Annotated in this window: 38 protein-coding genes (2 of these 38 running past the window's edge); 26 read left to right on the top strand and 12 right to left on the bottom strand. The window is 40.7% G+C overall.

What is annotated here, in order from left to right:
* The 3 genes in view from GARC_RS11605 to GARC_RS11595 are tightly spaced (at most 37 nt apart) and all read right to left on the bottom strand, a layout consistent with a single transcriptional unit that may run on beyond the window.
* Nucleotides 1–233, bottom strand: partial view of a DUF1254 domain-containing protein gene (locus GARC_RS11605; RefSeq protein ID WP_007620132.1) — the 5' portion only. Its footprint begins 289 nt before the window's first position; the window shows 233 of its 522 coding nt (coding positions 1–233); it begins with the start codon at nucleotides 231–233; its stop codon lies beyond the left edge, outside the window.
* On the bottom strand, nucleotides 230–796 hold the full coding sequence (locus GARC_RS11600; RefSeq protein WP_161603931.1) for a DUF1214 domain-containing protein: 567 nt from the start codon (nucleotides 794–796) through the stop codon (nucleotides 230–232). Before GARC_RS11600 ends, GARC_RS11605 begins: the two co-directional genes overlap by 4 nt.
* Nucleotides 797–833: 37 nt before the next feature.
* The gene (locus GARC_RS11595; protein WP_007620129.1) at nucleotides 834–2,468 is read right to left on the bottom strand and encodes a sulfatase; all 1,635 of its coding nucleotides are present in this window, start codon (nucleotides 2,466–2,468) and stop codon (nucleotides 834–836) included.
* Between the two features lie 261 nt (nucleotides 2,469–2,729).
* Between GARC_RS11595 and GARC_RS11590 the strand changes: the two genes are divergently transcribed.
* Both GARC_RS11590 and GARC_RS11585 read left to right on the top strand, forming a co-directional pair.
* On the top strand, nucleotides 2,730–3,575 hold the full coding sequence (locus GARC_RS11590; RefSeq protein ID WP_007620126.1) for an SDR family NAD(P)-dependent oxidoreductase: 846 nt from the start codon (nucleotides 2,730–2,732) through the stop codon (nucleotides 3,573–3,575).
* A 37-nt stretch (nucleotides 3,576–3,612) separates the two neighbouring features.
* Entirely contained in the window at nucleotides 3,613–4,686 is a 1,074-nt protein-coding gene (locus GARC_RS11585; protein ID WP_007620124.1) for an MBL fold metallo-hydrolase, read from the top strand.
* Between the two features lie 45 nt (nucleotides 4,687–4,731).
* Here the strand turns inward: GARC_RS11585 and GARC_RS11580 are convergent, their stop codons facing one another.
* The gene (locus tag GARC_RS11580) at nucleotides 4,732–6,060 is read right to left on the bottom strand and encodes a DsbA family protein (RefSeq protein WP_007620123.1); all 1,329 of its coding nucleotides are present in this window, start codon (nucleotides 6,058–6,060) and stop codon (nucleotides 4,732–4,734) included.
* 118 nt (nucleotides 6,061–6,178) lie between these two features.
* Between GARC_RS11580 and GARC_RS11575 the strand changes: the two genes are divergently transcribed.
* Nucleotides 6,179–7,285 carry a glutathione S-transferase family protein gene (locus GARC_RS11575; protein ID WP_007620122.1) on the top strand — a complete coding sequence of 369 codons (1,107 nt, stop codon included), beginning with the start codon at nucleotides 6,179–6,181 and terminating at the stop codon, nucleotides 7,283–7,285.
* Nucleotides 7,286–7,365: 80 nt separating this feature from the next.
* Here GARC_RS11575 and GARC_RS11570 read toward each other — a convergent pair whose 3' ends face one another.
* Entirely contained in the window at nucleotides 7,366–8,004 is a 639-nt protein-coding gene (locus GARC_RS11570) for a response regulator (protein ID WP_007620116.1), read from the bottom strand.
* Between the two features lie 260 nt (nucleotides 8,005–8,264).
* On the opposite strand from GARC_RS11570, the gene GARC_RS11565 reads away from it, so the two are divergent.
* A complete protein-coding gene (locus GARC_RS11565) occupies nucleotides 8,265–9,047 on the top strand; it encodes a hypothetical protein (RefSeq protein WP_007620115.1) in 783 nt (260 codons plus the stop codon).
* Nucleotides 9,048–9,330: 283 nt separating this feature from the next.
* On the opposite strand, the gene GARC_RS11560 is transcribed toward GARC_RS11565, so the two are convergent.
* Together GARC_RS11560 and GARC_RS26750 are read right to left on the bottom strand one after the other, a co-directional pair.
* Nucleotides 9,331–12,195: a TonB-dependent receptor plug domain-containing protein gene (locus GARC_RS11560; RefSeq protein WP_007620113.1), complete on the bottom strand. Its 2,865-nt coding sequence runs from the start codon at nucleotides 12,193–12,195 to the stop codon at nucleotides 9,331–9,333.
* A gap of 327 nt (nucleotides 12,196–12,522) precedes the next feature.
* The gene (locus GARC_RS26750) at nucleotides 12,523–12,696 is read right to left on the bottom strand and encodes a hypothetical protein (RefSeq protein WP_007620112.1); all 174 of its coding nucleotides are present in this window, start codon (nucleotides 12,694–12,696) and stop codon (nucleotides 12,523–12,525) included.
* Nucleotides 12,697–12,862: 166 nt separating this feature from the next.
* Between GARC_RS26750 and GARC_RS11555 the strand changes: the two genes are divergently transcribed.
* The gene (locus GARC_RS11555; RefSeq protein WP_007620111.1) at nucleotides 12,863–13,366 is read left to right on the top strand and encodes a hypothetical protein; all 504 of its coding nucleotides are present in this window, start codon (nucleotides 12,863–12,865) and stop codon (nucleotides 13,364–13,366) included.
* 225 nt (nucleotides 13,367–13,591) lie between these two features.
* Here GARC_RS11555 and GARC_RS11550 read toward each other — a convergent pair whose 3' ends face one another.
* Nucleotides 13,592–14,338 (bottom strand): hypothetical protein, encoded by a 747-nt coding sequence (locus tag GARC_RS11550; protein ID WP_007620110.1) that lies wholly within the window; start codon nucleotides 14,336–14,338, stop codon nucleotides 13,592–13,594.
* A 317-nt stretch (nucleotides 14,339–14,655) separates the two neighbouring features.
* Between GARC_RS11550 and GARC_RS11545 the strand changes: the two genes are divergently transcribed.
* On the top strand, nucleotides 14,656–15,204 hold the full coding sequence (locus tag GARC_RS11545) for a hypothetical protein (protein WP_007620109.1): 549 nt from the start codon (nucleotides 14,656–14,658) through the stop codon (nucleotides 15,202–15,204).
* A 387-nt stretch (nucleotides 15,205–15,591) separates the two neighbouring features.
* On the opposite strand, the gene GARC_RS11540 is transcribed toward GARC_RS11545, so the two are convergent.
* Both GARC_RS11540 and GARC_RS27575 read right to left on the bottom strand, forming a co-directional pair.
* On the bottom strand, nucleotides 15,592–18,057 hold the full coding sequence (locus GARC_RS11540) for a hypothetical protein (RefSeq protein WP_007620108.1): 2,466 nt from the start codon (nucleotides 18,055–18,057) through the stop codon (nucleotides 15,592–15,594).
* 542 nt (nucleotides 18,058–18,599) lie between these two features.
* Nucleotides 18,600–18,725: a hypothetical protein gene (locus GARC_RS27575; protein WP_264370922.1), complete on the bottom strand. Its 126-nt coding sequence runs from the start codon at nucleotides 18,723–18,725 to the stop codon at nucleotides 18,600–18,602.
* 320 nt (nucleotides 18,726–19,045) lie between these two features.
* On the opposite strand from GARC_RS27575, the gene GARC_RS11535 reads away from it, so the two are divergent.
* The 11 genes from GARC_RS11535 to GARC_RS11480 all read left to right on the top strand — a co-directional run bounded on the left by GARC_RS11535 (nucleotide 19,046) and on the right by GARC_RS11480 (nucleotide 37,234).
* Nucleotides 19,046–19,582, top strand: coding sequence for a hypothetical protein (locus GARC_RS11535; protein ID WP_007620106.1), 537 nt, complete (start codon nucleotides 19,046–19,048; stop codon nucleotides 19,580–19,582).
* A gap of 52 nt (nucleotides 19,583–19,634) precedes the next feature.
* On the top strand, nucleotides 19,635–23,225 hold the full coding sequence (locus GARC_RS25950) for a golvesin C-terminal-like domain-containing protein (RefSeq protein ID WP_007620104.1): 3,591 nt from the start codon (nucleotides 19,635–19,637) through the stop codon (nucleotides 23,223–23,225).
* Nucleotides 23,226–23,764: 539 nt separating this feature from the next.
* Nucleotides 23,765–26,521 carry an alkaline phosphatase family protein gene (locus tag GARC_RS25945; protein WP_007620102.1) on the top strand — a complete coding sequence of 919 codons (2,757 nt, stop codon included), beginning with the start codon at nucleotides 23,765–23,767 and terminating at the stop codon, nucleotides 26,519–26,521.
* A 45-nt stretch (nucleotides 26,522–26,566) separates the two neighbouring features.
* Nucleotides 26,567–27,124, top strand: a complete 558-nt coding sequence (locus tag GARC_RS11520) for a cohesin domain-containing protein (protein WP_007620100.1) — start codon at nucleotides 26,567–26,569, stop codon at nucleotides 27,122–27,124.
* Between the two features lie 468 nt (nucleotides 27,125–27,592).
* Nucleotides 27,593–27,973, top strand: coding sequence for a hypothetical protein (locus tag GARC_RS11515; RefSeq protein WP_039989401.1), 381 nt, complete (start codon nucleotides 27,593–27,595; stop codon nucleotides 27,971–27,973).
* A 321-nt stretch (nucleotides 27,974–28,294) separates the two neighbouring features.
* Nucleotides 28,295–29,374: a metalloprotease gene (locus GARC_RS11505; protein ID WP_007620089.1), complete on the top strand. Its 1,080-nt coding sequence runs from the start codon at nucleotides 28,295–28,297 to the stop codon at nucleotides 29,372–29,374.
* 547 nt (nucleotides 29,375–29,921) lie between these two features.
* On the top strand, nucleotides 29,922–32,543 hold the full coding sequence (locus GARC_RS11500; RefSeq protein ID WP_007620088.1) for a TonB-dependent receptor: 2,622 nt from the start codon (nucleotides 29,922–29,924) through the stop codon (nucleotides 32,541–32,543).
* A gap of 110 nt (nucleotides 32,544–32,653) precedes the next feature.
* Nucleotides 32,654–33,700: a helix-turn-helix domain-containing protein gene (locus GARC_RS11495; protein ID WP_007620087.1), complete on the top strand. Its 1,047-nt coding sequence runs from the start codon at nucleotides 32,654–32,656 to the stop codon at nucleotides 33,698–33,700.
* Nucleotides 33,701–33,868: 168 nt separating this feature from the next.
* Nucleotides 33,869–34,489 carry a c-type cytochrome gene (locus tag GARC_RS11490; protein WP_007620082.1) on the top strand — a complete coding sequence of 207 codons (621 nt, stop codon included), beginning with the start codon at nucleotides 33,869–33,871 and terminating at the stop codon, nucleotides 34,487–34,489.
* Nucleotides 34,489–35,712 carry a cytochrome-c peroxidase gene (locus tag GARC_RS11485; RefSeq protein ID WP_007620081.1) on the top strand — a complete coding sequence of 408 codons (1,224 nt, stop codon included), beginning with the start codon at nucleotides 34,489–34,491 and terminating at the stop codon, nucleotides 35,710–35,712. The genes GARC_RS11490 and GARC_RS11485 overlap by 1 nt, the downstream gene beginning before the upstream one ends.
* A gap of 1 nt (nucleotide 35,713) precedes the next feature.
* Nucleotides 35,714–37,234 carry a parallel beta-helix domain-containing protein gene (locus GARC_RS11480; RefSeq protein WP_039989399.1) on the top strand — a complete coding sequence of 507 codons (1,521 nt, stop codon included), beginning with the start codon at nucleotides 35,714–35,716 and terminating at the stop codon, nucleotides 37,232–37,234.
* A gap of 78 nt (nucleotides 37,235–37,312) precedes the next feature.
* Here the strand turns inward: GARC_RS11480 and GARC_RS11475 are convergent, their stop codons facing one another.
* Nucleotides 37,313–39,226 (bottom strand): putative bifunctional diguanylate cyclase/phosphodiesterase, encoded by a 1,914-nt coding sequence (locus GARC_RS11475; protein WP_007620079.1) that lies wholly within the window; start codon nucleotides 39,224–39,226, stop codon nucleotides 37,313–37,315.
* A gap of 598 nt (nucleotides 39,227–39,824) precedes the next feature.
* On the opposite strand from GARC_RS11475, the gene GARC_RS11470 reads away from it, so the two are divergent.
* The 5 genes from GARC_RS11470 to GARC_RS11455 all read left to right on the top strand — a co-directional run bounded on the left by GARC_RS11470 (nucleotide 39,825) and on the right by GARC_RS11455 (nucleotide 51,607).
* A complete protein-coding gene (locus GARC_RS11470) occupies nucleotides 39,825–41,996 on the top strand; it encodes a S8 family peptidase (RefSeq protein ID WP_052151495.1) in 2,172 nt (723 codons plus the stop codon).
* Nucleotides 41,997–42,291: 295 nt separating this feature from the next.
* Nucleotides 42,292–46,821, top strand: a complete 4,530-nt coding sequence (locus GARC_RS11465) for a two-component regulator propeller domain-containing protein (protein ID WP_039989398.1) — start codon at nucleotides 42,292–42,294, stop codon at nucleotides 46,819–46,821.
* On the top strand, nucleotides 46,811–48,202 hold the full coding sequence (locus tag GARC_RS27300) for a two-component system response regulator (protein WP_264370921.1): 1,392 nt from the start codon (nucleotides 46,811–46,813) through the stop codon (nucleotides 48,200–48,202). The genes GARC_RS11465 and GARC_RS27300 overlap by 11 nt, the downstream gene beginning before the upstream one ends.
* Nucleotides 48,195–48,581 carry an EAL domain-containing protein gene (locus GARC_RS27570; protein ID WP_264370920.1) on the top strand — a complete coding sequence of 129 codons (387 nt, stop codon included), beginning with the start codon at nucleotides 48,195–48,197 and terminating at the stop codon, nucleotides 48,579–48,581. The genes GARC_RS27300 and GARC_RS27570 overlap by 8 nt, the downstream gene beginning before the upstream one ends.
* Nucleotides 48,578–51,607, top strand: coding sequence for a sigma 54-interacting transcriptional regulator (locus tag GARC_RS11455; RefSeq protein WP_007620075.1), 3,030 nt, complete (start codon nucleotides 48,578–48,580; stop codon nucleotides 51,605–51,607). The genes GARC_RS27570 and GARC_RS11455 overlap by 4 nt, the downstream gene beginning before the upstream one ends.
* Nucleotides 51,608–51,677: 70 nt before the next feature.
* Here the strand turns inward: GARC_RS11455 and GARC_RS11450 are convergent, their stop codons facing one another.
* Nucleotides 51,678–53,099, bottom strand: a complete 1,422-nt coding sequence (locus GARC_RS11450; protein WP_007620074.1) for an SLC13 family permease — start codon at nucleotides 53,097–53,099, stop codon at nucleotides 51,678–51,680.
* Between the two features lie 281 nt (nucleotides 53,100–53,380).
* On the opposite strand from GARC_RS11450, the gene GARC_RS11445 reads away from it, so the two are divergent.
* The 4 genes from GARC_RS11445 to GARC_RS11430 form a co-directional block, all read left to right on the top strand.
* A complete protein-coding gene (locus GARC_RS11445) occupies nucleotides 53,381–54,772 on the top strand; it encodes an MFS transporter (RefSeq protein ID WP_007620072.1) in 1,392 nt (463 codons plus the stop codon).
* A gap of 326 nt (nucleotides 54,773–55,098) precedes the next feature.
* Complete coding sequence (locus tag GARC_RS11440) at nucleotides 55,099–56,208, top strand: GGDEF domain-containing protein (protein ID WP_007620071.1); 1,110 nt, start codon at nucleotides 55,099–55,101, stop codon at nucleotides 56,206–56,208.
* 81 nt (nucleotides 56,209–56,289) lie between these two features.
* Nucleotides 56,290–56,988 carry an SOS response-associated peptidase family protein gene (locus tag GARC_RS11435; RefSeq protein WP_007620070.1) on the top strand — a complete coding sequence of 233 codons (699 nt, stop codon included), beginning with the start codon at nucleotides 56,290–56,292 and terminating at the stop codon, nucleotides 56,986–56,988.
* Nucleotides 56,989–57,240: 252 nt separating this feature from the next.
* Nucleotides 57,241–57,671 carry the 5' end (the start) of an META domain-containing protein gene (locus GARC_RS11430; protein ID WP_007620068.1) on the top strand. Its footprint extends 505 nt past the window's final position, so the window shows 431 of its 936 coding nt (coding positions 1–431); its start codon is at nucleotides 57,241–57,243; its stop codon lies beyond the right edge, outside the window.

Raw genomic sequence — 57,671 nt, 5'->3', positions numbered from 1 at the left:
CCTTCTGCTAAGCTAAAAGGGCAGGCTGAATACAATAAGTCTGGACTCATTCTGACAATATCATCTTTGCCTGCTTCAGCCTTTGGTCTTATAGAGAGTACCCCGTGGCCATTACTAATATGGGCTTTTAGATTAATACCAGCCATAAGAATATGTGGCGTAAAGTAGAGTGTGACAACACATGAAATAACAGCACTGCTTAAGGTTATTAAAAGCCAATTACGGATATTCATGGGCAAGACTCTTTGCTGATTTTCGGTAAGTCTAGGGTGGCGATTTGTTCACTGGAGGTCTTAGATGGGTTATACATTCTCAAGGTTAAATCAAATTGTGGATCTTTTTGTATTGGCAACCAATTGCCCGCTTTTTTGTTAGCAGAAATGTGGAATACAAAGCTACTGTTTTGCATTTTTTCGATATTATCGCCGTTAAAGGAATAGTGATTTTGGGGATTCTTAATGAGTTTGTTGGTGTTGGTATCATAAACCGTAATACTCCACCAGCGAGCATCATCAGGAGATATCATGCCAGTTACTTTATAACTACAAGCGCCTGATAACAGATCGTTGTTGTCATCTTTGTTGGCTATAAAATAAATACTTTCCTCTTTAGCCAAGCCTAAAAATCCAATGACAGCGACAGCAGCTCGCGTTAAACCACTGGCGTCTTTACTGCCTACATGGGGGTTGTATGACCAAGCCCCATTTTTTGTTGAAGTATTGGCTATTTCTGCTTTAAGTAGCCACATACCTGACGATACGCCGATAAAGATCCCAGTAAGAATCCCAATCAACATTAGCAAAAACCGCATTGTTCTTGCCAGATTATGCATATTAGTTATTCCACATAATGTAGGTATCACCAGCAACCATTTCTACGCCTAGGTGTTTATCTACGGTAATGGGGGCTGAAATAACTGAATAACCAGAACTAGCTACTGCATCAGCAAAATGTTCATCAATTAGTTTGATTAAACTTGCTAATTTTTCTGGTTGAGTGGCAGCCAGATTATTTTGCTCGGTAGGATCGGTATTTAAATCAAATAAAAATACTTGGTCTGAACTAGGGTTTAATTGTAGTTTCCAACCCTTTGCTTGTACCACACGGTAATTACCGGTGAACCAATACATAGCACCATTTTCACGATCTAGGCCATCTGCGCCGTTCCAAAGTGGTGTTAAGTCGCGTCCATCAAGTATTCTGTCTTGCGGCAGTTTACCTTGACCAGCGTTGACTATAGTCGGCATTAAATCAAAATGATTAACGGGTTCGTCGATAATCAAACCAGCTTCAATTTCACCGGGCCAAGTGATTGAAAAAGGTACACGAATACCGCCTTCAAAGAAGGTGCTTTTCCAGCCTCGATAAGGTTTGTTTAAGTTATCTATTGCTACATAATCCGCGCCACCGTTATCACTAGAAAGTATGACTATAGTGTTATCTGCTATACCTTGTTCTTCAAGTTTAGCCATTACTCGTTCTACAGAGCGGTCTAGGGAACGTAACATTGCGGCATACACCCGTTTACGGTGTGGTTGAATGTCACCCACGGCTTCATAGTCAGATTTTTTGGCTTGCACTGGGTTATGCGGCCCCCAATGAGCTAGATATAAAAAGAAAGGGCGGTTAGCGTTGGCCTCAATGGCACGTTCTGCTTCTTCAGTGAAATAATCGGTTAGATAACCTCTAGGCGCAAATCGTTCGCCACCATTCCAGGTAACAGCGTAATCCATTGTTGCCCAAATAAATCTGTCTAATCCTGAAAACTCTACTTGAGCATTAACAGCTTCTGGGTGGTCAACGGGTAAATACAAGCCTGATGCCATCATTAAACTTTCATCAAAGCCTTGTGCATTTGGCATCATTTCGTCGGTACGTCCTAAATGCCACTTTCCTATATGCAGAGTGCGATAACCTGCATCTTGCATTAATTCAGCTATGGTAATTTCTTCGCCAGGTAATCCTCTGTTATTAAAAGTCGGATTATTTTTATCAATTTCTGGAAAATACTCTACTGGTGGACGGCCTTTGGAGTTTTTGTTTTCGATCATGGCAATCATGCGACCAAACCCGTCGGGTATTGGTGTTACATCGAAACCGGTGCGAGAGGCATCTCGCCCTGTTAACAAAGCTGCTCGAGAAGGTGCACAGTTGGCATGCCCCGAATAACCATTAGTAAACAAAGCTCCTTTTGCTGCTAATTTATCAATATTAGGTGTGTTTATCATGCCGCCACCAAAGGTGGAAACATCGTTGATACCCATGTCATCGGTCAATATCAGAACGACATTCGGCTTACCTTTTGGCTGTGCAGGTCCTGTATGCCAAACCACATCGCGATTATCAGCTACAGGGGCTTTATCTTTATTTGCAGCTATATACAGCATAACCTCAATTCGGTTTAGCCATAATAAAGAGCCGCAGATCGCAATAAAAACCGTAATACCAACAACTAACTTTTTCCACATGATTTTTTCTCCACAAGTAAAAAAAGTTGTCATAGCTTAAAAAATAACAAGTGCTTCAGACATTTTTTAACAAGCGTGTTTTTATAATTAAAAATAGTTATGTCATATAACGTGTCATAATTTTTTTGATGACGCAAGTGAAACCTGTGGATCTTGTTTACGATCTAAATCACTTTGATATAGCATTTTGCATATATTGACATTGGTTATGACATAACTGAGAATGATTATGTTACATATGTGAAAAATAATTAGGAATATATGAAAGTTCATAATGTTGAAGGCAGGCTAGCCCTTGTAACAGGTGGTTCAAGCGGTATTGGTTACGCAATAGCTGAAGCGTTAGCAAAACAAGGTTTTAACTTGTTATTGGTGGCTAGAAATAAAGATAAATTACAATCTGCTGCGACTGAATTAGCAAAACAATACAAGGTGAATACCCATATCGCCAGTATAGATGTGACTAATGTAGAGGCTGTTAATCAACTTGCTAGCCTAGTGCGTAACATCGCCCCTTGTGCCGATTTAGTTGTAAATAGTGCCGGTATCGTTAGTGGTGGTTTTTTAATTGATACACCGCTGGAAGAGTGGGATCGTCTGTATCAATTTAATGTTCGCGGACTGGTATCAGTATTACAAAATTTACTTCCGGATATGGAAAAGCAATTCCAATTAGATGGCCAAAAGCGGCATATTGTTAACATAGCTTCAGCCGCCGCTTATTTATGTCCAAACGGTATGGCGGCATACAGCTCAACTAAGGCTGGCGTGATTTCTCTCAGTGAAGTGTTAGCTCATGAGCTTTCATCACAAAAAATAGGTGTGACAGTGGTTTGCCCTGAGTTTGTGAAAACGCCTATAGGAGAAAAGGTACAGTTGTTTGGTCGTTTCGATACTCCTAGAGCCCACAAAGTTATCAAAAAAATGTTTGAGAAAAGCACTATTACTCCCGAACAATTAGCAGTAAAAACCTTAAAAGCCATAGAGAAAAATAAGACATTAATTACAGCTGGTAAACAGGCTACCTTTGCTTATCACTTTAAACGTTTAATGCCAGACAGATTTTTTAACCTAATAGAAAGCAAGTTTGCTTTTATCAAAAATTAAAAATTCGTTATTGCACCAATATTTTTAGGAACTAAAAATGAAAACAGTAAAAATTGTATTAATAAGCGTGTTTGTATTAGCCATTGCTGTGTTTTTTAATCGTGAAATCATTACCCTAAAAATAATGGAACGCACCATTGAAAAAAACCTCACTAGTAACCTAATGACAAATCTGCCTGACGGGTTACATGTGTATTTATGTGGTGCGGGCTCGCCTATGTTTGATGTAAAGCGCTCTGGGCCTTGCACCGCAATCATTGCTGGGAATAAGGTTTATGTGGTTGATGTAGGTAGTTCTGCCGCAAAAATTTTACAACAAGGCCGTGTTCCTTTAAGCAATGTTGAGGCTATATTTTTAACACATTTTCACTCTGATCATATTGATGGTTTAGGTGAATTAATTATGCAGCTATGGGCTAACGGCACTCGTAATACTGCTGTGCCGGTAATTGCCCCTCGTGGGGTAGAGCAAGTTGTGGCTGGTTTTAATCTAGCCTACCAACAAGATGATCAATATCGTACCGCCCATCATGGTGAAACAACAATGCCACCAAGTGGCAGTGATGCTTTAGCTGTGCCTTTCAATTTGACTAAGGGGGCTGATGGTCTTGTGGTCTATGAACAAGATGGATTAAAAGTGACTGCATTTAAAGCCGATCATAAACCTGTAGATCCCGCCGTAGGTTATCGCTTCGATTATAAAGGACGTTCAGTGGTGATAAGTGGTGACACCGTTAAATCTGATGCAGTTGCAAAATTTGCTTCTGGTGCCGACCTACTTTTGCATGAAGCGTTATCCCAAGAGTTAGTCATGTTCATAAATAAACGTGCCAAGGAAATTGGCCGTGACAATGTAGTGAAAATCACCCTGGATATTTTGGATTATCATACAACACCCGTTGAAGCGGCTGAAACAGCACAACAAGCAAAGGTTGGGCATTTAGTGTTTAACCATATTATTCCACCATTACCTGTTTCAACTTTGGAGTCACTGTTTGTAGCAGGGGTTGACGAGGTTTATTCGGGCGATTTCACCCTTGGAAAAGACGGTACCTTTATTTCACTACCTGTACAAAGCAAAGATATTAATATTGAAGAGTTAATTTGGTAAATTCTATACCAATACAAGGGTTTAGGATTGTTAGTCAGTTGCTTTTTAGCCCTGGGGCTTAAGATTTTCTCTAATTGCTTGTTCAACAAATAGTAGCTTGTCTTGTCCAAAAACAGCGGTATTTTCATATTTAAAGCTCGGCACACCCCATAAGCCTAAGCTATATATTTCTTTTAAGTTGTTATCTGCCCATATTCTCCAACTGTTATCTTTAAGCTGTATTTTGGCTTGTTGCCAATCTAAACCCGATTGCTCAACAATGTTCTTAAGGCCTTGATTGGTTTCAGAGCGAATTCGCTCTGCCCATACGCTACGCGTAAAGTTAAGCATAAATTCAGTACCTTTACCTTGGGAAACAGCAAAGTCAAAAAGCGAATAACAACGCTCAACACCTTTACCTAATGGATCCGCTATTTTTCCAAAGGGAATGCCATAACACTGGGCTTCTCGTTTTACATCTAAAGCAATGTATATACTTTTTTTCGGAGGTACCGGCAAGCCACGCATTAACATAGGTAACACGGGTTTTAGCTCAAGAGGAACTTGATAATGATCTGCAAGTTTAACCGCGCGTACTAAGCCTAAGTAAGAGTAGGGGCTACGTACCGAAAAATAGATGACCAGTGGTGTTTTTAGCTTGTCGGCCTTTGGTTGCCAATTGTTCGTAAGGGGCTGATATAACTCATGCAGCTTGTGGTACTTTAGCTGCGGCTCGTCTAAGCTCAGTAACTTATTTAGGCGCTGTTCTAAATAGTGTAATCTTTCTAACCCCCAATACCATTCGCCAGCGTATAAAATGCTCGCAGCTAAGTAATGGCCTTTTTTCAGTAGATAGGCATCATTAGCGTCAAGCATTGCTTGATAAGTCGTTAAATTATTGGCTATATCGGTGTTAGCTTCTTTGTTAATTAAGCACTCTAAGTCTGCTGTGTTTTCATTCCAATAAGCTGCAAATATCGGTAAGGCTTGATCTATGAAGTTATTTTGTGTCTCTAATGACACTAACCAACAACTTGCCAGCAAGGTTACTTGTTCATCATGGCAACTTTGCATTGGTGCGTTTAACTGATAGAGCTTTGCAAGCCTTTTAGAATCACTTAAAACATTAACATTCCAGAGTTGAGATTCAGGAAACATGTCTGACTGTTTTTTCAATACGGTTTTAATTTTGAGGGTTAGCTTATAACGCTGTTGGATTTCTGGTAATACCTGCAATAACAAATAACTTAAAGGATCATCAATAGCTAAGAATACTTCTAAGGTATGCGGCAGCCCCAGCTTTAGCCGTTTTTGTTCTGCTTTTGAAGCTTGTTTATTTTTTCGGTTTTCACTGAGAATAATGTCTGTGATATAAGATTTTATTAGATTTTTCATCTTTCATTTGTTCCCTTTATCTTTATGTCACAAGTTATGACTATAGCATTGTTGTTTTTATTTATATGTCATAATATGTGTCAAAATATGAGTTAATGTACCCTTTGAAGAGATAAATTTGAAGTCACAATATAAGTTTTATGGCTGGCACTTGTCCTATTTTGCCGGGAAGTTACGTGGTTATATGAATTACAAGCAGCTCAACTTTGTTGAAAAAGCATGCGGGTATTACGATTTAATGCATAAATTTCCTAAAAAAGTGGGATCTTCTTCCATGCCGGTTGTTGAAACATGTGATGGTGAGTGGTTGTCGGATACTACAGAAATTATTGCCGAGTTAGAAAAGCGTCACCCTGAGCGTTCGATTGTTATCACAACACCCAAGCAAAAGATTGTTGCCATGTTACTTGAAGCCTGGTTTGACGATATGTGGGTAACTCCAGCAATGTATACTAGGTGGATGTACCCTGAATCTTATAATCTTTTCAAACAAGAGGGGGGCCAAGCATTATTGCCATTTCTACCGAGTTTTGTTCGCAATATAGTGGTAGAAAAAACCGCCATGGCGAAATTACGTGCTTATTTGCCTAGTATGGGTATTAACCCAAAACAAAATGAATTGATTGATGCTTGGACAAGAGAGCAACTTGCACTGCTTGATAAACATTTTTCACAATATGATTATTTGTTGGGCGGCAAACCAAGCATTGCTGATTATGGTTTATTAGGCCCTATGTACGGCCATCTTAATCGTGATCCTTGGCCAAAACGTGAAATGATAGATAAATTGCCTAATTTACAAAGATGGACCGAACGCACCCATAAAGGCACAGCTGCTTCAGGCCCTTTATTATCTGACGACAATATTCCAGAGACATTAATGCCAATTTTAAAGGCAATTGTCAGAGAGTTTTTACCTATGGTGAATAAAATTGTTGCTGAAACTGAAAAAACAGTTAAAAGCAGAGCTAATAAAAGTGGCGATAAATTACCTCGTATATTTAAAGGGGTCTCATTTCCAATGGGCACAGCTGAGTTTAGTCGAAATATATTTAGCTATACTTTGTGGATGATGCAACGCATTCAAAATGTATACATAAAATTGAATGATACAGAGCAAAAAAGTGTTGATGAATTATTCACCGAACTAGGAGCTGATGGTTTTATGCAAGGTTCGTTAGGCCCTAAGTTAAAAAGGCATGGTTTAGGTGTAAAGCTTGTCTAACATTAATCAATACAAAGAATTGTCTCTTCAAAAAGCTCGACCGATGCTTTTTTCTTTTGAATTGCCATCCAGCGGATAGCCTAAACTTTTTTAGGGAAAATATTCAGGTTTTCTGCTTTACGTACGCTATCAACCCTGTTTTTTGCTCCCAGAATGCGGAATATAGTTTGTAGGTGTGATTTAACCGTAAATTCACTGATATAAAGTACTGAAGCTATTCCATTGTTACTTAATCCTGCTTGCACCATTTTTAATATTTCGAGTTGCCTTTTGCTTAATATTGATTGGGTGTTTTCCTCAGCAAATTTAGACATATTAGCCAAGCCTGTCTCTATATGATTTGGGATAACTGTTTCCCCTTGTATAATCTTTTCAATGCTGTCGATTAACTGTTGAACTGGCCAGAGTTTAGATAAAATTCCAACCGCACCTAATTCTAGTGCTTGTTGTAAAACTAAAAGATCCTCGCTTGCCGACATAATGACCACGGGTAGATAAATATCTCTTGATATAAGAGCTCTCATAAAAGAAATCCCACCCATTTGTGGCATCGAGAGATCTAAAATTAAGATATCTACATCGCTATGTGTTTTAGCGTAAATTAATGCGTCCTGAGGATCTTGAATACTCACTACTTCAAAGTCGGGTTGGGTTGCTGTTAGTAACTCTTTTAAGCCGTGGCCAAAAAGTGGGTGGTCATCCACACTTAATATTTTCATTAGGTAATTATCTTAAATTTGCACTAGCTAAACTGTACTCAGTTCTATTATTAATTCATACCTGAAAGTAATTGTTCCGGTAAATTTACTACTAAAGTAGTAAATAACTCATGTTTACTATGAAGTTTTCATAGAATCCTCTCGACACTTGTTTGTCACTTATGAATTTCGATCTGTGACCATTCTTTAACGTATATCCTGTATTGATATGAAGGATCATTAACTGGTTGATTTGGACTTATATTTGAAGTGAGGTAAAAATGAATAAAGTAATAATTAAACAGATCATTGCTGGGGCGGCGATATTGACCATGGCAGCCAGTGTAAACGCAGGTATTTTTGATAAGTTAAAAGACAAGTCAAAAGAAATAGCTGAGAAACTTGCCAATGAAAAGCAAGTAGAGGCGAAAGACAGTGCAGGTAGTGCAGCCACTAGTACTTCCACTATTAGCCTTGGAGACGGGCCTGATGACAGCTTAATATCTTTCACTAAGTGTTCAGACCTGAAAGTGAGTAATGTTATTATTGGTAATGTAGGAAACTACACCTTTCAGCAAGGCTTTAGTAAAGAAAAACGCACGGGGTTAATCAATCGTGAAAAAGGTCAGGTGACTAAAGGTTGTATTCTGCCTTCTTTGCAACCTATGCAAAATATCTATATGGAAGTTGATACTAAAAAGTTAAAAGCTAAGGGCAGTTCTAATGATTGGCAAATGCAATGTGTTCAGTCTGCCGATCCGGGCGCTGGCGTGGTAACTGGCGCTACAGAATTCCCATATAAAACCAGCTTTTTAAGCGGTAAAGATATGATGTTACATTGTGGCCACTCTGAGAAAAATGTCGAAGCATGTGCGGAAGGTAGTAACAGTAGCAGAAGCTCAGCTTGGAGCAAAAAGTTGAAAGCTAACGGCAAAACTATGCTGAGTGTTATGGCGGTGAAGAGTACTTTGGCTCCTGCCCAAGGAGAAAAGTTATATTGTCAGTATTACAATTCTAAAACATCAGAAAGCCTGTTTGCTTTTGAATACTTAAGGGTTCGCTGATAGTCATTAGGTTAATGATTATTTCATTAGCTAATGAAAAGGCCTTGATTTATACCAAGGCCTTTATTTATGCTGAAACATTAAAAGCGAGAAGGGCAATAACGGAGCCACCATAGCGGGCTCGGTCAAGCTGATTTTGTTCTCTTGCAATGGATGTTCATGTAATTATCTGTAGCAAGATTAATGTATAGGAAACTTTGAGTATTTTGCATATTTAACACTCCAAAAAAAGCGGCTCAAAGAGCCGCAATAAAATTAAGTCTATAGAATTTTCTAAATAAAATTAGAAGTCATAAATAATACCAGCATAGTAGTTTCGGCCTATTGAAGCCCAACCAAGAATTGAGCCACGACTAGTAGTCCAATGATCGCCACCATTCTCGTCTGTCAGGTTGTTAATACCCACATAAACATTCGCTTTATCAGTTAGGTTATAACTAGCACGAAGGTGGTGAACATTTGAGTTACCTGGATGATCTGTCTCATACAACTCAGCAGATGCATCGTCATTCCATCTTCCACCTTGTCTAAAGTTATATGTCCAGCTTGCACTGAATTCACCTTCAGAATAAGTAGAAATAAGTTTTCCCGCCCATTTAGGTATAGCTAATTCACCAATTTCATTCTCGTAAACATTATCGCCACTTGCATAATCCCGCTGAGTTAATGAATCTTCGTATTGACGTGTTGCTACTGCTTTAAATCTAAAATTGTTAATACTGTAATCAGCTTCAATATCTAAACCACGACGACGGCCTTGATCAGCATTTAAATCCGCTGGTTTAACAAAATTAACATCACCAATGTTTTCTCCTGACGTCACACGTGAAGTTTGGTCACAAAAAGCATTGTCAACAGAGCCGGGTGTTAAATCAACACAGTTAGATAACATAGCTCCAGCACCAAATTGACTTATCATGTCTTCGAGTTTGATATCAAAATAATCTAATGAGAAGCGCAAACCTTCAACATAGGATGGTTGATAAATCAAACCTGCAGTAAGGGTTTTAGCGTTTTCTTCTTTCAGATCAGGGTTACCTGCAGTAATAGTTTTACCAGTAATCGTTCTAATATTTGATTCCCAGCCATCCTCTACTATACCTAGCAAAGCACAGTTATCTTTACGACGACCATCAGCTGGGCCACCTGAGATGTTATCTCTATCACATGGGTCGTTATAAGATTGAAAGCCAACTGACTCACCACCAAACAACTCACCCAATTGCGGTGCCCTTACGGCTGATGAATAGGTTGAACGGAAGCGAAGCTCATCATTGATTGACCAGTTAATACCCGCTTTTGCGCTAGTAAATGACGAGGCTTCTGTTGAATATTCTGCTTTACGTATCGCAAATTCCAAATCTAATGATTTTGCAAATGCTTGATCAGCAAATACGGGTATTAAAGTCTCAGCATAAGCTTCATGAATGGTACGACTACCATCCATCGGCTGTTGTGAGCTTGAAATATTTCCCGACTGCCATAACTCAGATGGTTTATAGTCTAGGCTCTCATAACGCACTTCATAGCCAGCACTCATTTGCACTACCCCTGCAGGTAAATCATAAAGATCGCCAGCAACGTTAGCTGAGAATGCATGGTTAACAACTTCTGTTGTATTAAAATGCTCATCTAAAACATAATCAAGTACTGCTTGTGATGGACGATCGAAGTAGCCTTTGTATTCTGGGCAGCTACCATTATCCACACATGGTCCTACCAAAGAAAAAGTAGAATCATTAAAGCGATCATTTCTTAATTCATTACCTATTAATAAATTACTGTCTGACCTACCACTAGTAAAATTAGCATCCCATGTCCAATTGTCATTTACATGGCCAGACAACGTTAGGTTAGCAACTAAAGATTCGCGCTCAGTTTCATGCCAGCGTGGACCCGCTTCATACATAGTTAAGTGCAAATCAGTCCAACCTGCATCTGCAGTTCGAATGTGCTCAGCGACCGCAGTTGGAATATCCCAACCCAGTGCTTCCATATCGCTGATATTCCACCAGTCCCCATAAACAAATGGCGGGTCAATCTCTTGTCTTGATTCCGCTTTTACGTAATTCACATCAGCCACAAGATCAAATTTATCAAACGAATATGCGACTTGAGCATAAGCCATAAGGCGCTCAAATGGGTCTTCAATATTGCCCCATTTGTTTTCAAAGCCGCCTCGGTCTTCACTTAACCACCCAGCGTAAGTATTAGAAGCATTGGTTCTTTTGAATGGATTACCATTTTCATCAATACCAAACCAATCTCTTTCATTGTATTCGTTATTCCAAATAGAGTAAGTTGGCGCATCGCCTCCCCACCTTACTGAGGTTGCATCTCTTGTTGCTATATTATCTGGAATACCATCATTTGGACCTGTATTACGAGGGTTACCTACACTTCGCATTGAAGCATTAGAGAATCGACGATCACGTTGAGTTAGTGCTGATTCATTTAGGAAATCAACTGAGAATGAAAAATTACCACGGTCATCATCAAAATTCAGACCATGAGTTATAGTAATATTACGTGAGCTGCCGCCACCATCTTCACTAGCACCTACTTGACCACGAACACTTGTACCTTGGTAATCTTTTTTAAGAACAAAGTTTACTACGCCGGCTACCGCATCAGATCCATAAACGGCAGAAGCACCACCAGTTAAGATTTCAATACGTTCAACCAATTCTGATGGGATCATACCTACATCCGAGTACAAATTCTGAGCATCATCAGAAATTGGCACCATACGTTTACCGTTAACTAATACTAACGTACGGTTTGTACCCAAACTACGTAGGTTGAGTGTATTGAGACCTGCATTACCAAATGAGTAGTTACCCGTAGTAGAATCTAGACCTTCACCAAATTGTGGCATAGTCGTGAGTAAGTCATTGATGTTCACTGCACCTGAAATCTTGATATCAGCGGCAGAAACGACAACTGTAGGAGTCGGTGCATCAAACGTAGTACGGGTAATACGAGAGCCTGTTACTTGAATACGTTCTTCTAAGTCATTCGGCGTGTTACTTTCAACTTGTGCTTCTTGAGCAAAAGAGCCCAACGTTGTGGTGGCAAAAGCTGCACCTATGGTAACGGCGAGCAAGCTTCTACGAGCTTTTGGTGTTTCTAGCATATTAAAATTCATGGTTATCCCCTTAATCTGTATCTTTTTTGTATTATGTAATGTTTTACTTTTTGCTCATTGCCAATATACGTATTGCCCTAGTCTATGAGCATGCAATATTGACGATGCCTTCTTCATATTGAATTCAACATTCGGAATTCAATATATTGTATACAATATATTGAAATTGGAAGCAAAAATAAATATAAAACAAACAGCATTAGTTAAAAGGGCGTCCAAATTAATTACTAACTGCTTCTTTTAATTCTTTTGACTTACTCGCGACTCAAGGCTGGTTACTTCTGTAAGGTCACAAGGGACTGTTTTACTTAATTTTGACGTTTCAAATTAGCCATTCACACGTCCATGATCATCGACATCCATGTCGAGCTGTTCAACTAGGTGAAGCCGTGTTTCTAAAAAGACCAATTTCACCCATGTCATTTGCTCCAAAAATAAGCCTTTTTGTGCTGAAACTTTAAAAGCAGAGAAAGCAGTGGAGGAGCCACAAGAGCTGTCCATCTGCTAAGCCAATGCTTTTATTTTTTTATAATGTATTGATTTAATAGTAATTTTATTAGTTTGTTACAATGGGGGGCTTTGCAATTATCGCTTAAATAATTTAAAAAGCTTTGCTGATTCCACTGACAAACTTATTGAAAACTATGCCGCCCTAGCTAGACGCGATTTGGCCGCTCTGAAGAATGAAGGTATTGAGATTGCAGAAGCCGAAATCGGCATCAAGTTTGAAGAAGTCACTAAAGTAATTTTCGAACAATTAGGACTGGCTGTTGACGAAGACCTTGGTAAATTAATCAACACCGCTAGAGATCAAGCTGACATTTTGATATCGGTCAGTGAAGATGACGTCATTATTGGTGAAGCTAAAACCTGTAAAAATGGAGACTTTGCTAAATATTCCTCCACATCAAGACAAGTGAAAGCCTATGTGAACCGCTGCGAAAACGCGGGAAAACGAGTAGCTCAGGTATTGATAGTCGCCCCTTCTTTCTCTGACGATTTTGTAGAATCAGCAGAAATGGACACAGAAGTGAATATTTCATTATTAGAAGCCGCGGGATTGAAACTAATTCTGGATGCATTCAACTCAAGAATACACCCTAAATTTTCGGCAAAATTGTTCACTAAAGGTGGGTTGTTGAAAGCGGGGTTAATAGCTAAAAATATTTAGCGCCAAAATTATGAAGTTACCCATAGTAATAAAATGCAAAACCTTAGGTTTTGGCCGATCGGTATCATGGTTAGGCTGTTAATGCTGATTTAAGTTAGCCCTGACCCTAGATACTTCTTAATAGATACTTCTTAATAGATACTTCTTAAAACTCAAGTTAGTAGTTGATGATTAAACTTTAGAACTCAATTTCAATAATTGAGTTCTATTTACTCAATATCGTAACTAGAATTTCACACTAAACAGCGCTGGATTCCAATCTTTTGAGCCCATAGACAGTGTATGACCTGCAACGTTTGCGCTACCAAATTCAACGCCTGCATCAACACGAGCTGTGACGCTACCTGTAGGTTTACCGGTTACACCTTCTACCGTAACATCCATGCAAAAATTCGCAGTCACGCCTGGGGAAGAAATTGACGCAACATCGGCACCGGCAATTTCACAGCTATAACCAGAATCGGCCGTTTGACTAAGAGTACGAGTTAGCAAGTTCATGCAAATACTGACCTTCTTGCCAATGTCAATTTTGCACGTCAATGGGAGGCTGGCATGTTTCCCGAACATAGCGATATTTACTGTAGTCTGCACTGCAATTTCACTGTCGTTTATGCCTGCGTATTCTGTGAACACGCCACCATCAACGGCAATACTGAAATTACCTAGACTTACGTTGGCGCATTGTTTCACATCAGGGGTGCCAGGTACTGCTGGAGTGCAAGGGCCTGATATTGTGTGGTGACAATGTTTGTCAGGATGCTTGATAGTTGGACAGTGATACTTTTGGGTGTATGACGACGCGCATTTTTTAGGGGTGCCGGGGGTTCCATGGATAGTGACACACTGTTGCGCAGAAAAGTCACTGGCGACTGTGTTGTTCCAAGATATCAGTTCATCTGCTATGGCAAGTGATACCGTAAAAACATTAAGAATTCCGACTAAAAATATAGCCTGTGCAAATTTCATTTTCATAAACTTCCTCATTATACTTATATTTAATTTTAGGTAATAAGTTAAGTTTAACAATGACTTAACAGTAAATTTACTGCAGGAAGTTTATGCTCGAACTGAATTTTATACAATATTTCATTTATTTTTTTTAAAAGTGTATTTTAACCCAACAAATATCGTGAAGACTTAATTGGGGTAATGCAGGTGGCAAATTGAAAGTTTGCATGTCGCCTAGCTATGTTGTAATTTCGTCGGCTATTTCTGAATGGTCCCAACTATTACATGGCTTTTGATGCCGGATGTGATCTGAATATTTATACCTAAGCTGGAGTAATGTAATGAAAAGTAGTTTCCTAAAAGTTGTTCTTGTTGGCCTGGCGCTTTGTGTTTCAGCGTGTACAACCCTATTTGAACCCAAAGTTGAGAGTGCCGAAATAAAAAACGACAAAATATTTTCATCACTGGCCAGTTTGTCACATCTAACGGTTAGTACTAGCGGAACAGGGTTTCATAGCTGCCTGGGCCGCGGCGCTGACGCCACGTTTAGCCAGATGGATGACACCAATGTTTCGTTGTCTTTAGTCTCCACTGCTGCATCGAATTCTGGTGAAAAATCTGGCAACTCTGGGGGATCAAACGAAACTGAAATGTCAGGGCGAACCCCTGCAGTGTTGCTGGCACGTGAATTTTTTTACCGTGCTTGTGAGTTTTCAAACAATTACCAATTGACCAAAGAAGAGGCCTTGAATTTGTACCTTAAGACCATGACTACCGTAAGTGAAGGATGGCAAGCAGAAACAGCCAAGACCACCATCACTACTGGTGAAACTTTGAATGTCAATGACACAACCAGCAATCCCGAAAGCAGCGCCCAAGTAGCAAATTAGCCCTCAAATTACTCGGCCCAGTACGTATGCATGAAAGTCCTTATTGGTCGTTGATTGGATAGTATAAGTATTAAGGGCCGTTTAAATTTAAAAGCGATTTATCATATTTGCCACAGAGATACAGAGAACAGTTCAAGTGATTTTTGGAGGTTTGTGTTGTACTCGCATACATGGATGCTGATACTTAGCGCTCCCTTACGGTGGCTGTCCACGTAATGTTTTGGTTGGGCTGTTAATGCAGATTTAAGTTAACCCTGACCCCAGATACTTACCACATTACATGTGGCAAAAAATAGCGGCTATAAATTATAGCCGCTTAAAAAAACCATCCATGGAAACACACAAAATAAATCGTTACATCAAACCTAACCCCCTCTAATAAAAGGCTTAAAGCTTATTTTCTTGGCTTAACAGTATGGCCTCTCCGTCCACTTCTACTTCGGCCTGCACCCGGGTTTCAATTGTTCCTTGATAGTCAGGATTGAGGGTGAATGCATGCTGTTTTTGCACAGTTTCGTAGGGTTTAAAACTAATCTGCTCACTGTGGCGAGAGTTAAGCACGGCATCCGAGGGCAGTACTTCAAAATGCAACTTACCTGCGCTTTCTCCCGAGTACGGACCTGTCAACTGAGCTTTGAGAGTAAGTGTAGTGCCCTCACTTTGCACTTGGCTGCTTAAGTACACGCCATCGTAAAGTTTGACTGATGCCAATTGTTGCTGTTGTAAGGTGAGTCCCTGCCATTTTAGTTGGCTAGACAGCTCGATCTTGTCTGCACCCTCGACCTGATCAATGACAAGGTTGTTAATACCAGGTGCAGAGGAAAAGCTTGTTAGGGACTGTTGTTTAATTAGCTGGCCTTGACTATCTAACCAGCGTAATTGTGCGAGGGTTTCTACCTTCGCCTCGCTAGCATTGACTATTCTGATATAGGGTTGTTGCTGGTTGTAGGCTATTGTGCTGCTGATCCCCGAAATGGTAGCGGCTAAGGACGGATTGGCTGTTTGTTTTAGCTGTTCTATGATGTCCGCTTCGGTTTTATCTAGACTTTTTTGTATTTGCCCGTGCTGTTGTGGGTCGGTTAGATTTGCAAAGGCTAATTGCAGAGTGCTTTGACAAAATTCGGATATAGAAGGCTTGGCAGTACAGCTTCTAAATACCCTTTGTAGCTTCTCCATTGGCTTGAAATGCCAAGGATTGGCCGCTGTACTCATATTATATTTGTTATAGCTACGCTTATCCTGCAAATAGGGAGTGATCCTATGACTCACATCACTGGCTAACAGGCTAATATTGCCTTGCACTAATTGCTTAGTAAGCTCAGCTGTTAGGGGATAACGAATACTTTGCTGGGCATCGCCCGCTTTTAAGTTAAGCACCAAGCTAGCCCCATCAAGGCCAAAACTTATACCCAACTGTAAATTCTTCGCCATAGCCAGGCGTAATGTTGAGGATAGGGCCTGTGCGTAATAATCAGCCTCGATGTTTTGCCCTTTAAACACGATACGGTCCCCTTGCAACAGGCTAATGCTTAGATATTGATCCAGTTCATTTTTTGCTTCTCCTGTAAAGTTTTTCCGAAAACTCACATTGTCTTCATGCACGCTTAAACCCAAGCCGACACCCACTTTTCCTCTGTGTATTTGTTCTTGCTGAAAATCGATCAGCAAACCAAAACCTAAGGGGTTGTTGTTGCCATCTATGTTGATGAGTGGAGAAGGAGCGGGCGCCGGGAAATCGAAAATAGGGTGGTTGCTTGTTTGCCTGTTATTGGGCAGCAATATGTCTAATCTGGCAATTTGTGATTCATTACTACTGCGGATCCAGTAGGCGTTGCCATCTTGCTCCCAGGGACCAGAAGCAATGTGAAAACTGGAGCGAATATTTTGCACGTATTGAGCAAACTCCTGCTCAAGGTGTTGCCAGTCAGGGAACACCTCTTTTAACAATTTACTGGCTGTGGGTAGGGTTTGCTCACTGTGAGGATTAAGTGCCATGAGTTTGTCTCTAAACAGAGAAAAATACTGGGCGCGTTTGGCATCATCGAGCAAAAAGTGAATGATGAAAAAGTTTAATCCCCGCTTAAGAGCTGGGTTATTATTGATTGCATCTATGCTCGGCTGAGCCAACTCAGCGTACTGTTTTAGACCGGTTTCCACATAGTTCATCGGTGCTCTGTCGAATACCATGACAGTCAATTGTTTATTGTTTGGGTCATAAACATGATGGGCTATGGAGTCGGCGAGTCCTTCGGTGATCCAGTTAGGGGCCCAATTTGAATGACCACTCAGGGCCATGTGGTAGGCGTGCATCGTCTCGTGGATCACTATGTAGCGCTGATGCTGCTCTCGGCTGCTGGGGAAACTATAACCCGCCCTATTATAATACATGGTTTCGCCACCGGCGGTATCATGTACACCACGCCTAAATCCATCGTCCAACATGGCTTCTCTGGTTTTTGTGCGACTGGATCCATATATTACGGCAATGCGTTGCTGTTCTATATTGGGCGGTTCAGCACCAAATAGGGCCACATAATGAGGGTAGGATAACTCCAATAACTCTAAATATAGCTGTATCTTTTCCTCTGGCAAATCACTTTTAAGGGCAAAATGTTTACTTACCCACCACTGGAAACCCGTGCTGTTGGTGATTTTTCTAGCACTGTAAGTGTAGGGGATCTGCTGACCTACATTAACAATGTCTATGTGTTTTAGAGTGGATACTCGGCCCGTGACAATCACTTCTGCTCGCATTTGTGCAGGCGCAGGGATTTCGGTCTTAGGTTGTGGGAAGTCGGTACTTACATTTGGAGGTGAAACGGAGTTACAGGAGGAAATAGTCAGCAACATCATAAGGCTATATGTGACTTTGAAAAATCTGTTAGGAGTATAAAAGAACATAAAATAAAACTTTAAATATATTGTATACAATATGCTAACAATTTGGTGAGTGATGTAAAGCTTTATGTAATAAACATGTTATCTGTTGGTCTTTTTTAATCGTTGCCTTTTGGATCCTTTAGAACTTAAATTTTAATCTGACCCGATAAACCCTTTCCAAGTTAGGAACTTGGGGGGCCCATAACTCAGCCGTATCCGGCATTAATAGGACAGCGGCATTAACAGAGCGGCATTAACAGGACCGAGGCATTAACAGGACAGCCACGATAATTCTTTTCTCACATACATGGATGCTGATGCTTAGTGTTTAACATGTTCACCTGAGATCATGCTCATTGACCTTTATTTGTTTTTCAAGCTTTGAACATGAGCTGAATGTTTTAAGGTGGCTGTCCACATAACTCCGCGTCTACAATTGTCGATCTCTAAGATTAAGTATCCAATAAAAAGGGCTGATTATTCTGCATTTTTAACGAATTGGAATACTTGCTTAATTACCCTCTAACTTTTGTAACTTCTATTAGAAAACTAGTGCTTACCCATACTCGCCATTTATCGGTATCGACTTTACCGGCGCCAGCATCTCTCTCCGAGTAGGCCGCGTATTGAATCATTGTCATTAGTTTTTTTTCGTTCAGCACTAACGCCAACACTGTCCGTCAATGTTTTATATCATTTATCGAATGACCAGTATCTTGTAAGTAAAATGTATCTAATATCGATACGATAAGGAAGGGTTTTATGAATTTATACGCCAAAAAAGGCTGCTAAGTACGGATTATGTTAATGTGTTGTGAATAATATGTTGTTAATCGTGTCTATAAAAGATACGGTTGGTAATCTAAACTAAATGATTCAGATGTCAATAACTTAACAATGTCTGAAGTACACCTTTTAATAAGCAGTATTAATTTAAGCGAGATCATAGGGGAGAGTTAAAATGAGTTATTGGACAAAGTTTGTCGTCGTCCTAGTTGTTATTTCTGTTAGTTACTTTAGTTCGAGCAATATCGCAAAGGCTAGTCTGTTATATCAAAATGTTGAATTAGGCGGCGAAACAGTCGGATTGATTGAGTATGATGAGTTAGCAATTGATCGTACTTTAGGTTTGACCAGTTTATACGAAGACCCGCTCGCCGATATTGCATTTACTATTGATGGTGTTTTTCAAACCTATTTAGATGATTTGTTTTTCACCTTTTTCTTCGATGTCACCGATATAGCCCAGGGCGTTACAGGCATACTGTTTTGGAGTAGTGAATTCAATATTAACGCGACCACTATCCATAACAGTTCGTTTGATCACTTAGGCACTTTGTCTTTCAGTCCACCAAGACTTGAGCAATCAATACAAGTTCCAGAAGCCACATCATTGGCCACCTTTATAGTGGGTTTATTCGCGATATTTGGAATGTTTCAACGCAATATGGTTTGTGGCGTTAATCGTTCAAAATTAAATGGCTTTGAAGCTAACTAATCTCGCACCTGTTGTTCCAATTTCACCCATAAAATTCAACGGAGAATTTTTAATGAAACGACTATCAAATAAAATGTTGGTGGGCCTATTATCAACTTATCTTTTTAGTTATCAGGCAATGTCTGATGTTGTAGTCTCTATTACTTCGATGACCCCCGAAGTTTGTGAGAATGTGGCAACGAAAAATGCCGAATGTACTGGCAGACCCTATGGTATTTTTAGTCTATCGCGAAGTGGTAGTCTGGCCCAAGCATTAACCGTTAACTTAGTGAATCAAAGTGCAGCTAAAATCGGTACTTACATTAATCCCATACCTACTTCCATCACTTTTGCGGCTAATCAAAATAACTATTATCTGCGGGTAACGCCAATTGATGATGAAGTGGGGAGAGGAACGAAGTCTATCGAACTTAGCGTTGCTGATTCTGAAGATTATACAGTAAGTGCTAATCGAACTGCATTCATGCAGTTAAATGATGATGATCCGTTTGTTAGTCAATTTCAAGGTTATGTTATCGATAATGAAAATGCTGAGCTTGTCGGTGGCTGGGCGTTTTCATCTTGGGAAAGTAACTATTACAAAGATAATTACGCCTATGTGCAAGGCAATGGTGGTGAATCGTCTATTAAATGGAATTTGAATGTGCCCCATTCAGGAGATTATCGACTTTATACTCTGTTGCCGGATAGTGGCACGCAGCGCGTGACTGATGCCAAATACGTGATTCAACATTCTCAGGGAACGGATGAGTATTATGTTGATCAAACCATAGAGGAGGGAGGTAAATGGCATTACATTGGCACCCATCATTTTGATCAATATTTAGGAGGAGCTGTCACCTTAAGTAATGCAAGTACAACTTCGAGCTCAAACTCTTTTTTTATTGCTGACGCGATTCGCATCGCGCCGGTACAAAATATTGTCGATAATACGCAGAGCATAAAGTTGGGCAATTGGCATTCTTCTACCGCTAAAAATAATTATTACGGTGAAGACTATGAATATATTTCCACCGAGTTGGGGGGAACTGCAAGTAGCGTATGGCAGCCTAATATGCCTGCTAGCGGTGATTACCAAGTGCTATATTGGCTGCCTGATGGTGACAGCACTAGACTGTCTGATGCGAAAGTTACCGTTAAACATGCCGCTGGCGAAACGCAGTATAACATCGACCAAACGCAAACTAACCAAGGGCAATGGCTGACATTAGGTACTCATCAGTTTCTGGGCGGGTTGTCTGGTTCGGTTACGCTTAGCAATGATAATTCTTCTGGGTCTAAAAATGCGATCGCTGACGCATTTAGATTTGATTTGCTTAGCGTCAATGAGGCTGCCTTTAACGTTGCGCTCAACGCCAATACATCAGCTGACTCCGTTACTGAACCCTACGCAGCAAATAATGTGGTTGACGGCGTCGTTTCAAATGACTCGCGATGGCTAAGTGATACCAGTACTACTCAGCACTGGTTAGAGCTCGACCTTAAAGAAAGCTTTACCATCCAATGTGCAGCTATACATAATGGCTATAACAATGAACCGGGTATTTATAATTTCGCTCTGCAATACAAATCTAATGGGAGTTGGTTGGACATCCCTGGAACTAGCGTTTCGGGTAATGACAGTAATGTAGTGATGATTGAATTTGACAATATTGTTACTACTTCAAAAGTGCGTTTGATGTCGACTGATACTCAGCGTCTAAAGATAAAAGAAATAGAAATTTATAATAACTCCGGTGAATGTCCATTAAGTAGCCAGTTAGCTGGTCCACCAGAAATTTACCTTAATCAAAGTGGATTTAATATTAATGAAAGCAAACGTTTTACTGCACCAACAGTAGCGAATGGTACCGCCTTCAATCTGATTAATGCTAGTGATGATCAAATTGTATTTAGTGGTACGGTGCAAAACAATATTGGTGACTTTAGTAGTGTTAATTTAGTTACTTCTGGTACCGAATATTACATTCAGATTGGTGACATTCGTTCGGTTGATTTTTCCATAGGGTATTTTTGGAATGAAAAAGTGTCGTACCAGAATGCCGTTGATTTTATGGCATCATCCCGGTGTTACTTTGGTAGCCATCCAAGTTGTCAAACTGGTATTGCTTGGCGTGATGCTCATCAATTCAGCTTCGAGATACCAACACTGGTCGCTCAGTATCTGTCTAATCCTTCAGCTTATGACCGTATGCCAAATAAGGTTGATTACCAAACGGTATATAATGGCACCGATTATGGGAGTAATTTAATAGGAACGCCCGACAGCAATGCGCCAGATGTGGTTAAGTTGATGCATTTTGCGATTAATCTTTACAAAAAGACCGGGGTTAATCATCCGTTGTTTAAAGAACAAATAGCATTTTTCTTGCATGCATATCCCGATATTGCGAATTATATTTCGGCAGCTGATTATCAAGTTATGCTGAATTACATGTCTGAAGATCTGTGGAGTAATCCAAGTCGTAACATTAGAGGTTGGTATGAAAATACTGTAGCAAGCTATACCGGTGACCTATTTCAAACTTATACACAGATTGGAACTGGAAAGGGATCATTTCCACCAGGACATTCGATCATGCCGAATTTATTAATGTATGAAGTGGCGCTTAGAGAAGGCATGCCTGAGGTAACGGTACAGCGTTTTCTTAATACTGCCATTGCGCAAACAAATGAGATTATTAACAACGTAGACTGGTTAGATCCAACGACAACCAAGGGGCAACGAATGAGCGAACATGTCACCATGGAAGGATTAGCCTATTTTATGCGAGTGTATCCTCAGTTTGCTCCCGCAGGCCTGCAGCAAAAAATTGAGCAATGGTCTGACGTTGTTATATCGCGGTCTTCCAATCTTTGGGATTTTAGAAAATACGGTGATGGGGCAAATGAATGGGTGATCCCAGATTTTAATGAGCCTGGCAATGTTGTTGGCCTACCAGCGGCAATATATGCCGCGATTCAGGTGTTAGATGATGCTAATCAAATAACTAGACTCCGTGAAATTGCCACTGCACATTTCGATGCGATGTTTGGTAGAAATCCAACTGGACGGCATTTTTCGTATAAAGGGCCCAGCGAGTTTCAAGGTGTGGAATTTGGTTGGTATAGCCGACACGATGGCTTAGGTAAACTCAACGATGTAATCGCGGTAATAGATGGCTCTCCGAAACCACAGCATTATCCCTATAACCCTAATGCAGGTAATGTGGGTTGGACTGAAGGATGGATTGCGTTTAATACCGCTTGGAATTCCAGTCTGGCTTATAGTGCCTTTGATAAAACTACTATTCAGGTGTTGGATCAAAGTTTCATTAGTGAACTATCAAATATTGCTAATTTAGCTCAGAAAATTGGTATTGAGTTGGTAGCTCCGCTTAATTTTAATTACGTTCAGGCCGAAACTGGTAACGTTATAATTGAAACTTCTGGTGGCGATAGAGAAGTACTTGAAGTAACGGAAATTAGCCAGAATTCAAATAAATTTCGAGGACTTATTAGTTTATCTAATTCTCCCGCTGTAGCTAATGATGGGGTCATTCAGGTTAATAGCGGCGACACTGTACATATTTCGTACGGGTTGAGTTATTTCAAAAGAGAAGTTGTCTATCAGGAAGCTCAGGGACAACTCAACCTTCAGTAAAGCCAAGGAGCAGTGATGAGGTTTGCTGTCAGATAATGAGCTATTAACATGGACACCCAAAGCAACAAAGTATGCAGTTTCAGTTATTTTGTTATTTTTAAAAATGGGTGTATTCATTAGCTGGCAGTCTCGAGTTATTTCGAGCCAATTACTTATTTTATTAAGTACATCCATACATACACTTAACCTTACAGGCCAGCTTAAGCTGTTCCATATTTATCCCGTAAATATGGCCAACGGCATTAACAGAACAGCCAAGATAATTCTTTTCTCACATACATGCTTAGTGTTTAACATGTTCACCTGAGAACATGCTCATTGACCTTTTATTTGTTTTTCAAGCTTTGAACATGAGCTGAATGTTTTAAGGTGGCTGTCCACATAACTCCTTTAGCATCATTGATGGCAGCAAATATTAGCAATTTAAAATAAAAAACTGTTCGTCATATTTTGTTAATAAAAACTAAACATTAAGGCATTACTATCTGGTCTATACCAGTTTCATCGGGAAACTGGATGTGTGATCAGGAGAGTGCAAATTGAAAACAGCTATTTTGATGCCAGCATTGCTGGGACTGGCCTTGGGATCTGTTGCGGACATTGCCAATGCAACAGTAAATAAGGCTTTATTGATAGGTATTGATGGTGTGCAATATGAACAGTTGCAGCAAGCTAATACCCCAAATATAGATAGCTTATTGATAAGCAAAGCCTATTGTGGGGGAATCAGTAATTCTAGTAATCAGCAGCAAACGTCTAGCGGAGCTAGTTGGTCAACACTTCTCACGGGCGTATGGGCCAATAAGCACGGTGTGATCAGTAATGATACAACGAAAGCTAATGAAGCGTTTCCGTCCTTGTTTAAACGTATAGACGAAGCTAAACCAAATGCATACACGGCCAGTATCATTAATTGGGCATATCCCAATAGTAAGTATTTCGCCGATGAAATGCCTTTAGTTGATTACCACAAAGAAGGTATATCTGATGAGAATGTTACCTCAGAAGTTGTTGCTTTGTTGCAAAATCAGGATCCTGACTTTATTTTTTCGCATATTGATGCGGCTGATGGTGTAGGACATGCCGAGGGATTTACTGCTAATTACCGCAGAACGCTTGAAATAGTGGATGGCCAAATTGGTCAGATGTTAGCGGCGGTAAAACAGCGGGAAGCCCACTATGATGAAAAGTGGCTGGTATTGGTGGTCACCGATCATGGTCGTGGGACAGGCGGCTATGGCCACGGCGGCCAAAGTGTGCAAGAAAAGACCGCGTTTATTGCTAGTAACTACGCAGCTATGAATGATGAATTTTTTGTAAACCTCAGTGCACCAGGCAGCAGCGACCTTGAACTGCTTTATGGTTACACTAACCAAACCGCTGTGGCTCCGACTATATTACGTCACTTGGGGATTGAATTAACCCGTCAGGATCTCAGTGATGGAAATGCACTAATTGGTGAGCTGGGCGTACGTAAATTAATAGCAAAAATTGATCAAGAGCCAAATCAAGTTAGTTTAGGCTGGAAAAATGCTGGACAAACCTTGTCGCCAATACATATTTTTCGTAATGATACTTTGATTGCCACCTTGAACAATAACGAAGAGTTGTACGTAGACACTCTTGGTTCATTGGAAGTCGGGCAGCATCAATTAGACTACAGTGTGGTTGCCAACGGTAACAGCCAATCTGCCCGCACCGAAATCACCGTATTGGAAGATATTGATTTTAACGATCTACCGGTGGAGCAACTTAGTCACTTTTATTCCTTCGACGATGGTCTGACTGACCAAGTCTCGCCAGCTATGCTCAGCAGCGAATATCAGGGCGTAAGTGCGAGTGTTGATAATTTTGGTAATAAAGCTTTGTCAATCAACCGAGACAATGGCTATTTCCTTATGGAAGATGACTTTTCACAAGGTAGCTTTAGTTTAGGATTTTGGTACAAATCCGATGGTAGCCAAGACGATCCAGCCATTATTAGTAACAAAGATTGGCAAAGTGGTAAAAACCAAGGCTGGATACTTGCTAATAAGGGATCATCCATCAAATTGAATATTGGTGATGGTACAGACAGAATAGATCTTGATGCCAGTTATACACCCAATTCTTGGGTGTATGTGGTAATGGCTGTTGACCGTCAGTTACAACAGGCCACGCTGTATGTCTTCGATCCGGTGTTGGGTAAACAAGTTAAGAGCGCGGCAATAAATCAGATTGATGAAGTTAGTTCACCTTTTTCCGTGGTGGCCTTAAACGAAGATGCGACTACCCGTTATCAGCAAAACAATTGGCATATGACTATGCAGTTTAACGACTTAGCAATATGGCATGACACATTGTCGCCAAGCGAGCTACAGGCCATTTATCAAAGCACACAATCACTGTCAGCTCTTTTAGGTAAAACGACATTTGAGCGTCTGCCAGTCGCTAAGCTAAAACACCTATACAGCATGGATGGAGGGCAATATACAGATACTACCCGTGCGCAAGATTTACAGGCAAGTTCAGTCAGTGCGAGCAATACAACGCCTGGCCCCTTAGGTGATGCTATTACCGTTAATCGTGATGCCGGTTATTTGTACTTAACAGACGATGTGAGTCAGGGCAATTTTAGCGTGGGGTTCTGGTATAAATCAGATGGAAGTAAAGATGATCCAGCCATCGTTGCCAATAAAGACTGGCAAAGCGGGCGCAATCAAGGCTGGATTATCGCTAATATTGGCGAGCAGATTAAACTTAATCTTGGGGACGGCAGTAACAGAATCGATTCGAACAATATCCCCTATAGTGCTAATACATGGATTTATGTGGCAATGGCGGTAAATCGTAGTGAAAAGAAAGTCACCCTCTGGATCATTGATCCAATTCTGGGCAAACGAAGTGAGGTGTTAGAACTTGGTGCGCTTGGCAATATAACCTCGCCGTTTGAGATCATTGCATTTAACGAAGACGGCAGTGGTCAATATCAAACGCCTGGCTCTCGCTTGAGCATGGATATGAGTTTTGACGATGTCGCCATCTGGACCACGGCCCTTAGAGACAGCCAAATTGATGCTATCTACAGCGAGGGGAAATCTATTGCCAGTTTGCTGCTTAGCCCATCTTATCTGGCAGATATGGACCATGATGGCGATGTTGACCGCACCGACGTGAGGATCTTTGCGCAGTTGCTTAGATCAGGGACGTTGTTAAGTGAAGATTATGATTTCAATCAAGACGAGCAAATTAATTTAAGTGATGTGGGGGCGATGGTGCAGTTTTGTACATTGGCTCGTTGCCAAATCATAAATTAAACGACTAATTTAATTAATAAATCAATAGAAGTGAAAAATATACCAATGAAATATGTAATAAGTTTTATATTGTTGTTCAGTTTTGGGGCCAATGCCACGTTGTTGAGCATTAACACTGACCAAAGCAGCTACAAGGTGGGCGATACAATAGTGGCGCAGGTCAGTTTGTCAGAGCTTGACTCAGCGCTGAGATTGTTTCAATTTGATTTTAATTTTACCTCGAAAATTATGTCGTTCATGGATATGAGCTTCGGCTCTTCGTTTGGGCAGGGTATAGACAGCGATCAAACTGCACTTGATTCAGCAAATTCTGTATATGTAGAGGAATACAGTTACCTTGCAGACAATGAGCTTAGTGCCCTTCAACCGAGCCAGTTTATTCTAGCAACACTGCGCTTCAAAGCCCAAGCCATAGGGGATACTATATTTTCTGTTAGCGCAGATTGGTTTGGCGATGTAAGCAATCAGGGAGTGCTAGTCACTTATCAAATTGATAACTTTTCAATCACAAATGACCCCAGTCATCCTGTGCCTGAACCGGCAAGTCTGCTAATACTATTAAGCGGTATACTGGTAATATTTAAAATCAGAGCAACTAAATAAGCAGACAAAAAGTTTGGTGTTTATCCTGTCTCTTATGCACAAATCCCCGTTAGGCAACTAACGGGGATTTTTTGGTGAACTGTATACTCAAAGCTGACGAGATCCATTTTTTATTCGCTAATATGTTTTCCAGTTGGTTGTGCTGGATAATGTATCTGCAACAGTATTTAGCCCATCCATGGGCTACACCTAAAGCTGTTAAAATGTTTTCCCGAAACATTTTTCACCCATCTAGTCCTTGGCCCAGAAATTAACAGTACAGTCATGATAATTCTTTTTGAATGTCCAAAGTCTATAATGAACTAGGTGGTGCACTTCCAATTAGAATCTAAGATTTAATTATCCATTTAACTCCAATAAAACAAACGTCAGCTCATTTTATTACTTTTTAAAATTGGAGGGATTGGTTAGTCTTTAACTCTTGAATTAAAGTCGATGACTAGATAAGTCTCATGTTGGATTATAAAAATGGCTCAAGGCAACAATAAGAAATTACTGGCTAAGAAGATTCGAAAAGGTGATAGAGGTTACCCAATAGCAACGATCGCTTTCTATGGTCCCAGCAATGAAATTGCAACAAAAGTTGTTTGTGCAATCATAAGTAATAATAGCGCAGACGCTGAACCAATAAAAAAATGGTTTTCATCATCTGAACTCAGAAAGTCAGAACCTGTTTTGAGGAAAGTACTAGACTTTATAGATGAAAATGAGGCGAATACCGTTAGCATGGTCGAAGAAATAATAGGTTGTCCTCACGAAGAAGGAATTGATTATCCGCAAGGTGATTTTTGTCCTGAATGCACATATTGGAAAGGCCGAGATAGATTCAGTGGCGAGATGGTGCATTAAAAATATGACTAGGGATCTGCAGGATCAGGTTCGTTGAAGTATAAAAACTGGATAGGGCAGGCCAAATTATCAATAAGACAAATTACAGAGCCAGCCAAAGTAAACCAACCCCTTTTTAGATCTTTTCTCTGTGTTCTCTGTGCCCTCTGTGGTGAATAGTTTTTGTTTTTTTCTGTATTACCGGCTTCAGTCTGCAGTATTCTGTTTTTCATTAACATCTATCTACAATTCACTGTTTTTTAACCTTTTTTTTCGATAAACCTTGTCCCATCAAAAAATATAGCAATAATCGGGCGTGGTTTTATTTATTGAGTTTATATAGTGCAATTATTAGCAGTAGAGTGTTTAGGTAAAACACTTAAGTTGGAAGGTTCTATGGCTGGTTGGCAGCAGCTATTTTGGGGTGATGATTGCGTTTCGCAAATTAGTGCCAGTGCCGACAGTGATAAATTTTCACATCGATTTTCTTTACAAAGTGAGCAGGGCGATCTTCAAGTTGAGCTCAGTGGTGCGTTGCAATGGCAGCCTTTTGAACTGCAATTCAAACTTTTAATTAATGATGAACTTGTACATGAAAATACACTTACCGAAAAAGACATAGAGCAAAGGCAAGTCATTCAAGGCACAAAACAACCGATAAAATTTAGTTTTATTGGTATGGCGGGTTTGGGTTTAAAACTCTTTAAAAGTGCCAAGATCATTAAAGTGTTGTTTGCTGCTGGCAGTTTAGCCGCTTATAGCTGGTTGTTTTCTATTGAGTTTGCCATAGCCCTGATATTTTGTTTGGTGTTTCATGAATATGGTCATATCAAGGCGATGAAGTATTTTGGTTTAAAAACCAAAGGTATTTATCTTATTCCTTTTGTGGGCGGTTTAGCCCTCAGCGACGATAAAATTAATACTCGCTGGCAAGATATTGTGATTTCAATAATGGGGCCATTTTTTGGCTTGATATTGTCTATTGTTTGTTTAGTGGGGTATTGGCTTACTGATATAGAAGTACTCGCAGGTTTAGCGGTATTTAATGCGCTGCTGAATTTATTTAATATGTTACCTGTGTTGCCTTTAGATGGTGGCCACGTACTTAAAAGTATCGCTTTTTCAATTAACTCTCGTGTAGGTATAGTCGCCTGCGCATTGGGAGCCGTGTTAGGTGTTTATATCAGTTATCACTTTGGTTTGGCTTTGTTAGGTTTTTTACTTGCCATAGGTAGTGTGGAAATATTCTTTGAATATAAACGCCGACATCTAAGTGAGCTATTGCCTCTTAATCGTTATGCGCAAATCATTTCTATATTGTGGTATGTCATCACTTTGGGTGGCTTAAGTGCCATTATTTGGCTGGTGGGTCAAACAGACAACGGTGCTTTATCATTACCACTGCAGATATTGAGTAGTTAATGTATCTTCATCTCTAAGCTATTTAGTGGATTTGGAGCAAGGAGTTGTGAGGGCAGGGTTGTTGAAAGTGCTGAATTAACAGGACGGTCGCCATAGTGCTTTCCTAACAGCACTAAACAATTCAAATGGTTGATGTTAGGTACTCAATGTATGCCGCCTGATAACAGCTGCTGCGATATTTTCACCATCTAATGGAGCATACCGTCTCTTTAAAGTCACCGCTGATTATTTTGGCTCTGCCAAGTAAGGCCTTGCATAAGCCACTCGCTCTACTATGTGTTAAATTTGTATTTTATCGAATATAGCTGATTGTTTACAGCGAGCCAAATTGTGCTCATTCCTAGTAAAGTGTACAAAATATTTACAATTTTATTACAAATGCATTCACGTCATTATTACTCTGAACCGCCTATTTCTAAAGGGCTTTGTAATAATCCGTCAGCCTGATGGATAAATTCGTCTGTTTATTATTCATTTTTAGTAAGTATTAATCTATTTGCACTTTTATAGTCGCTCAAAGAATAATAACTCTAAATAGGGGTAAACGATGAGAACTTCAAAAACCAGCAGCCTTATGCCGCTAAAATCTAAAAAACACATTATTGCGCAATGTGTTTCTATGGCAGTACTATGTTTGTCAACATGCCACACTGTTAGTGCTCAGGAGAATAAAGAAGACAACACATTTGAAGTGATCGAAGTGACCGCACAAAAGAGAGTGCAGAACGTAATGCAAGTGCCTATTACCGTGGGGATTGTTAGTTCAGCTCTGCTAGAGAGAAGTAATTCTATTATGTTGGGTGATATAGATAAATTCATCCCAGGTTTTGATTTTGGTGATGGCAGTGTGACACAGGCAGGGGTTAGTATTCGCGGTATATCCAGCCCCAATATTTCCGTTGGCGGTGACCCTTCATCAGCGACTTTTTATGATGATGTTTATATGCCAAGGGCAGCGCAAAATGTATTGTTCTCTGATATAGAGCGTATTGAGGTGCTCAAAGGCCCCCAAGGTACCTTATTTGGCCGAAATGCCGCCATGGGTGTTGTTAATATTATCCCCAAAAAACCAACCGAAGACAGTGAGGGATTTGTCAAACTCAGCCTTGGAACCGATTCCCTAAAGCGTGCTGAAGCAATGGTGAATGTGGCCTTGTCTGATGCTGTTTTTATACGGGCAAACCTACTGACTAACTCACAAGATGGTTTCGTTAAAAATATCGCCGAACCTGAGTGGAATAATAACTCTAAAATTCATGATCTCGGTGCATTGGATCATCAGGCTGCTCGCATTTCATTGTTGTGGGACGTAGCACCTAGCAGTGAATTTCAATTATCAGTCGAACTTGACGATCTTAATCAAGCCCCGCCTATGGCGGTGGGTATTAGTGAGTTTGCCCTTAATGGTGGTAGCGATCCATTTGCCGATAGGGTCGAAAATGATGTGCGAAATGGGCTAGAAAGTCGCGATATGTACGCCGTCACCGCAAAGTTTCTACACGAGTTTGATGATTATTGGTCAATGAAGTTTGTGACCAGTTATCGTGACTGGGAAACAGTGAACCGGGAAGATGAAGACGGAACAGGTCAGATTAGCCGCTACTTAGATACTTCGAACAATGAAGATTCAAGTATTTTTTATACAGAACTACAAGTCAATTATGTTAGTGATAAAGTCAGTGCCGTGGCCGGTTTTTCCTATTCCAAAGAGGATGTATCTCAACAAACTGAGCTAAACCTTACCGCCGATACCATTGCCCGGTTAACTACTGGTGAATTAAACAATACTATTCGTGGTGGTGTTGCCCAACAACTGGCAGCCGCAATAGGCGGAGATTCAGATGAAGCCGCCGCCGCAGTATTTGGCCCAGGCGTGACTTTTGAAGCTGCTGTTGATAGCACCTTTGCCGCTTCAGGCTTTCCTCTTGATCATCTCTGGAATGCAGATGAGTGGGCCGGTGCACTTAATGCGTTAGGTTTTGCCGAGCCTATACTGCAAGCGTTGGGCATGGTGGGGGGAACACTCAATGGTGAAATTGTTCAGCAAACTGGCGATTTAACTTATGACTTAGTCTCTGAGCAACTAGGTGTGCCTGAAATATTTGGTCCCAGCCACAGCGGTCAGTTTTGGCAAGAGAATATCTTCAATACCGGAGATTTTACTAATTGGGGCATATTTGCCGATCTAGATTACGCCTTTACTGCTAAGTGGCATCTAATTGCTGGTCTACGTTATTCAAAAGATTCAAAGGATTTCAGTTGGTTTATCCCCGCAACCACTTTTGCCGAAACCAGACCAGGAGTCAGCAATCAGCTGTTCTCGCAAGCTGATATAAGCGCTTCTGATTCTTGGAGTAAAGTTACCGGTCGACTAGTCAGTAACTACCAGATTGACAAAAACCAAATGGTATTTGCGTCTTATTCAACCGGCTACAAGTCTGGTGGATTTGACTCTCTATCGCCTATTGACCAGTCTGCAGGGCAATCTGCATTTGCACCAGAAGACTCTAGTAACTTTGAAGTTGGTTATAAAGCCGTCCTCGGAGAACGTGTGATAACCAACATCAGTTATTATCAGACCGAATTGGATAACTTTCAGGTTGCAGTTGAATCGAAGCAACCAGGCAGTTCAACCGCAGTCCCCACCATTATCAATGAAAACCGACAAATTGCCGGTTTCGAAATTGATATGCGCTGGATGGCGTCAGATTCACTGACCCTAGGTATGGTCACAGAAATACGCAATACCGATATCGATGCTCCTTCATTCTACGACAGCAGTGGGATCCTACTGCCAGAACAGAGCCGTTCGTTAGATGCAAGCACCAACTATACACTCACACTTGATTGGGCTCCGAATTTTGATCTAGCTGTGGTAAACGTACATCTGGATTATGTTTTTGTTGAAAACACAAACGCACAACGTATTGATATTCAAGCCTTTGAATTGGCCATTCCGGATTACCTGAAGGATCTAAAAAAGTTGAACGCGCGATTCTCTGTGGCTACTCACGACGAGACTATGGAGGCTGCACTATGGGCACGTAACCTATTTGATGAGCGTTATGTCGAGTCAATTGGCAATATTAGCACTAACACCATAGGCACACCTTTTGCCAGAATAAACCGTGGTCGTGAAGTTGGCGTGGAATTTAAGTACAGCTTTTAACTATTAGTATGAGATCCACTTATAGGGTGGATTTTTTATGTTGAGTCTGAATTCATAGCAATGCTACTGTTGTTATTAATATTAATTAATACATAACTAGTAGAAACACTATGTCAGTATTTTTTGCACATTTCGCCTTTGCACAGATGGCACTCTGTTTTATTTTACTGCTGCCACTATTAAAGAAAAGTCTCTCAATTAAGATGTTTGCCTTATTAATGCTGTGTGGATGTGGCTATTTGTTAAGCGACCTTTTTGGTCCGTTAAACAAAATGTCCATTGTTTGGTGGGCCGGATACTTGTCGGGTAACTCGCTACCTGGTGTTTTTTGGTTGGTGTCACTCAGTGTTTTTTCGGATCGTGAAGAACTCAAGGGCTGGCATTTTTACGTCGCGTCTATGACATTGCTTATACCTACAATCTCGACGCTAATTCAGTTGGGCTTTAACTTTGATTTACGCCAATTTACTGCTTTTTATGGACTCGCCACTTATGGAGCATTAGGCCTAGAGCTGGTTCTGATTGGTCATGCTCTTGTGGTTGTCATCAAGAATTGGCAAGCCGATTTGGTGCAGGAAAGACGTTACATGCGTGGCAGTGTGATTGGATTAATTGCTTGTTACCTAGTAGTAGTTATTGTTGTAGAGCAATTGTTTAACCTGCAGTGGAGTTGGTTAAATATGGTTAAATATGTGCTACTTACCATGTTGACCATCGCGGTTAACCTATTGTTATTCTCTCTCAAAGAAGGAACCTTATTTGATCCTCCAGTTAAAAAACCGCAAAATATCCTACATAAAAAAGCACACTCACCTGAACTAAATCGAGTTTTGGAATGTATGTTGAATGAAAAACTCTATCGCCAAGAAGGCATTACGATAAGTGTATTTTCCCGGCACTTGGGGATACATGAATACAAGTTACGTCAGATCATTAATGGTGAACTAAATTATCGTAATTTTAATGACTTTTTAAACTTTTATCGTATCCAGGAAGTCACTGAGAACTTGTCGCAATCTGCACATCAACAACTTCCGGTGTTAACACTGGCACTAGACAGTGGATTCCGTAGTTTAAGTTCCTTCAATAAAGCATTTAAAAACAAACACGGGATCACGCCTACCGAATACCGTAACCAACAGGCATTAACTAACTGATATCCTACGTTTTACTGCTCAAACGCCATAAACAATAGACCGATTGATATAAAAGCTGAGTGATTTTGAAATTCGTCAGCTTTTTCCAGTATTAAGTAAGCTCTTGTGTATCTTGATCGCTATAGTCCCAGCATCATTTTAATTACTCAGAATTAAAAAGGGCTATAGATGAGAATAAAACATTGGATTATTAGGGCGCTCTGCTGTGCTGGAGTTATAACCCATGTTTACGCCCAGGCCAATGATGCCCAGCAAATTTATGCTAGTTGCTCTGCTTGTCACGGTGAGCAAGGTCAAGGTAACCCAGCCTTGAATGCGCCAGCGATCGCTGGACAATATGATTGGTATTTAAAACGACAACTGCAGCATTTCGCGAATGGCATCAGAGGTAGTCATGCTGAGGATATTCACGGAAAAACCATGGTGCCATTTGCCAAACTGATAACAAACGAGCAACAACAAGTGCTAGCCGTCTATATTAGTCAACTCAAGCCTGTGTCTGCTAATGTTGAGCTAAATGGCGATTTAAAAAATGGTTCGCGCTACTACCAAGCCAAATGTGGTGCCTGTCATGGAGGCAAAGCGCAAGGAAACATCTCCTTTAACGCCCCTAAGTTATCCGCTTTGGATCCTCAATATTTACTCAGACAAATGACTAATTTTAAGCAAGGGATCCGGGGCCAGCACCAAGAGGATAAATGGGGTCGGCAGATGGCCATGATGTCCACAACAGTTTCAGACCAAGAACTTGAAGACATTTTGTTCTTTATTTCCGAGCAAGCTAAATAATGTGTCGCCTGACTGTAGTTGCTAGCTGGTTATGTGCTGCAGTGTTATCTATGTTGTTTTTTCAGGTTAAGGCTGAAGCATTGTCAGCATTTATGCTCTCAGACTCTTGTCCGCCAGGATTTGAATTAACTGCAAAAAATCAATGTCGACTAGTCAATTTTTATCAATTGTATGATTCGGTACAGGGTCGTGGTGTGGGGGGGACACAAACGTCTTTGCCCAAACACCGAGATGGTTTTTCGCCACAACAAATTGATCTCGGTCGAATTTTGTTTTTTGACCCTGCTTTGTCTAAAGATGGCTCGATGTCGTGTGCCAGTTGTCACCAGCCAGACAAAGGTTTTAGTGATGGTTTAGGCAGAAGCAAGGGATTTGATGGGCGACAACTAACACGTTCTGCTCCTTCATTGTGGAATGTAGCATTTTTGGATAAGTTTTATTGGGATGCTAGAGCTAGCACTCTGGAAGAGCAGGCTGTAGGCCCGTTATTTGATGCTAACGAAATGGCCAATTCCCCAGAACAATTATTGGAAACACTTAATGGGAATAGCGCTTATCTGACTCTTTTTAAACAGACTTATCCATTGCGGTCACAGATTGACTTAGATCAGGTTGTTAGTGCATTAACAGCGTTTCAAAGTTCGTTGATATCCCTCAATAGCCGCTACGACCGCTATGCTCATGGCTACCATGAAGCGTTAAATAAAAACGAAATTGCCGGCCTAAATGTTTTTAGATCCTTTGTTGCTAGGTGTGCTGAATGTCATCAACCACCGTTATTTACCAATAATCAAATCGCTGTTATCGGGGTACCTGAAAAAGACGGAAGGCCCTTAGATATAGGAGCGCAGAAAACCTACCAAGCCGCCAAATTAAGGGGCGGATTTAAGGTGCCCACATTACGTAATATCGTTAAAACTAAACCTTATATGCATGCAGGTAACTTTGATGATTTACGAGAGACTGTAGGGTTTTACAACAAAGGGCGAGGGCATGCCATTCCTGAAGGCGAAACACTGCAAATCCACTGGCATATTTGGGAGCCAAATTTAACTGAGCATGAAATGGATCTGATTGTGGAATTTCTTGGCACATTAACAGATGAAGCATTTACCCCAAAAGTGCCAGAAACTGTGCCATCGGGGTTGTCACCAGTGGATGATAACTATCAAAAGCTACATAAAAATAATAATCAAAAATTACTATCAAGAGCGGGAGATTAAGATGCAGACGAGCAAAATTATTACGGTAACTTTAATATTAGCGGCTTTTGCTGGGGGAATTTATCTCGGCAAGGGGAGCGAGGGAACAACCGTCATTACCAATAGCCACAACGGTGCTAGTTACTCGGGCGGGTATGACAAGACTCTGGGGCAACAGAGCAGTAGTACCAAAAAATCTGCGGTATCCGTAAGATCCCAAGAAGGGCAGACCCATGTAGTAAAATCAGGGGATTCAATTATGGACGCCGTAAAAGCAGCCAGCCCTGGAGATACCATTCAGGTTATGCCCGGTACCTACCATGAAACGGTGTATATAGATAAGGACGACATACGGATTATCGGGGTTATTAAGCAAGGAAAACGGGCAACTATGGATGGTAAGGGCGTGCTGAATGATGCCATTTTGTATTCTGGAAACAACATAGTGGTAGAAAATCTGTTGATTACCAAATACAAAGGTAATGGCATCATGGGGCAGGCCGGTAATAACTTTGAAATTCGCAACAATATTATTGTTGATACCGGAATTTACGGTATTTTCCCACAACTGGGTCAAAACGGTATTGTTGAACATAATGTGGTATCAGGGATCGAAGACGCCGCTATTTATATTGGCATGAGTGACAATATACATGTAGCCCATAATGTGGTGTTTGACTCAGTTGCTGGTATTGAAATCGAGAACAGTCGCCACGCGATAGTGGAAAATAATTATGTGTACAATAATACCGGCGGTATTTTGGCCTTTATTACGCCTGGCTTGCCAATAAAAACCACCTTTGATGTCATCATCCGTAATAATTTTATCACCGACAATAACACTGCTAACTTTGGTGCCCCAGGGTCAACGGTTGCAGGTATCCCAGCGGGCACTGGCATTTTAGTGATGGCTGCAGATGAAGTCATCATCGAAGATAATATTATCACCGGAAATAAAACTGCGGCGATCATAATCACCGATCATGAAAACGCACCAAACACTACTATGGACCCGGGATCAGATCCGGTACCAGACAAAATTATGATCCTAAATAACCTGATGGCAAACAACGGTTATGACACTATCGATGAAGTGAAAGCGTTAATGCTAACTGAATTTAAACAGGACAATCCCGACATCATTCAGGTTGGATCCAGTCGTGATAGTTGCATCATCAACCGCCATCGTTATGTCACTGTAGGGGTAAATGATTGGGCAGAATGTGAATTTACCAATACAAGCGAGATCGACAGTTATATTTTGGATGAACCTGTTGCTGCACGAGTTATTGCTGGAAGTGAAAAAGGAAAAATTGCCTACCTTGGCGTATGTGCCGGTTGCCATACTTATACAGGACGAATGATAGGGCCACCTGTTCAAATTATTCAGGCATTGTATATGGATAACCCTCAAGGAGTGGCTGACTACATAAATAGTCCCACTAAAAAACGTGATGACTACCCGGAAATGCCACCACAAAATTATTTGGATGCAGAAACTCGGTTAGCTGTAGCGAATTATATGTTGCAGGTTAAGAGCTGAATGAGTCTTTGAGCTATTAGCTACCTTTAGGTCAATTGTTGGTTATATATGACTGTATACACCGCGCTTGTATACAGTCTACAACGCCGAGCTGCTGAGTTGTTGATGGTTACTCAGTAGTTCAGATAGAACATTCTCTGGGACAGGTTTGGACCAGTAATATCCCTGGCCAATATCGCAACCAAGAGCAACAAGCTTGTTAAGGGTAGCCTCATCTTCTATGCCTTCGGCTACCGTTTTTAAGCCAAGACTTGCGGCCATACTAATGATCGCTTTTACAAGTGACTCGTCATGCTTGGCAACACACAGCGAGGTAATAAAAGATCTGTCGATTTTAAGTGTAGTGGCGTTAAAATTACGAAGATAGCCAAGGTTTGAATAACCTGTGCCAAAATCATCAATGGCTATAGTGATGCCTATTGCAGTTAATGCTTTGAGTTGTTTTTGAATTTGCTCAGTTTCATCAATAAGCAATGATTCAGTTAACTCTAACTCGAGCGCTTCTGGAGGCAATCCTGCATCTCGTAATGCAGACTTAACAGTGTCTTGCAAATGCCCATCTTTGAATTGCATGACTGATAAATTTACAGCTACTCGCAGGTTTGTATAGCCTAGTCGCCTCTGCTGAGCACAGCCAATACATGCCTGCTGCAACACCCAACGACCTAATTCATTAATCAAACCGCTACTTTCAGCTAACGGAATAAATTGATCGGGGCCTATCATAGTGCCGTCGGGTTGCGGCCATCGTAATAGTGCCTCGACAGTAGTAATTTCACCATTGCTCAAATTGACCATAGGCTGATAATAAAGTTTGAACTGCGCTCCATTAAAAGCTGGGCGCAACAATTGCAACAATTTGAATTTGTCATCGCTGGCTTTTTCCAGTTTCTTATCGTAATAGTGATAGGTATTGCGACCCTCTTTTTTAGCCTGATACATTGCAATGTCTGCTCTACGACACAGTTGTTTAAAGTCGGTACCGTCTTTTGGGGCGCAAGCTATTCCCAGCGAGGCAGAAATAATGACCTTATTTTGTAATATTTGGAATTCAACCGCACACTGTTGTATCAAGGATTCAGCTAACTGATTTAATTGAGCGCGGTCATTGGTGCATGGTGTCAGCAACAGAAACTCATCTCCACCAAAACGAATAAGATATTGGTTTGGTTGTAAAAGTTTGCTTAGGCGTTGAGAAAGTTGCTCCAGTAATTGGTCTCCGGCGGCATGTCCTAGAGCATCGTTTACGGGTTTGAAGTTATCCAAATCAAAAAATAAGAGAGCAAGGTTGTGTTGTTTTTTCTGGCAGGCAACTAAAGATTGTGAAAACAACTCTTCGCCATAAAACCTGTTAGGTAAATTGGTCAGAGTATCGTGATGAGCTATATGTTGAATTTCTGCTTGGCTTTGTTTTACTTTGGAATATTCACGCTGCAATGAGAATATCAAGCGCTTAATATCATGTACCAAAATATAAACACTGAACCCTGTAACGACAAAAATCACTAATATAAATACTAGGTGTGACCAGCTTAAAGTGGGAATATTCGGAGTGATAATACCCTGCAACGTTAGCCAAGCGACAAATACACATTGGGCAATCACAAAGGATAAAACCGATAAAAATAAACCCACACCGCCTAGAATAGCTGCGAAGATAAGCAATGCTGGGTATCCAAGAACCGCTAAATCAAATAAGCCTGCACCCGTTATCGCCAGTGCGAACAACATGGTGGTTAAAGAGCCTAGTAAAATATAAGCTGAAGCTAGGGTTTTATGTTTAAAAGCTAAGCCTAATGCCATTAAGACAAAACCTAGACCAGCAGTAAAAATTATTAAGGTAATACTTCTCGCCACTATAAGGGTAGTCATTAACCCGAATGCGCTTGCCCCACAAATTTGCATCAACCTGTAACGACGGATTTGGCTGAATACATCTTTTTCTGCAACTTCCAGCCAAGCATCTATTTGAGGTTTTTTGTTTGGGACCATCTTGTAACCTTTGCAATAGTGGTGATTTACTTTAACGCCTAAATATATAAAAACCAAATGTAGAATACTTACGCACGTCAAAAAGTACTTAACCTGGGTTCGGGTTACTTATAATGACGACTAAATTAAAGCTATGGCGATTGATGAGACTTTATCCATGAGCAGTACGCTTATAATAAGTTGATAAGGCAAATAATGGGATCTCGTTGTAAGTATATTGTGATGTCATGCGGATAATATAGATATCATAAATGCTGTCTAAAGTTGGCGTCAATGCCTTTATTATCAATTATCTAAGTTCTAAAAGTATTTTTTCCCCATAACAATTAATAGTCAACCGGGGTCGGTTCATATTTTTCATTTAATGAAATAAATGATTGCAACCACTAGAAGGTGGCATTCAAAATTAACATTCATATATTTCATTTAAGACCATTCAAAATTTTCAAATCATGAATAAATTCAATAAAAACAATTATTTGTTGGTTGGCATGTTTGTTGCTTTTACGTGTGCATGTACGGTGTGAATATTAGGTAAGTGTATTTAGTTCTCATCACTGAATACCTTACTTTTTGAAACTGGAAGGAAAAAGTCAACGTGAAATTTAAAACCTGTAGGAAAAGTGTAGTGATTGTTGCTGCAATGTTGAGCCTATCAATTCTACCGGCTATTGCAGGAGGTAACGGCAATGGTGTGAGTAAAGGATTATTAGGTCTTAACCTAGAAGAAGTAGTGACCACCTTAGATGCGTCAGAAATAACAACATCTCTAGGTTTACCTTCATTGCCTGTGCTTAACAGTATTTTTGAATTGAACAACGAAATACTAGTCCAAGGGCCTGATATCGGACTGCTTAGACAACTGGTAAAAAAAATTGGTGGTGTAAGTACCCATGATTTGCCTTTGGTAAATGGGATCGGTATTCGTGTTTCAGACCTGCAATTAGCCATATTGAAAAAAATGCCTGGGGTGATTTCTATCACTGAAAACCAGCCAGTTTTTACTTCTAATGCGCTTGATCACTGTTTGGTATATGGAAGTCACGTTGTTGACTTAACTTCAAATAAGATCCGTTGGAACTTATACAACGCAAGAGACATGCAAGCTAACGCTAAACAGATGACATTTACTTGGCCAGAAAACTTAGGCAATGTGCGTTCTGTTAAATTGAATGGCTCAACAGTTTATTGGAGTTTATTCAGCCGTCAAAATGGTGAATTAACCTTAGATGCCCAAGATTTAAGACGTAAAGGTAATCTCGACGCATTCGAAAGCGCCACTGTGGAACTGACTTTTTCACGTTATAAAGCGGGAAATTACAATCAAAGTGATTTCTCAATGAATGTTGAATTTTCAGAAAATTGTGATCGTACTTTAGTGAAAGGTTATGACACTCAAGCAAATGATAACGATAGCAATAGTTATTTTGTGAACAACATTGGCGCCGATGAACTGCACGATCAGGGCATAACAGGTAAAGATGTAACAGTAGCAGTTATCGACAGTGGCCTTTGGGCACAGCACCAAGCATTGAATAAAAACACCAAAAATAGAGACAGGATACTCGCAGCTTATGATGCAATAAGTGACACTGAAGTTAACCCTAACTCAATGACAGATGAAAATAGTCACGGTACACATATAACAGGCATCATTGCCAATAGTGACCACGCAGTAATTGATGGGAAATCTCGTAGTTTCTATCGAGGCGTGGCACCTGATGCTAACTTAGTGGTGGTCAAAGCCTTTTACGAAGATGGTCACAGTACCTATTTGGACGCGCTTCGTGGACTTCAATATATTGCCGATAATCACCAAACACATAATATTCGAGTCGTTAACCTGTCTTTTGGTGCGCCTCCTCGCTCAAATTATTGGGCTGACCCAATCAATCAAGCAGTAATGGGGTTATGGGAAAAAGACATAGTGGTAGTTACTTCTGCAGGTAACACTGGTCCAAAAGCTATGACCATTGGTGTACCGGCTAACGTACCTTATGTCATCAGTGTGGGTGCCATCAGCGATAATTACACCCAAGACAATGCAAATGATGACACTTTACTGTCGTTTTCGTCTCAAGGACCGACCCATGAAGCTTTTATCAAGCCTGATATGGTTGCACCTGGTGGACATATGTTTAGTTTGGCAAACGACGATATGTATGTACCCAGTAAATTTCCACAGTACATGGTAGGCGATGACCGCTTTATTATGTCAGGTACATCACAAGCCTCTGGTGTTGTCAGTGGTGTAGTTGCTTTGATGTTACAAAATGATCCTAGTTTGAGCGCAAATGATGTGAAATGTCGCTTGATGAGCAGTACAACTATGGCTCAAGTAAATGGCAAGTTAGCTTATAGTCCATTCCAACAAGGTTCAGGTAGTGTTAATGCCATAAAAGCGGTTGAATCTACCCGCACAGGTTGCGCTAACAACGGCATGGACATTGCGGCAGACTTAAGCGGTGAGCAGCATTACATGGGGGCAGCTCGAAAAGACGCAAATGGAAACTACTACATCAAAGGTTTCGAATTTGAAGTTTGGGAAGAAGCCTTTATGTGGGACGAGGCTTTCATGTGGGATGAAGCCTTCATGTGGGACGAAGCTTTCATGTGGGATGAAGCCTTTATGTGGGACGAAGCTTTTATGTGGGATGAGGCCTTTATGTGGGACGAAGCTTTCATGTGGGATGAGGCCTTTATGTGGGACGAGGCTTTCATGTGGGATGAAGCTCACATGAATCAAGAGAACTTCATGCTACAAGAATAACCTGATACCAAGTTTTAAGCCGCCATAACCATGAGGCTAACCTCATGGTTATGGCGGTACATTTTGTACTCCCCTCACTTTAAATTTTTAGTAATCTAATTTCACCCAGCCAGCAGTTTCCTAATACCTAACAAAAAGGGGTAAATATTTTTAACATTTTAATGGCACAACAACCAACAACCATAGTATTAATTATCAACACAAAGAGGCTGTTTCAATGGCTATGTGTTGGCATCGTAAAGTCTTTGCGTTAATCTAGATTATTATAATTAAAAGAATAAGACGTTATTTGGCTATGTTTACAACTGGAAAATTTTGGTTCGTATTTTTCCTATTCTGCAGTATTACGATCCACGCTGCACAGAGCCCTAACTTTAGTTTTACTCCCGCTGAACTCAGTGACCAATTGTCACAAAAAACAGTGCGCCAGATTTATCAGGACAGTACCGGTTATTTGTGGATCGTGACTCAAGAAGGCGTTAGTCGTTATGATGGCTATCAGCTGCTTAGTTTTATACATGACTCGCGCAAATCTGACTCACTCAGTTCTGACAATGTGCGCGCGGTGTTGGAGGATCATGGTAAACGTTTGTGGGTTGCTACAGACGGTGGTGGACTAAACTTATACAATTCTGCAAAGCAAACATTCTCTGCTTTGAAACAAGGTTCTAACCTAGCTATAACACCCACATCTAACAAAATCCGCAGTATGGCCCTTGATAAGTCGGGTTATATTTGGCTGGGTTATTATGATGGTAACTTTAGCCGCTTTAACCCAAACGATATGGTGTTTGAACACTTCGAAACCCGTGTGCTTTTGCCCAACTTGAAAAAAGGTGCTGCGGTAACATCAATTATTGAAGATGGCAGTAATATTTGGTTAGCGACAGATGGTAACGGCTTACTCAAGCTTGATAAGCAAAATAAAGAATTAACACGCATTCACAGCAACTCACCCGAACCTTTGTTTAGCGACCGTTTAACTAAGCTATTCATCGATGCGCAGCAGCGACTATGGCTAACCAGTTTTGATGCTGGTGTGAGTGTGCTGGATCCACAACGCATTAAATTTACTACTTTTGAACATCATGATGAACAACCAAATAGTCTCGCAGCGAATCTAGTTCACACTATATATCAAGATCAAAGGCAACGTATTTGGCTTGGAACAGATGTAGGGGCAAGTCTATGGGATGGACGAACTAAATTTACTACTTTTAAAGTCGATGATGGATTGATTAACAATAAAGTATTGTCAATCTTACAAGATCCATCGGGCTTGATGTGGTTTGGTACCTACAATGGCATTAGCAAAAGTATAGAGGTGCCCTTTGAACATATCGATACTGGCTTGGCTAGTAACGTTATTCTGGGGTTTGCAGAAACCCTGTCATCAAAAGGTGAACGCGCTATTTGGGTTGCCAGTTACGGCGGGATAACCCGGTTAAATACCAATGGTGAAGTGCAGGAGGTCATTAATAAAAATAGTGAACCAGCTCTTAGAGACGCACGAATAATGACAGTACGCGGTGATAATAACATATTGTGGTTTGGCTCTCGGAATGGGGGCTTAGGACGACTAAATGTCGACAACATGCAAATTGACTACTTTGTACACGATGCAGAAAATCCAAGCAGCTTAAGTTTTAACGGCGTCACTAGTATTTTGCCCGATCATCAAGGCAACGTTTGGGTAGGAACCTTTGGTGGTGGTTTGAACTATCTAGCCGCAGGGGCAAATAATTTTGTACATTATCGCTTTGACGAAAATAATCCAAGAAGTCTCAACAGTGACCGGGTTTTAGCTGTTTATCAACTTGTAGACGGTACAATAGTAGTGGGCACTGGGTTGGGCATTAATATGTTAGATCCGTTAAGTTTGGACTTCGACCGTATTGAGCACCAAGCAGAAAATTTTGATAGTTTTTCGGCTTCAATGGCTTGGGCATTTCATCAAGATCCAAAGGCGCAGCTCTGGGTAGGAACCCAAGGTGGTGGTTTAAATAAGTGGACCCCTCAAGACTTTTCAGCCTTGAACAATAAGTTTACTCATTATGATAGTTTTAGTGGTTTACCAAGCAGTCATATTTACGCCATCCTAGATGATGACAATGGGAATTTATGGTTAAGCAGCACCGCGGGTTTAACGCGGTTAGACCCAGATACCGGAAAAGTACGACATTTTGATACCTCACAAGGGTTAAAAAATAGCGAGTTTAATTTCGGCGCGGGATTCAAAGATAGTAAAGGCTTTATGTATTTTGGCGGCAATACCGGCGTAGTGCGCTTTCACCCTGATGACATCAAAGACAGTGCTGTTATACCACCTGTGGTTTTGGTGCGTGTTAAAAAACTTAATGAGCAGGTATGGTTTGACGTGCCTTATCAGCATTTACAAAAGTTAGAATTGGATTATAAAGATTATTTTATTTCCTTTGAGTTTGCTGCCCTTGATTATAACTCCCCTGGTTTAAATGAATACCGTTATAAACTTGAAGGATTGGATCCAAATTGGATTGAATTAGAACACCGTCGTATCGCGACTTTTACAAATTTGCCATCCGGTGAATATGTGCTCAAAGTGCAGGCCAGTAATAATCAGGGCTTGTGGAACACCGAAGGGGTAGATCTACCAATTCACGTTTTGCCTCCTCCTTGGAAAACCTTGTGGGCTTATAGCCTATATGCACTATTTGTGTTGCTAATTGTACTTAATTTTGTATGGCGATATCGTCGAAAACGACTACGAGAAATGCAACATTTAGTCGAGTTGGAAGAAAAAGTAGAAGAACGCACCAAAGAGTTACGTCATGCTAATACGCAGCTTAAACACGCTATGGAAGAAACCGACAAAGCCCGCAAACTTGCAGAACAAGCAAGTAAAGAAAAAAGTGACTTTTTAGCGATCATGAGCCATGAGATACGCACACCTATGAATGGCGTGCTGGGTATGACAGAAGTGTTATTAAGTTCAGATTTGAAACCTAAACAACAACACTTTGCGCAGTTGGTGTATCGCTCTGGTAGATTACTACTCGACTTGCTAAATAACATTTTGGATTTTTCAAAGTTAGAAGCGGGTAAAGCAACCTTAGAATCATTGCCCGTTAACTTAGAAGCTTTGCTCGAAGAGGTATGTGATTTATTTAGTGAAGCTGCCTATAACAAAGGTTTGCAAATTAATGCGATTTTATCGGATGAAACTTTACCGCAAGTTTATGCCGATCCTGCAAGATTGCGGCAAATCATCGCAAACTTAACCAGTAATGCCATAAAATTTACCGAAAGTGGCGAGGTGAATGTCAGTATTAAACGTGTGGCTTGTTACAGTAGAAATCCACAGATAATAGCCAGTGATGTCAATTACAGTGGTTTTGTTTTTTGTGTACAAGATACCGGAATCGGCATGGCGCCAGATCGCCAGCAAAAAGTGTTCGAAATGTTCACCCAGGCTGATGCATCTACCACCAGAAAATATGGCGGAACAGGGTTAGGCCTAGCTATTTGTAAACAATTAACCGCCCTGATGGGAGGGAACTTAAGGTTGCAATCAAATGTTGGTGAAGGCAGCCGATTTAGTTTGGAAGTTGATTTACCTCTTACTGACAACCCATTGGTTGAGCCAGAGCCTATTGTAGACTGTCCCATTGTACATCTGGTCAATTTATCAGGCGGCCTAGGTAAATCTATTGAAACCATGTTAAGTAAATTAAAAATACAAGTGGTACACGTTTCACGAATAAAGACAGAATTGGCAACCGCAAAAAACGGCTTGTGGATCAGCCAAGCTGAATACCAAACTGCATTACAAGAATCGGGGATCTCTTTGGCGAACTGGATATGTTTGTTGCCTACTTCACAATGGCAAGATAACGACAACCGTAATATTTTGCCTCTTCCAATGCATTACAGGGGTTTACAGAAAAGCTTATGTCGAGCCTTAGGCATTGAAAATGATGATCAGGATCGTCTCGATAAAGAACACCGTAATCATCAAGATTTCAAGGCTAATATTCTGGTGGCGGAAGATAGCCTAACCAACCAAGAAGTAGCTAAGAGCATGCTGGGACTGTTGGGTTGTGAAATATGGTTAGCAGATAACGGCGCCGAAGCCGTTGAACAGGTAAATTTACAGCAACCGGATTTAATCTTAATGGATTGCCAGATGCCAATAATGGACGGTTACGCTGCAACTAAGGAAATCCGTAAAAATTGGCCGGATATTCCTATTGTTGCACTTACCGCTGGCATGGGAGATAACCTGAGGCAGCAATGTATTGATTCGGGCATGAATGAAATTATGTCTAAACCTTACTCGCTGCAAGAATTAGAGCGAACCTTAACTCAATTTTTAGCTATGCCCTTTGGTCCAAAAAATTCACAAATAAAGGAACAGCAAGAGCCAAATATCGATATCAAACTTGATGTAGATGAAGGGCAATCTGTGGGTCAGCCAGCAAATGAATTAGATTTATTAGATATTGGGACCATAGAGGCCTTGTTAAAAATATCTAAAGATACGGGCAATCCGGTGTTCGACCGGGTGCTTGATGCATTTACCCAAGAGGCCAAGAAACTTGTTTTTGAGCTTGAAGAGCAGGTTAACGCTGATAAACCTGATTTTGCTGCTGTTGGTGAAATCGCTCATGCCCTTAAATCTATGTCTGGTAATGCTGGAGCCAAAGCCTTGTTTGAATTTAGCAAGGATCTCGAACAAAAAATGAAAAATTCTCAAACTGACAATATTGATCTATTGTCGCAGCGCATTCAGGAGACTTTTAATATTAGTTGCGAAAAATTGGAGACGTTCAGACATGTTGAATGAAGCGAAAATTCAAATATTAGTCTGTGACGATGACCTCACTGCGCGGATCTTAATGAAAGAAACCCTTTCTAGCAATACGATTGAAGTGCTAGAAGCTGAAAATGGCAAAAGGGCAATTGAACAATTCGAGAAACATAATCCAGCATTACTTTTGTTAGATGTATCTATGCCAAAAATGAATGGCTTTGAGGTGTGCAAATACATTCGTGCCCATGAAAAAGGCCAACATATTCCGATTATAATGGTGACTGGCTCAGATGATTTGGAGTCAATCCATAAGTCATACGCAGTAGGGGCCACTGATTTCATCGCGAAGCCTATTAAATGGGCAATTCTTGGGGAGCGAGTTAAATATATATTACGAGCCAGCCAGGCTTTTGCGGACTTGGTGATCCAGAAGCAAGAGCTTCATCAACTGGCGTTTTACGACACCTTAACTGGTTTACCTAACCGTCAGTACTTAATGCAAGATTTAAAACGTCATTTGGCGATGGCTAAGCGCAATGAATACCAAACCGCTATGTTATTTATTGATCTTGACCGCTTCAAACGTATCAACGATACCATGGGCCATAGTTATGGTGACAAGTTGTTACGCAAGGTGGCGAATCGGCTACAGGCAAATCTAAGGGACAGTGATATGTTTGCCCGTACAAATCACGATGAGGGATCAAAAGGGACACAGTTGTCCAGTTTTGGAGGTGATGAGTTTACGATCTTTCTGAGTCGCTTAAACGCTCCTAATGAAGCAATGTTGGTGGCAGAAAGAGTGATCCGCAGTTTCAGTACACCGTTTCAATTAGAACAGTTTGAAGTAGTGATTACCCCAAGCATCGGTATTTCTGTGTTTCCTAATGATGGAGATGACGCCGAAACCCTGCTTAAAAATGCTGATACCGCTATGTATTTTGCAAAGGAATCTGGACGCTGTTGTTATCGATTTTATCAAGAATCTATGAACTCCAAAGCGGCTGCTCGTCTACAGCTAGAGCAAGACTTACGCAAGGCATTGGACAATAATGAAGTTATACCTTTTTACCAGCCTCAGATTTGCGCACAAAGTGGACGTATCGTTGGTGTTGAAGCTTTAGCCCGATGGATAACCCCCCAGGGGCAACCTGTTTTTCCGGATGAATTTATTCCCATTGCCGAGGAAACCGGAATGATCATCAAATTGGGCCATCAGATACTCCAACATGCATGCCAACAAGCCAAAATTTGGTTGGATAGCGGTTATGCCATTCGAGTGGCGGTAAACGTATCCGGACATCAATTTAAGCAGTCTGATTTTCCAGAAGTTATAAAAAAAATTGCTGCTAGAGTCTCAAATACCGGCTTCCTTGTTGGAATTAGAACTCACCGAGTCGGTAATTATGAGTGATGCTGCAGAAAATATTGCCCGACTAAAAGAATTAAAAGCTTTGGGGATTACCTTGGCAGTAGATGATTTTGGTACTGGGTATTCATCCTTGAGTTATCTGAAGAAATTCCCTATTGATATACTTAAAATTGATCGTTCTTTTATGTGTGATATCAATTCTCCTCCAGATGACATCGCCGTTGTCGAGGCTATTTTAGCCTTAGCGTCGAGCTTAAATTTGAGCGTTATTGCCGAAGGTATCGAATACAGTGGGCAGATCACTACTTTGCAAAACACTAAAAAATTACTGCTGCAAGGATATCTGTTCTCGCGGCCTGTGCCGGCAGAATCTATTTCCCCCTTGTTGCAACAAGACTTCAAACATTTGATGCCACAATGATTAATCAAACTCATGTCATTTTGCCTGTTGCTGACGATCTAGAAAGTATTTTATTTTATGTGGAAGAGCTAAAAAGCCCCTTCACTTCTGAATTAAAGAGACTGGTTACTAACACCGAGTTTAAGATTGAGATTGTTGCGCTCAGTACAATTAATAAGGATGTTGCAACATTAGAGTTGAACTCACAACAACCCCTTCTAGTGGCCTGTCATAATCTAGACGATGCCATATTATTAACCGCAAAATATGCATTGTTAGAGCGCCAAGTCTATTGGTTGCCTGCTGATACAACGGGGTTGCAAGTCAGTCAATTAAACCCTGGACATCAAATTGTTGATTGGCGAGCTTGCGGAGTATTGACCGTGTTGTTGCAACTGCTAAAACAGCAGAACAAGATTACTCAGGACAAGAAGTATGTAGAGCATAAGCTCACATTGTTGTCGAATTGCCTAGGTGATTTGTCACTTACTTTAAGCGCACAGGGTAACATTATTGATATTAATCTAGAGTTAATGTCTTTGATGCGCAGCAAAGGACCTGGTGCGATAGGACAAAATTGGCTCGATAGTTTACATATTCCATCAAGAACCGCAAAAAACCGAATGCAGCATATTTTGGCTGACTTGAGCCATACCCACTCTATGACCAGATTGCCGCCTTTCCCTATTCAGTTGCATAACACGGTAATGATGGTCGACGGCTTTGTAGGTCCTTTACCCAACAACGAGAGCATAGTCATTTTACGCCAAGTCGCTAGTTGGCAGAGTCATGAATGGATTGAACAACAGAATAAACGAAGAACACCGGTCTCACTATTGTTAGTTAATCCTGATGACTTTGCCGAGTTTAATCGGGTATATGGTCGTGATCTTGGTGATCAAGTGCTGAGTGAAATCATCCAAAGCATGAATGAGGTTTTGCGTGACGACGACTTTGCCAGTCGTTTTAGCGGTGCAGTATTTGCGGCCCATTTACCGGAAACAAATGAACAACAGGGACAAATTTTGGCTGCTCGCATGTTACAGGTGCTGCGCAGTAAGTCATTTTCAAGCAAGAATGTAAAATTAACCTTTAGTTTTGGCCTAGCCACTCTGGAAGCTGAAGAGCAATTGGGTGAGCAATCACCATTAGAATTATTTCGAAGGGCTAATGCGGCCTTACAAGCTGCGCGCAGTGTAGGCGGCGGAAAACTAGTTAGTTGGCAACCTCAATTTGATGCCAATATTTTAGCCAATTTAGACCGTATGAGTGGGAAATTTTCTGAAGCTCCTAATGATGATTTCAGATTAATGAATTTGCAGTGGGAAATTATTCGTTTAATCGGCAGCACACACTCATTAGATTCATTTTCCACCCAAGTCTGTCAGTTATTGAGTTCTGGTTTGCAAAGCGAATTTGCGGGCTTGTATATGAAACAGGGTAATGATTTAAGCAATTTATCTTGCAGTACAACTAGCGCTACCTTTGATGTCCAAAAAATTCATCATTGGGTACAAAGCAGTATTAAACTTGGCTCCCCTAAAAGGGATATAATCCAACCAATTGCAGGTCTTACATCCACTGCGGGTGTGGTCATTCCCCTAGTAACACGAGAGCAATGTTTGGCGGTTTTGGTGGTTTGTTGGCCACTTGAAGCTAAACATGAAGTTCAAAAATGTAGTGAACAGCTTGAGCAAATTTCACCAAATTTAGCCGCCGCACTAGATCGCATTATTCTTCTTGAGCAAGAACAAAATAGACGTTCGGTGACGGATACGAATAATTCTAGCGGCCATGAGTTATTATTTGAATCGGCTGTTATGCGCACCTTGATGCATCAAGTGCAACTTGTTGCTCCTACCGATGCATCTGTGTTGATTATTGGTGAGTCTGGTACGGGTAAAGAGGTGATTGCTGAGCAGATACACAACCAAAGTTTACATCCAGATAAGCCCTTTATTACCGTTGATTGCTCAACAATAGTTGAGCACCTTATTGAAAGTGAGTTATTTGGGCACAGAAAGGGAGCATTTACGGGAGCAACGAATACGCAACCTGGTAAAATTGCACAGGCTGACGGCGGCACATTATTTCTTGACGAAGTGGGGGAGTTACCTTTAGATATTCAGTCAAAATTATTGCGATTTGTTCAAGAAAAAACCTTCGTGGCAGTAGGGGACCAGCGAGTTAGAAAAGTGGATGTACGTTTGGTTCTCGCGACCAATCGAAATTTACCAGACGAAGTAGCTGCAGGACGTTTTCGTGCTGACTTGTATTACAGGATCAACGTATTCACCGTGAATTTGCCAGCCCTGAAGCAACGCGGCGAGGATCCCGTGTTATTGTCTCGGCACTTTTTGCGCAAATTTAATCGGCAGTATAAAAAGGATATTAGCGACTTTTCCGAGGCGGCACTGGAAAAATTACGCACTTATTCATGGCCTGGTAACGTCCGAGAACTAAAAAATTGTATGATGCGCGCAGTGATCCTTTGTTCGGGTCATTATGTGGGGCCGGAGCATCTTGTATTGCAACAGGAAACTGAAGAAAGTGAGACTACTAATATAACTCTTCCAGCGGATGCGGGCCTTGCAGTCATGGCGAATTCGCAGGAAGACGACTTAACTCAAATTTCTGCATTAATGAGTAACTTAGTGGACGTGGCAGTTCAGCAGACTGAGATGTTTTCGGTCAGCAACTGGTTAGAAAAACATTGGTTATCCAGATGTGTCGTTAAATGGGGCAGCTTGTATCAAGTCGCACTACACCTTAACCAATCAGAGTCAACGATACGGCGACGTTATGCCAAGCTAAATGAATTGGTTTTTGAACATCCAGAGCTTCAGGAAATGGCAGTGAACTGTCACCGGCTTTTAGATAATGCCCTACAAGGCAATACTCACAGTACGTTATGGCAAACAATCGAAGCATCACTGCATTCAATAGTGCTGCAGCGAGACGTTAGTCAGCAACAAAAAGCTAAACTATTGAATGTGACCCAGCCAACTCTACGTAAAATTATTCAGCAAACTCAAATGATACCTTAAGCTTGATTTAATGGTGTCTGTTTAGCTTAGGACTTCAAGTCATTCGGTGGTTTCTTATGGGGTATCATTACTAAAGTAAAAAGTAATACGCCCACAAGCCTACTGTCAATGTTGCAATGATATTGAGCACCACGCCGGTTCGCACCATCTCAGATTGTTTAATTAGACCAGTTCCAAAGACTATCGCATTGGGTGGTGTTGCCACTGGCAACATAAAGGCGCAAGACGCCCCAATACCTATAACCAATACCAGTACATCGTTCGGTAATCCCATTTGCTCAGCAATCGCTGCAAATACGGGAATTAATAGTGCGGCTGAGGCTGTATTGGAGGCAAATTCAGTTAAGAAAATAATAAATGCTGATATCGAAATCATAATGACAATGAGCGGTGCATCAGAAAGTCCGTTAGCGACGGTTTCTCCCAGAACTAAAGAAGCGCCTGAAACATTTAAAATTGTTGATAATGCTATTCCACCACCAAATAACATCAGCACGCCCCAGTCGGTATTGTCAGATACTTTCTTCCATGAAACTAATCCAAAACTGACTACCGCTGCGGCTGCTGACAACGCAATAATGGCATCTGTATCGGAGAGGTCGAACATTGCCTCAATTTTGTTTGAGAATAACCAGCTCAAGGCAGTCAAAATAAATACCATAATGGTCACGACCCTTGGTTTAGTCCAGGCAATAGGCTCTTCTTGTTTAAAAGTAACCTTACGATTGAGATTCGGTTTAAGGACAAGATACATGGCGCCTAGTAACAACGGCAAAAGTACTAACATCATGGGAATACCAAACTTCATCCAATCAACAAATGAAAGATCCAAAGCTTTGGCCGCAAGTGCATTTGGCGGTGAACCTACTATGGTTCCTAAACCACCTAAGCTAGCGGAGTAAGCGATACCCAAAAGTACAAATACAAAGGTGCCTCTATCCTTTTTGCGGTCAACCTGAGTTAAAATTCCAATTGCCAATGGCAGCATCATCGCGGCGGTCGCTGTATTCGATATCCACATCGATAAAAACGCTGTCACTGCAAATATCAAAAATACCGCGGTATTTAGTTTGCCACCTGACATCGATAATATTTTTAAGGCAATTTTTTTATCTAGTTGCTGCACATGTAAGGCTGCCGCCAAGGCAAAGCCTCCGAAAAATAAATAGATAGTCGGGCTCGCAAAACTTTGTAATCCAATTTTTGCATTAAAATTTGGTATGCCAATTAGCGCGCCTACTATCACTACTAACAGCGCGGTTATGGTCACGTGTAATGCTTCGGTTAACCACAACACACCAATAAAGAACAACATAACCAGGCCTTTATTGGCATTTATGTCAAAAGGAAGCCAATGATAAATAACCACACTGGTAAGCGCCGCCATGGCAACGATCAGCAGACCTTTTCCTGTACCCTTTGGAAAGGTGTTATTTAATAAATGCTCTTCACCTGTGGAACGAAGACTGTTATCTGATTTTGGTTCTGACATTAAGATGCCTTATCTTATTACGCCTAAATTACTGGCGTTTGCTAAATCTTATTTTCAATTTCGCAAGCGTAACGCCCCTTGAAATATTTACCAAGCCACCCATTGCATTTTTATTCCCTTATTTGCTAGGACAGGAGTGAGTCTTTAATTTTCTATGATTTTGGGATACACGACTGCTTTAGGAGCTTAAGTGGGTAAACAAAGTGATGTTAACCCTGTACTTGGGGTATTCCTTGGGTATGATCATTATTAAATATAGATAATAAGGATTTCTCTTCGTTTTGTCAGAATCTGCCACTGAAAAATCAGCCGTCGCCAAATTCGCCTTAATCATTGTGTGTCTGGGTTCCATTATTGGGCCTTTGGGCATGGCGTCTGTGAATATCGCTATCCCAGATTTAGCCGCTGATTTACAAGCTAATGCCAAGATGGTGTCGTGGTTACCCACATTGTTTATTTTGAGCAGCGTAATATTTATGCTGCCAGCTGGTAAATTAGCTGACAATTATGGCAGAAAGCGAGTTTATGCCTACGGGCTGGCCTTAAATGCATTTTCGTCTTTTATGTGTGGCATGGGCACTAGCATTGAGTGGGTGCTGTTTTGGCGTTTTGTGCAAGGTGGGGCATCGGCGATGATTTTTGGTACCGGAGTAGCAATTATTACCTCGGTTACACCTGCACATAAAAGAGGCGCTGCTTTGGGGATCGCGGCGGCATGTATTTATGTTGGATTAACAGTAGCACCAGCTGTAGGTGGCTGGCTCACCGAGTTATGGGGCTGGCGTTCGGTATTTTTATTCCAAGTACCTATAGTTATCGCACTTTTAGTGTTAATGAAAATGCGCTTGTCAGGTGAATGGAAAAATGCTGAAAAAACACGATACGATTGGTGGGGAACAGGTATTTTTGCTGTATTTTCATCTTCCTTAGTTTATGGATTAAGTATCTTGCCGAGTCTTTGGGGTTTTGTGTTGCTAGCATTGTCTGTTATCAGTTTGGTGTCTTTTGTGTTGCATCAGAGCCGTAGTCGCCGGCCACTTATTCGTGTGCAAATGTTTCGCGAGAGTCGGGTGTTTTCCATGTCCTTAAGCACCTCACTGTTGATGTATGCCAGTAATGTTCCCTTGATATTTTTATTGAGTTTGTATTTGCAATATGTCAAAGGTCTTAGCCCTTTACAAGCAGGGCAGGTTATTTTAGTGCAGGCCTTGTCGATGGCGATAATGGCACCTATGTCGGGCAAGTTGGCCGATAGGTTTCAGTCAAGGCTGGTAGCCACCCTTGGTTGTGTGATTGTTGCTTGTGGGATGTTGACTTTGAGTCTGATGAATACTGAAACCAGTATTACTTTTATTGTCGGTTCGTTATTACTGATTGGGGTTGGCTTTGGTTTATTTTCTACGCCGAATAACAATGCCATCATGGGCGCGGTTCAGCTTCATGAGGTAGGTGTGGCTTCAGCAACGATGAATCTTGCTCGTACCATAGGTAATTTGTTTGGTATGAGTATGGTGAATCTTATGGTGCATTATTATATAGGTGATGCTCAGCTTAACCAAGAACAGATCCCAGCACTGATCCAGACCGTTGACATGGCATTAAATATGTCTCTGGCATTTGTTGTCGTAGCTTGTGGGATTTCGGTTTTCCGTGGTAAGTCGCGCATAGCTTAATATTCATAATCTGCAGCTATAGCAATGGGGAAATCGCCAAGGAGATACCATTATTGAAGGTCAATAATTGTCTGAAAACTTACGTTTGTTGGTACATAGTGTTGAGGTTTAAAATATCGTTATGTCATCTTTAATTCTTTGAACAAAACAGACACTTTTATTACAGTATTTAAACCAAGTAATTCATATTTTGAACAGTAGCCTGGTTTGAGTACGCTTTACTTATTGTTGGGTTAACACTAGCCTGATTGTTTACTGGGGCATGGCCTTTGTTTTAAGAGTAAAATCGAATTGATTATTGATCCTAACCTAAAGCGAAGAAACTATTGATTGATAAAGACGTAACAATTCAAAAACGAATTGACATGGATTTACTGAGCCGCTCTATGACAGGAGTCGTGGTCTATGCTCTTTTAATACCAGTGGTTTTTTGGCCTTTTGACTTTTATCAATTGCAACCAATGTTGAGCACAATATTCGCTGTTGGTATGTTTTTTACTAGCATTCTGAGAATGATCCACAGAGTGTTTACCGAGAGACTTTACCAGTACTCAGCCAAATTATGGCGTTTATTATTTATGTCTTTGTCGTTGTGTCATGCAGGTATTTTGGGCGCGTTTTTTGTCTTTTCTATATATGATGAACGATTTACTCCAATTCTTCACGTGACTATGCTGGCTATGGGAGGCATTTCCAGTGGTGCAGTTGTCGCACTTATTCCTAGAATAAAGTTTTCCTTAGTCAATTTAAGTGTATTACTTATTCCATCAATAGTAGCTGGCGTCATAATCAACGAAAAGTTGCCTTATGCAGGTATGATTGCGGTGTATTTTGGGTTTATTGCGATGATGGGTGTTCGTTCATCTAAAGAGTATATTCGTTCATTTGAAATAGAATTGATGCTCGATGAACAGAAAAATGAATTAGAAAGGCATGGTAAAATTGATGCTCTGACGAATATTTATAATCGAGGATATTTTAACATTGAGTTAGAAAAACAATGGGAATACGCCAGCCGATTGAATCTTAGGTTATCGTTGCTACTTATAGACGTGGACCATTTTAAAGCCTTTAATGATAACTATGGTCATTTAATCGGCGATGCCTGTTTAGTGCATATCGCTGAGATTATTAATCAAGTTGCTCAAAGGGAAACCGACTTAGCCGCTAGATTTGGTGGCGAAGAGTTTGTTTTATTGATACTAGAAAATGACAGTGATGAAGCGGAAAAAATAGCTGAGGTGTTACGCAAAAAAATTGAAAATAGTCCTTTTCATGTTGATGGAAAATCATTTCCAGTTACTGTGAGTATTGGAGTGGCAAGTATTCAACCTAGTCACAATATTGATTCTAGGCAACTCATAGAATATTCCGATTTAGCCCTATACAAAGCAAAACATGAAGGAAGAAACCTAGTCAAGATTCATACAAATTGATTTTTGATATGTATCTTTTTAATTTTAGGTGTAATCCTAGACAATTAATTACTGCCTTTTCCCCATAAGTTGAGATAAACCATGTGCGGATACATAGAAGTAGACGGAGAACGCCAACAGCCAGTCATGCAGTTTCCTGAGCGTGAAATTGCTAATCAATTTACTTCAAAGATGTTCAAGCGTTATTATCCGGCTTTTGGTCAAGATCCTAATAAAACCATAGATATTGTCATAGAGGAAAATGGCGAACTGAAACAAGTTGCAGCGACTTGGTGGTTTGACTGCTCAGACTCATTTGAAGGTTTACAGGTAGGGACACGCACCACATTTAATGCCCGCAACCTAGATAGTCTTTATTGGCAAGATGCACTGCACTATAACCGCGCTATTGTTTTAGCAACGGGCATAGGTGAGTCTAAAGTTGTGGGAAAAACCAAACACCAATATTATATGCAGAGTGATGAGGTGTTTGTGCTGGGCGCGTTATATCGCAAGTTTAGTGAGGGCCGATATAGCTGTGCAGTCATCACCAGAGATGCACATCCTAAAATGGAGCCTTATCACGATAAAGCCTTTCCAGGTTTTTTACCCAATAATGATGAATTTTTGAAACTTTGGCTGAGCAAGTCGGTGCACCAACACCAACAAATAGATAAGGTACTTAACTTAGCAACCTTATATCCAACTTTAAAAGTACAGCGGGTTAAAACCTATAAAGATAAAGTGCCTTATCAATCATTTAATCCAGTGATATTAACCTCTGACCTAATAGATAATTAAAGGTCCAACATTCTGGAAACGTTGAAATTCCCAATCACTTTTTAGAGCCACACTAGTATTATTATTCAATGGCTTATCCTGAGCTCAGGTACTTAACCTACGTATTGCTAAAGGCATAGGTTTGACCGATGATTGTGTTTTTATCAGTTCTTACTTCGCAGGCTCCCTTAAACAGTTAAGCGTTAAGATCAGGGGGAGAATAAAGGTAAATCTATGGTTGATTTTAGGTTGTTTTTTAAAAGGTGTAGATTGATGAGTATTAGTGTTTTTATAGGTATGATATCTAGTTGTTTGCGGTTCAAATTTCTTGGGTTGTTGTTCATTTTGGTGTTTGCCCAAGCCTGTCAATATGATGGAAACCAAAGGGTAAAAATTGCAGAAGCTGCCCCTAGTCCAATTAACACTCGCTTCAATATTAACCACAGTGATATTCAACTTGTTAATGGTTATGCCGAGCAAAGTGCCGCACCAAACTCTTCCAGTAAGGTCATAACCCAAGTATGGGGAGCGCCGAAACTCGCGGACCTAAATGCAGATGGTCAACAAGACGCGGTTCTAATTTTAAGTCAAAATGCTGGTGGTAGTGGCACTTTCTATTATCTGGTGGTGGCGATCCGTGAAGCTAATCATTATAAGGGCAGTAAGGGATTATTGTTGGGGGATCGCATTAAACCTCAAGAAAT

The organism is Paraglaciecola arctica BSs20135, assembly GCF_000314995.1.
GTDB classification, from domain to species: domain Bacteria; phylum Pseudomonadota; class Gammaproteobacteria; order Enterobacterales; family Alteromonadaceae; genus Paraglaciecola; species Paraglaciecola arctica.
Note: the sequence above shows the minus strand (reverse complement) of the source record. Positions and strands in the feature narration are given on the sequence as shown.

Coding starts and splice junctions, on each gene's coding strand:
- GARC_RS11600 (WP_161603931.1), bottom strand. CDS start 796: ATGTTGATTGGGATTCTTACTGGGATCTTTATCGGCGTATCGTCAGGT.
- GARC_RS11595 (WP_007620129.1), bottom strand. CDS start 2,468: ATGTGGAAAAAGTTAGTTGTTGGTATTACGGTTTTTATTGCGATCTGC.
- GARC_RS11590 (WP_007620126.1), top strand. CDS start 2,730: ATGAAAGTTCATAATGTTGAAGGCAGGCTAGCCCTTGTAACAGGTGGT.
- GARC_RS11585 (WP_007620124.1), top strand. CDS start 3,613: ATGAAAACAGTAAAAATTGTATTAATAAGCGTGTTTGTATTAGCCATT.
- GARC_RS11580 (WP_007620123.1), bottom strand. CDS start 6,060: ATGAAAAATCTAATAAAATCTTATATCACAGACATTATTCTCAGTGAA.
- GARC_RS11570 (WP_007620116.1), bottom strand. CDS start 8,004: ATGAAAATATTAAGTGTGGATGACCACCCACTTTTTGGCCACGGCTTA.
- GARC_RS11565 (WP_007620115.1), top strand. CDS start 8,265: ATGAATAAAGTAATAATTAAACAGATCATTGCTGGGGCGGCGATATTG.
- GARC_RS11560 (WP_007620113.1), bottom strand. CDS start 12,195: ATGAATTTTAATATGCTAGAAACACCAAAAGCTCGTAGAAGCTTGCTC.
- GARC_RS26750 (WP_007620112.1), bottom strand. CDS start 12,696: ATGGACAGCTCTTGTGGCTCCTCCACTGCTTTCTCTGCTTTTAAAGTT.
- GARC_RS11550 (WP_007620110.1), bottom strand. CDS start 14,338: ATGAAAATGAAATTTGCACAGGCTATATTTTTAGTCGGAATTCTTAAT.
- GARC_RS11545 (WP_007620109.1), top strand. CDS start 14,656: ATGAAAAGTAGTTTCCTAAAAGTTGTTCTTGTTGGCCTGGCGCTTTGT.
- GARC_RS11540 (WP_007620108.1), bottom strand. CDS start 18,057: ATGATGTTGCTGACTATTTCCTCCTGTAACTCCGTTTCACCTCCAAAT.
- GARC_RS27575 (WP_264370922.1), bottom strand. CDS start 18,725: ATGACAATGATTCAATACGCGGCCTACTCGGAGAGAGATGCTGGCGCC.
- GARC_RS11535 (WP_007620106.1), top strand. CDS start 19,046: ATGAGTTATTGGACAAAGTTTGTCGTCGTCCTAGTTGTTATTTCTGTT.
- GARC_RS25950 (WP_007620104.1), top strand. CDS start 19,635: ATGAAACGACTATCAAATAAAATGTTGGTGGGCCTATTATCAACTTAT.
- GARC_RS11520 (WP_007620100.1), top strand. CDS start 26,567: ATGAAATATGTAATAAGTTTTATATTGTTGTTCAGTTTTGGGGCCAAT.
- GARC_RS11515 (WP_039989401.1), top strand. CDS start 27,593: ATGGCTCAAGGCAACAATAAGAAATTACTGGCTAAGAAGATTCGAAAA.
- GARC_RS11500 (WP_007620088.1), top strand. CDS start 29,922: ATGAGAACTTCAAAAACCAGCAGCCTTATGCCGCTAAAATCTAAAAAA.
- GARC_RS11495 (WP_007620087.1), top strand. CDS start 32,654: ATGTCAGTATTTTTTGCACATTTCGCCTTTGCACAGATGGCACTCTGT.
- GARC_RS11490 (WP_007620082.1), top strand. CDS start 33,869: ATGAGAATAAAACATTGGATTATTAGGGCGCTCTGCTGTGCTGGAGTT.
- GARC_RS11485 (WP_007620081.1), top strand. CDS start 34,489: ATGTGTCGCCTGACTGTAGTTGCTAGCTGGTTATGTGCTGCAGTGTTA.
- GARC_RS11480 (WP_039989399.1), top strand. CDS start 35,714: ATGCAGACGAGCAAAATTATTACGGTAACTTTAATATTAGCGGCTTTT.
- GARC_RS11475 (WP_007620079.1), bottom strand. CDS start 39,226: ATGGTCCCAAACAAAAAACCTCAAATAGATGCTTGGCTGGAAGTTGCA.
- GARC_RS11465 (WP_039989398.1), top strand. CDS start 42,292: ATGTTTACAACTGGAAAATTTTGGTTCGTATTTTTCCTATTCTGCAGT.
- GARC_RS27300 (WP_264370921.1), top strand. CDS start 46,811: ATGTTGAATGAAGCGAAAATTCAAATATTAGTCTGTGACGATGACCTC.
- GARC_RS27570 (WP_264370920.1), top strand. CDS start 48,195: ATGAGTGATGCTGCAGAAAATATTGCCCGACTAAAAGAATTAAAAGCT.
- GARC_RS11455 (WP_007620075.1), top strand. CDS start 48,578: ATGATTAATCAAACTCATGTCATTTTGCCTGTTGCTGACGATCTAGAA.
- GARC_RS11450 (WP_007620074.1), bottom strand. CDS start 53,099: ATGTCAGAACCAAAATCAGATAACAGTCTTCGTTCCACAGGTGAAGAG.
- GARC_RS11435 (WP_007620070.1), top strand. CDS start 56,290: ATGTGCGGATACATAGAAGTAGACGGAGAACGCCAACAGCCAGTCATG.